The sequence below is a fragment of the Mucilaginibacter flavidus genome (assembly GCF_024055575.1).
Classification (GTDB): domain Bacteria; phylum Bacteroidota; class Bacteroidia; order Sphingobacteriales; family Sphingobacteriaceae; genus Mucilaginibacter; species Mucilaginibacter flavidus.
This window is the reverse complement of sequence record NZ_JAMXOE010000017.1, coordinates 1-57671: the sequence shown is the minus strand read 5'-3', so window position 1 is coordinate 57671 and position 57671 is coordinate 1. Positions and strand designations below refer to the sequence as shown.

The following is a 57671-nucleotide window of genomic DNA, read 5'->3' as shown; positions in this document are numbered from 1 at the left end:
ACTTTGCCGATAAAATGGAAATTACTAAATAAGAGTCAAGATTCAAGAGCCAGGAACCAAGATTAAAAGGGCAATATCGGATAGTTTACAAGTTGAATATCCATTTCCTGTCTTAATTCCTGGTCTCGTCTCTTTATACAAACTTAAACACTATGCGCATTAATGCTTTAACCTCCTTTGCCGGCTTTGTGATTCTTATAGCCGCTTTGTACTGCCCTATATTACGCCCCTTTCACCTGTTTAACATCGATGCATTTGGTGCTAACAAACCCTATGGTATTGTGCTGCTTTTGGTAGCAGTTGTGGGCATAATAGCTATTGTATTTAATCAGCCTAACCTAACAAGGCTCACTGCGTTTATCTCGCTTGGGCTGGTTGCTTTGTTTTGCCTTGGCGCGTGGTTTAAAATCCACACCTCTTTTAGCTTCATACCTTTCCGCTCTATCGACTCATTTTTAACCAGGCAAATAAAGTTTAAATGGGGTTGGTACTTGCTGTTTGGGGGGCCGTTACTGGCCGTAGCGGGCGTATTGTTTGGTCGTAAGCCGGCATTCACAAACAATATTGACGTCCCGGTAAAACAAAATCAATAGATTATAATTTATCATCTACAATTGCTTAGTAAACATGTAAGTATGTTTTGAACTATTTTTTTTTAACATATTTGTATTCTACTTAAAAAACACTGAATGTTAAAGTTTTCTTTCCGCCAGCAGGTATTTGCCGGCTTTGCTATATCTGTATTTTTGGTTTTGCTCGTCGGGGTATTATCCTACAAAAGCATCAATAAACTTGAAAGCGATTCCGGCTCAGTTGAGCATACTCAAAAAGTAATCAATACGTCAACCAACCTGCTGCAACTACTAACTGATGCTGAAACCGGCATGCGCGGGTACGTGGCTACCGTCAAACCTCCATTTCTTGAGCCCTACAATAAGTCGTTGCCAAATATTAAATACGATATAGAGCAGCTTAGGGAACTCATACAGGATAACAACATCCAGGTTAGAAGGGTAGACTCGTTGAATACTTTAATCAACGTGCAGTTGAATATCCTGAAAACCAACATAGAAGTTAGGCAGGTTCAGGGATTGGACTATATGGTCAATAATAATATGCTTATAAACGGCAAGCATAATATGGACGAAATACGTTTGATAATTGACCATATGAAAGGGACCGAAAACACGCTGCTGTCGATACGTAAGGCAAGCACCGCGGAAGCTTCTTCAAGGTCCATTAATACCATAATTGTTGGGTCGACTGTTTTCCTCGTAATAATAATTGTACTCTTCTTTTATATACAAGGCACGTTTGAGCGGCAAAAGAAAATTGAGGCCGAAGTGAAAGTTGCCAACATTGAGCTTGAAAGAGTGCTTGGCGAAAATAAAGCTCAAAACTGGCTGCTAACCGGCACCGGTATTATTAACGAACGAATGCAGGGGCAGCAGGGCGAGCGCGAATTGGCTGGGAATATCCTTACCGAAATCTGCAATTATACCAAAGCGTTAACAGGCACACTTTATTTATTTAATGAGGAAGTACAAACGCTTGAATTGTATGCATCGTACGCGTTTAATAACCCTGACGTTTTAAAGCAGACGGTAAAGATATCAGAAGGCTGGCTTGGGCAGGTGGCCAAGGATGAGCAGGCGGCAGTAGTGAAGGGTAAATTAAATGATAAGCTTGAACTGGGCTCGTCGTTAATTCACCAGGAGATTATTGAGAGCTTTATAGTACCCTTCTTTTTTGATAAAACGCTGAAGGGCGTTATCGAGATAGCATTTAATAACGAATTTGATAACAATGCTAAAGATTACATTTTAGCAATAGCCGATGATATTGGCATTGCAGTAAATACCGCCCAGGCCCGTACGATAATGCACGAGTTGCTATCACAAGTGCAACAACAGGCCGAGGAACTGGAAGCGCAGCAGGAGGAAATGCGCGTTACCAACGAAGAACTGCTGAGCAAAACCAAAATGCTGCAGGCATCGGAAGAGGAAATGCGGGTACAACAGGAAGAACTGCGCAATACAAATGCCGAACTGGAGGAGAAAGCAAGCCTGCTGGAAGAAAAGAACCAGGCCATAGAAGAGGCCCGTAAAGCCATCAACATAAAAGTGCTGGAGCTGGAAACGACCGGTAAATACAAATCGGAGTTTTTGGCGAATATGAGCCATGAATTGCGTACGCCTTTGAACAGTATTTTGGTACTTGCGCGGATATTGCAGGACAACAAACCAGCAAACCTATCAGAAGACCAGGTTAAATATGCCAGCGTTATATTTAACGCCGGTAATGATTTGTTGACCCTGATAAATGATATTCTCGATTTATCAAAAATTGAGTCGGGCAAACTGGAAATGCAGAACGATGACATAAAAGTTGCCGATGTGCTGCATGACATGGAAATGCTGTTTGTTGAAGTTGCGCGTAACAAAAAGATAAAGTACGACATTACAACCAGCAAGAACTTGCCGAAAAGTATATTTACCGATAAGGTAAGGGTTGAGCAGGTATTGAAAAACTTGTTAAGTAATGCGTTTAAATTCACACCGGAAGGCGGCTCGATAACTGTAAGTGCTGTACCCGGCGAGGAAGAAAAAACCATCAGCTTTAAAATAAAAGATACAGGTATTGGCATACCAGCCGATAAGCAGAAAATAATATTCGAGGCCTTTCAACAGGCAGATGGTTCAACCAGCCGCAAGTTTGGTGGCACCGGCCTGGGTTTATCAATCAGCCGGGAACTGGTTAGTTTGCTTGGCGGCAAAATAACCGTGGCCAGCGAACCTGGTATTGGTAGCGAATTTATATTAACTATACCTATAACAGCCATCGTGGTTGTAAAGCCAGAGGAAACGTTTGTACAAACTGTAGAATCCTTTTCGCCCGAAGTGCAAATCTTAAGGCCTGCTGCACATAGTGCCGGCAGTACTAACCGCGATCCGCTGGTGGTAATTGTTGAGGACGATAAGAATTTTGCCGACATACTGCATGACTATGCCCGCGACCATGGCTATAAATCGATAATGGTAAGTGAGGGCACCAATGCGGTTGAAATTGTAAAGGAAAATCAGCCTGATGCTGTTATACTGGATATTATGCTGCCTGGTAAGGATGGCTGGCAGATATTGAAAGAACTGAAGCAGGATGAGCAAACGCTTCATATACCTGTGCACATGATGTCGGCGGGGGATGCTGCGGCCAACAGGGTTCGTAGCGAAGGCGCGATCAGCTTCCTTAAAAAGCCGGTGGATACCAATACGCTCGACAAATTATTTGCCGATATAATGGCGCAAAGCGGTGTTAAGTTTACCCAGATATTGCTTGTTGAAGATAATAGAACCCAAAGCCAGGCTCTGGTTGATATGCTGAAAGAACAGGAAATATCTGTTGACCAGGCTTTTGATGGCGAGTCGGCTTTCCGGATGCTGCACGAAAAGGAATACCAGTGTGTAATACTTGATTTAAACCTGCCTGATATTTCCGGACTCGATTTTTTAGACAAGATAAAAGCTATTGAACGGTTCAGGACCTTACCTGTTATTATTAATACAGCCATGGAGCTTGACAAAACATCGGTAAGCCGGTTGATGCAGTATGCCAACGCTATGGTGGTGAAGACCAATAAATCGGCCGACAGGTTGATTGACGAGGTTAATTTGTTTTTAAATAAGGTGCGCGAACTTGCAGACCAGCCCTCGGATGCAATTGCTGCTTCAAAAAGTAAAACCATAATCCTGGGAAAAGACGTAATTAAAGGCAAAAAAGTATTGATTGTTGACGACGATACGAGGAATATATTTGCGCTGAGCAGCGCCCTGCAGGGTTATGATATGGTTGTTGAAACAGCTGGCGACGGGCAGGAAGCCATAGACAGACTGGAAGCTACCAATGATATAGACATTGTGCTGATGGATATCATGATGCCGGTAATGGACGGTTACGAGGCCACAAGATATATCCGCAGGCAAAACAAATGGGCAAAGTTGCCCGTAATAGCTTTAACAGCAAAAGCAATGATGGACGACCGCGAAAAATGTATAGCGGCTGGTGCTAATGATTACATTACAAAGCCGGTGGATATGGACAGGTTAGTTTCGTTAATGCAGCTTTGGTTGGGTAATTAAGTATGAATGTTTCGACACCCGGATTAAGTGCAGAGCAGGTAACAGAAATTATCGACCTTGTAAAGAAGGTCCATGGGTTTGATTTTTCTGATTATTCCAAAGCATCGTTAAAGCGAAGGCTTTCCCGGGTAATGATGATAAAAAAACTGGAGTTTTATGACCTGAAACATGTGTTGGTGAACGATCCGGATTTTTTCCAGGATTTTTTAGAGGAGATCACGGTAAACGTTACGGAGATGTTTCGCGACCCAACTTTTTACAAGGCGCTTAATACCCAGGTAATTCCCTATCTTTCAACTTACCAGCATATAAAAATGTGGTCGGCCGGCTGTTCGTCGGGCGAAGAGGTTTATTCACTGGCAATTTTGATGGAGCAGTCGCGGCTAAAGGATAAGGCCTTTATTTATGGGACCGATATAAATACGGTTGTTTTAAAGGAAGCTCGTAAAGGTATTTACAGCTATCGTAGCATTAAAAGCTATGCAGAAAATTACCAGCTGGCAGGCCTGAAAGGTACCTTAACCGACCATTTTACAATATTATACGATGCTGCCACCATCCACAGCGAATTGAAGGCGAACACCCTTTTCTCGGTACATAATTTAATATCAGATACCATTTTTAATGAATTTCAGCTAATAAGCTGCCGTAATGTGTTTATTTATTTTGAAACACAACTACAGGAAAAGATACTCGAACTTTTTTACGAAAGCCTTGCGCCGCACGGCTTTTTGTGCCTGGGCAGTAAAGAAACCATACGAAGCGAGTTTTTCAAGAAAAAGTTTAAGGCAATAAATCAGAAGGAAAATATTTACCAGAAAATTGGCTCTTGATAAAGACATAACCACCCGCTGGCACAGCTCTGATATACTGCTGTTGGGCGGTTCTGCGGGCTCGTTTAAACTTCTTTTTAAAATTGTAAGGTTTCTTGACGGCGATTTAAATAAATCGGTGATAATAGTAATGCATCGTAAAAGGAACTTCGCAAGCGAGGTGGAGAGACTGTTTGCCCAACATAGCCGCATGCATGTTAAAGAGATCAGCGACAAAGATAGGGTCGACAAAAAAACAATTTACATAGCACCGCCAAATTACCATGTTTTAATTGAAAAGGGGGGTAGCTTTGCGTTAGACGTATCAGAAGATGTATGGTTCTCAAAGCCATCAATAGACATCACATTTGAAAGCGTTGCTGAAATTTACAAAGATAAATGCACGGCCATCCTGCTCTCAGGCGCTAACCAGGACGGAGCAGCCGGTCTGCTTAAGTTACGTAATGCCGGCTCATTAACTATCGCCCAAAATCCGGAAGATGCCGAACTACCCGAAATGCCACAGGAGGCCATTAATTTGAACGCTGCCGACTATGTGTTGAGTACAGAGGAAATTATGGAGTTGTTGAAGAGTTAGGAGGAGTCAGTAAAGTCGGGAAAGTCAGGAAAGACTGAAAAGATGAAAGAAGCGTGGGATGTACTCACCATCACGTCATTGCGAACGAAGCAATCTCTACGTACGCTAATCACCGGATCAAAAACATTGTGGTGCCTTGAAAGCTGCATTTCAGTCGCCGCAAAAATTGAGGTTTATGATTGTCCTGTGTAGAGATTGCTTCGTTCCGCAATGACGCGCTTTTTTGGTTAAAACATCGTCATTTGCCCAACACCCATCACCCTTTGCTCGTGTTCAAGCAACCATTTTTTACGCCAGATACCGCAACCAAATCCGGTAAGGCTGCCATCGGTGCCGATTACGCGATGGCAGGGAACCACTATCAGTAAATGATTTTTGCCGTTGGCTGATGCGATGGCCCTTATCCCCAACGGATTATTCAGAAATTTGGACTGCTGCAGATAGCTAATGGTTTTACCATAGCCTATACGACTCAATTCGTTCCACACTCCCTGCTGAAAACCGGAACCCTGTTGTTTAAGCGGTAAATCAAAGTCCTTTCTTGTACCTTCAAAATATTCGTCAAGCTGCTTTACCGCTTTTTTTAACAGCGGTGTTTCTGGCGACAACACGTCGTGTTCTTCGTCCAGTGCGTATATGGAAGTGATAAAATCATCTTCCTCCGTAATACGCAGGATACCGATAGGGCTTTTATAGCAGACAGCTTGCATGTATCAATATAGTAGACCGATTTCAAAATTAGTCCCAATAAATCAGCATAAAAAATAAATTGTATAATATTTTGAATTGATAAAAATGTACTTACATTTGTAGTGTACTATTATACTAATACACTATTGAACATGATAGAAATTAGAAATTTGAGTTTTGGTTACACCCGCAAATCGTTGCTTTTTAAAGATTTGGATTTGTCGTTACGCCGGGGCCACATATACGGTTTGCTTGGTAAAAACGGCGCGGGTAAATCAACGCTGTTAAAAAATATGATCGGGCTGGCTTATCCGCAAGCCGGAAGTTGTTCTTTTAATGGCATTAATGTTTCGGGCAGGCCGGTTGCTGTTTTGGAGGAAGTATACTTTTTAGCTGAAGAGGTATTTGTACCCTCGTTAACACCAGAGCAGTTTGCTGCCAGCACCGCCGCATTTTACCCAAAATTCAGTAATGCCGATTTTTACCAGTACCTGAAAGCACTTGACGTAGATGCCACGGCCGCGATGGACAAACAGTCCTTCGGGCAACAAAAAAAGGCAATGATAGCGTTCGGCCTGGCAACCAACACCAGCCTGCTGGTTATGGATGAGCCGACGAATGGGCTTGATATTCCATCAAAGGTTCAGTTTCGCAAGTTGATCGCATCTCTATTAACTGAAGACCGCTGCATCATCATATCAACCCACCAGGTGCGCGATCTGGACAGTTTGATCGATACGCTATTGATACTTCACGACCGTGAAATTGTAGTTAACCACCCGATAGAAGAAATTACTGAAAAAATAACATTCGGAGTTTTCAATGATACTACCGGCATGCAGGTTTTGTATGAAGAGGATGGGATGCGGGGTAAGAATGCCATCATCAAAAATACCAGCGGCAAATTCAGTAAAATGGACCTTGAACTATTTTTTAACGCGGTAACTACCGGTCGTACTACCCTTATTCAAATATTAAAAGCCGACTGAGATGAACAATATATTTAATACAAAACGTTTTGGCCGGCTGTTTATTAAGCAACTTGCAGAGCATTATAAAACTTACCTAATGGCATTATCGGTACTGCTGGGAGTGATGCTGGTAGGCGGAAGTTTTTTTGTTTACCTTATACCTACGCCGTTAGACATAGGTACGCAGGTAATACTGTTTACTGGTCTGTACATGCTGGCAGGCACCATTTTTACAAGTACCATTTTTGCCGATGTCAGTGACAGGAAAAAGGCGGTAGGGTACCTTACATTGCCGGCCTCGCATTTTGAGAAGTTCCTTGTCGGCTGGCTATTTTCTTTCGTAGTATTTACGGTAGTATATTCCATTTCGTTTTATTGTATACTGACGATATTACTCAACCTGAGGCATTGGCCGCACCAGCATACCTATGTTTTAAATGTTTTTGGGTACCCATACAGCAGCATATTCCTGGTTTTTATGCTATTGCATAGCATTACTATTTGCGGCGCCCTGTTTTTTGAAAAACTTCATTTTATAAAAACCGGGTTTAGCTTTTTTATAGCTGTTATACTTTTATCGCTGCTAAATACTTCGCTGCTCCATGCATTAACAGGCCGCGACGTCCGGACAGCCACGCCATTTAGTAATATGTCGTTCATAGAAAATGGGAAGGACTACGGGGTTTCAGCATCAGCTGCATTTGAACCCATGGTTGTATACATAATATTTATCGTGTCGATAGTTTTTTGGGTGGCGGCATATTACAGGTTAAAAGAAAAGCAAGTTTAATGGCTGACTATGGAATTTAAAGACAACGAAGCCATATACCTGCAGATAGCGGCCTATGTGTGCGATAATATATTACTGGAAAAATGGCCACCCGAACAGAAAATCCCTTCGGTTAGAGATCTGGCTGTTGAACTGGAAGTAAACCCTAACACGGTGATGCGCTCGTACGAGTTTTTGCAAAACCAGGAGGTGGTTTACAATAAAAGAGGGTTGGGCCTATTTGTATCGCCGGATGGGTATGAAACGGTAAAGAAACTGAGGAAAGAAAATTTTCTGCAGCAAAACCTGCCGGAGTTATTCAAAAATATGTACATGCTTGATATTTCGGCTGCCGAAATACAGGATAGGTACGAAAAATTTAAAGCTGAAAATTACGGTTTAACGCCAAATAAAAAGGAAGATGAAGACAAGTAATAAACTGGCCATCGCCGCTGTGATACTGATACTGGCCGCTATGTTTTTTTATGATTTAAAACTAAAGGCCGCCTATCTTTCGGGCGACTACAAGAACCCCTTCAGGGATTTTGTTACCCTGAACTTTAGAAATTTTAATTCCATAAAACTTAACGCTTCAACCGCTGCGAACATTGTAGTGAAACATGGGCCGTTCGGGGTGAAAATTGAACCCAATGGCAATAATTATGTAAAGGTGACGCAAACAGGCGGCACGTTGAATATTGACGTTGGTTTTTCCGGAAATTATCAAAATTCCAGGTATGATTATGTGATGGTAATTACCTGCCCCAAACTTGTGAATTTTGATGCCGACGCAAGGTATATGGCAGGCGATCTGCCCGTTACCGACACCCTGGCAGCTGCCGATTTTAAATGGCGCCCCTCCATTATTCGCGGGTTCACCATGGATAGTTTGTCGATTACTGCAAAACACGCCAGCAATATTATACTAACCCAAAATAACATCAAGGCTTTAAAGGCTGTGATCGGGATTAATGATGGGAGCGCATCAGATATGACAATTGGCACCGGTAACCGGTTTGAAAAAGCAGATTTTACCGTGCTAAATAAAAGCAGGCTTCAAATATTGGAAGCCAGCATCCCGGACCTGAAATACCAGTTGGCCGATAGTGCAAAACTGATATTCACCGGCGCAGCTAAAAAATTAATAAATAAACAATGATATAAATCTTAATCCTTACAAATATGAAACTTGTTATAAATTCACTTTCAAAAACATACGCAAACGGCGTGCATGCTTTAAAGGATGTATCGCTAACCTTAAACAATGGCATGTTTGGTTTGCTGGGCCCTAACGGCGCCGGCAAATCATCGCTAATGCGCACCATTGCTACCCTGCAGGAAGCTGATAAAGGCAGCGTTTTTTTAGACGACCTTGATGTGCTGAAAAGCAAAACCCAGGTTAGGCAATTGCTGGGCTACCTGCCGCAGGAGTTTGGCGTTTACCCCAAAATTTCAGCCGAGCGGATGCTCGACCATATTGCCCAGTTAAAAGGGATTGGTAATAGCGCCGAACGCAAAGAGCTTGTGAGTTCGCTGCTGGAAAATGTGAACCTGTCAAAAGACAGAAAGAAACATTTGGGCACTTACTCGGGCGGCATGAAACAGCGCTTCGGGATAGCGCAGGCCCTGATCGGTAACCCTAAACTGATTATTGTGGATGAGCCAACCGCCGGTTTGGACCCCGCTGAACGTAACCGCTTTTACAACCTGCTGAGCCAACTGGGAGAAAATACCATCGTGATATTATCAACCCACATAGTAGAAGATGTGAGCACGCTTTGCTCAAACTTTGCCATAATTTGCCAGGGGGAGGTGCTTTATGCCGGGGAACCGGATACAGCCGTTACCGAAATGGAGGGCAAAATATTTACCAAGGCCATTGGCAAAAACGAGCTGGGGCTTTATAAAGACGACTTCACAGTAATATCAACCCAGTTAAAAACGGGGCAGCTGCATATCAGGATCATTAGTGATACGAATCCCGGCAGCGGCTTCGTTGCGGCGGTGCCTAATCTTGAAGACGTGTACTTTAGTAATATTGCAACCCGCGTGGATGTAAATACCATTTAACCTCCTCTAAATCATATAAATATGTTCTGGAAAATTTTTCTGTTCGAGGTCCAAAACCGGACCCGCAGGCCCGCCGTGTACCTGTACTTTGCAGCTGCACTCATATTTACTATCGGCACTTTCGCCACCGGTTCGCTTCCCCTGGGCGAAAAACAACATATCAATTCGCCATACATTATCTCGTTTTGGTGCTCCGCTATAACATTAATGATGATGCTGGTAAGCTCATCAATTATGGGTACTGCGCTATACCGCGACATTGAGTATAATACTAAGGACTACTACCTCACCTATCCTATAACAAAACCCGGATATTTCTGGGGGAGGTTTTTGGGCTCGTTCCTGTTTATGGCACTGATTGCAACTTCGGTAGTTATAGGCGCTATAATTGGTACAAAGCTTGGCCCAGCAATGGGCTGGAGGGATGCCAAGGAATATGGACCCAATAACTTCATGTATTACTTTCAGCCATTTGTTACCATAGCGCTGCCAAATTTGTTCTTCGCATCCGCATTGTTTTTTGGGTTGGTGGCATTTACCCGGAATGTGAAGGTGATTTACGCAGGAGGTATATTACTATTCCTCGGTTATTTCATTTCAGTTTTCTTCCTAAACAATACCAACAATGCTACGGTAACCATATTAGCGGACCCTTTTGGGATAAGCGCCATCAGGATGATATCGTCGAGCACGCCATCATTCGTCAAAAACACAACGCTGTTTCCGGTTGAAGGCGCTGTGCTGCTTAACCGGCTGTTATGGACCGGCCTGGGGCTGGTGATACTCCTGGCTACCTACTTTAATTTCACCTTCGAGAAATTCTTCAGCGGGAAAAGGGATAAAGCCGCCATTGATGATGAACCGGCAAAAGTGAAACGAGCTATTAACCAAAACGTAAAGGTTAGCTTCACCAAGCCTTACAACCGCAAAACCCTGTTCAATTTAAGCAGGCTCGAGCTGATGAACATCCTCCGCGATAATTACTTCTGGATTATAGTAATTACCGGATTGGTATTCCTCGGCTTTGTATTTTGGATGGGCAACCGGGACTACGGCGTGCCATACTATCCGCGAACGGTGATGCTTTTGGGGATATTTAATGATGTCTTCCCGTTTTTTATCTTTTTCATTATAATATTCTATACCGGCGAAACGCTGCATCGTGACAAAGTAACACGTTATGCTTTTATCAATGATTCGCTGCCACCGCCAAACTGGGTATTGAATGGTTCGAAGCTGGTAGCACTGCTGATAATCGGGTTTGGCTTGTCATTAATCCCGATGGTTACCGGCATGGTGGTGCAAACGGCGAAAGGGTTTTTTCACTATAACCTGCTGGTATATTTCACCACCGTTTTTGCTGTTTTGCTGCCGCGATTACTGGAGATGGTGGTGTTTAGCTATGTAGTGCATGTGGTTATCAATAATAAGTTTGTCGCGCACGGCGTGGGCGTTACAATTTGGGTACTGGTATTCTTTTTAGAAACTACAGGAACTTTCAATTATAACCTGCTGAATTATTCATACACCCCATGGTACGGTATTTCGGATATGGACGGGATGGGGCATATGCTCGCGCCGGTAACCTGGTTCAACCTGTACTGGCTGCTATGCGCAGGGTTGCTGGTAATTATAGCTGCGTTGTTTTACTATAGGGGCGTCAGCAGTTCGTTTAAAGAGAGGCTCCAGCTGGTTGGGGAGCGTTTTGACGGCAAAACGAAGTTAATAACCGCAGTAGTACTGTTTGCATTTTTGGCGGTTGGGGCTTACAATTATTATAATGTGAGCTATTTAAATGCTTTCCTTACCAAGGGCGAATCGGAAGACAGGGCGATTATCTACGAAAAATCACTAAAGCGTTATGCAAAACTCCCGCTGCCTAAAGTTACAGCATTTAAGTTCTTTATTGATTTATACCCCAGTGAACAACGGGAAAATGTAAAAGCTTTTGTTGCCATAAAAAACAAAAACGCTGTGCCAATTTCGCAATTGCTGCTTGATGCCGACGGGCTGACGGAATACTCTATTAAATTAAACGGCAAACCTGTACCATTTACCAGCCCCCTGCTGTACGACCGGGGAATGTTTAATATCTTCAGGCCGGCTAAGGATACTGCGGATTTTCGTTTGTATAAGTTTGACAAACCCATTGCTCCGGGCGACTCAGCCCTGCTTGAAGTTAACTCCGCTGTTTACAATACGGGATTTCAAAATGGTTTGTATGCTGCCAATTTGTTAAAGAACGGCATATTTTTTAATGGCGGGTTGCCTGGAATGGGGTATGATGATGACGACGAAATAAACAGCCCGTATGTACGTAAAAAGAATGGCCTGCCACCAAAGCAGGAAGAGGAAGTAGCCCAAAATGACCCTGAAGGAATAAAAACCCTGAAGGCCGGCGCGGCAGCAGACCTGATGACCATGGATATTACCGTAAGCACTGCCGGCGACCAAACTGCTGTAGCGCCCGGCGAACTGGTAAAAAAATGGAGCGATAAAGGGCGCAACTATTTCCATTACGTGCAGGATAAGCCGGGCATGTATGCGCCTCTCGCGATAATTTCGGCGCGTTATGCCGATTTGCATGAAACTATTAACGTGAGCCACCCGGTTGACGTGGATATTTATTATCACCCGGCACATAGCGTAAATGTCCCTCGTTTTATGAAGGCTTATGAGGATGGCCTGAAGTATTTTGAATCGGCTTATGGCCCATTTCCATTCAAAAATATGCGTTTCGCGGAGACATCGCATTATGGACCGCGTGATGCATCATTAACCACCCTTGATACCTATGCTGAGTACAACACCTGGAATGCTGACTTTAGCGGTACTGACAAATTTGATTTTGCCTATTTTAACCTTACCCGGCAACTGGCCCAGCAATGGTGGCGGTACCAGGTAGCGCCAAATGTAACTGTAGGCTCGCTGGTAATACCTGAAGGGCTGGCCACCTACAGCGCACTGGTAATGGCCGAGAAAAAATACGGCAAAAACAACATCAGGTGGATTTTGCAGGACCGTGTGAACTTTTACACGTTTGTACGCACAAGGCTGGAGGAGCGCGAGCACCCGGTACTTACCGCCAACACCTGGTTTGAATGGGGCGACAAAGCCGGCTTTGTGATGTATGGATTAAAGGATCTGCTTGGCGAAGACAATATGAACGCCGCCCTGCGCGAGTTTAAAGATGCTTATGCATTTAAAAACACACCGCCCTATGCAGGCTCAAACGACCTTTACCGATACCTGCAAAAACACACGCCTGATTCGGTACAATATTACCTGGAGGATACCTGGAAGAAAATAACCTTGTATGAAAATAGGGTGGAAGACTTTAAGGCCGTACCAACCGGTAAAAACGATGAGTACAATGTTACCCTGAAGGTAACCGCAGCGAAAACTTACATCGATGCCAAAGGAAACGATGTACCTGCCAAACAGATGAATGATTATATCGACATCGGTGTTTTTGCCGCAGATGCTAAAAATAAGGACGGGCAAAATGTTACCAATCCGCTATATCTTAAAAGGATGAAGCTTAGCTATGGCAGCCACCAGTTTTCGTTTACCGTAAAAGGCAAACCCGTCCGGGCCGGAATTGATCCGCTTGGGAAATTGATAGACCGGATGTCAGGAGATAATTTTAAGGATTTGGATAATTAAACATCATTGTCATTTCGAGCGAGAGCGAGAAAACTTGTACGCCATGCATATCGGACTATGTACGGTGTACAAGATTTCTCCTCGTACCTCGTCGAAATGACATGTTTTTTTAACGTTCGTCTCGTCTTTACTGACTTTCCGGTCTTTCCCGACTTTCGGACTCAAAACCCTATCTTTGCGCCCATGCAGCTGTACAACCAAACCGTTCATCTTTTAAAAAAAGAAATTGTGCTGGAGTGGCGTTCAAAATACGCCTTTAACGGGGTGCTGCTGTACGTGGTGTCGACGGTGTTTATCTGCTACATGTCGTTTCACCTCAATCCCGGTTTTAAAAATTCGCCGGGCTATCCTATTGTTTGGAACATCCTGTTCTGGATAATTATACTTTTTGCATCGGTTAATGCCATTGCCAAAAGTTTTATGCAGGAGAGCAAGAGCCGTTTGCTGTATTATTATTCTATCGCAAGTCCGCAGGCTATTATCCTTTCAAAAACTATTTACAATATATTGCTGATGTCGCTGCTGAGCGCGCTGGCCTTGCCGGTTTACATGTTATTTTTTAACAATACCCTAGGCGACCCGCTTTACTATTTTTTAACCGTTTTTTTGGGCAGCCTGAGCTTTTCAACCGTTTTTACCATGATATCGGGCATAGCCTCGAAAGCGGGTAATAATGGTACGCTGATGGCGATATTAAGCTTCCCGGTAATCATCCCCATAATCCTGATACTCATAAGGCTTAGTAAAGCGGCTATGGATGGGCTGCAACGCAGTATAAGTTATGGCGACATAGGCGTGCTGGTGGCCATTAATGTTATTGTGATTACTACCTCGCTTATTTTGTTCCCTTTTTTGTGGAGGGATTAGAAAAGTCCGGAAGTCGGGAAAGTCAATAAAGACCGAAAGATGGTAAAGTCCCGAAAGTCAGTAAAGACTAAGGCTCCGAAATTTGCGCCAGTGAACTACTGTAGAGGCGCTAATCAAATTGTCACTTGCGGCTTTTGGCTAAAGCCCCAATCGCGTTATTTGTTGCCCGTCCCTTAAAAGAGACGGCAATGAAACAATTCTTTTCAATTCATTGCCGTCTGGCTTCAGCCGACGGGAAAGATAAAATAACAAAACATGGCTTTAGCCAAATTCCACCACGCTGTATAATCGGGAGATATACGACTAGAGGTATTTTAGTGACAATTTGAATTATATCCTTTTTGAAAAAGCTGAAAAACAGTTATTGGTTCGTGTATTAATACTTTTACATCATATCCGCTCTTTCTTTCAGACTTTCGGACTCCCGGTCTTCCGGACTTCACAATTTTTCCGTTTTTTAGCATCTTTAAATCAAGTTTAATTTAAACGATGCGATTCCCCTGGCTCATCTTTCTTTTAATAGTCTTTCCGGCCTTAGCTGTTGCCCAGTATGGCACGGTTACCGGCGTTATAACCAATGCCGAAACAAAAAAGCCACTGGCCGGTGCAAGTGTGTTTTTAAGTAATTCGTCTGTTGGTTCGGCCTCGGGTTCCGAAGGCCGGTTTACGCTCAATGGCATAAGGCCGGGGCAATACAATTTAACGGTTACCATTTTAGGCTACCAGGATTTTACCAAAGACATACTGGTAGGGCACGAGCCGATAAAGCTGGATATTGAATTAACCCCCAAACCTTTAATGCTGCGCGAGGTAACCATATCATCAGCTGCGGATTGGAAGAAAAATTACGAAGCATTTCGAAAAGATTTTATCGGGGTTGATGAAAATGCCAAAAATTGCGTGGTCGAAAACCCGCATATTTTAAACCTGCAGTTCAATCGCACCAAACAAACGCTTGAAGCCAGCGGCGACGAATTTTTAATTGTAGATAACAAGGCGCTGGGCTACCGTGTAAAATTCCTGCTCAAAGGTTTTATAAGCGACCGCCTGGCGGGTGTTATTTCGTGGGGTGGCGAGCGGCTTTTTGAGGAACTGCCGGGCAATGCCGCGCAAAAAAAGAAATGGCACGAAAAACGCGAAGAATGTTACTACGGCTCGGCCATGCACTTTTTTAGGAGTTTGTATACCAACAAGCTAACCGAGGATGGCTTTATTATGTACCACCTGAACCGGCAGATTAATCCCAACCGGCCGCCCGACGATGTGATAAGAAAGAAGGCGAATTTTTTTGGTCAAAGGGGGATGGTTGATTCGTTCAATTATTGGAAGGATTTGTCGACCCTGTCGAAATACTATAAAGAGTCGCTTAACAAGGTGCCGGTTATGCCTTACGAGGTATTTACAACCACCGAAAAACAGGGTGTATTCGCCTTTCACCCGCTTAACTATTTATACGTGGTTTACACCAAAAGGCGCGACGAGGTTTATAATAAGGATTTGTACCGCCCGCTGGACATGACAAACTATGAAACCAGTATCCTCACCATGTTCGACCCCGGTTATACTTTGTTTGATATGAATGGCATCGTCATCGGTCAGCCGCCGTTGCTGGAAGGGACCTGGTCAAAGTCCAGGCTGTCGGATCTGTTGCCGGTTGATTATGTGCCGGATGGGAAGTGAGGGTGTGGGTGAGTGGGTTGAGTAGTTGATTAAGTTGGATTGAGTGCCTGTCATTTTGTTAACTGTCAGCGGGCCGAGAAGAGGGAGGTTGTGTGGCGGTGGAAAAGGAAAACGCTTACGGGAGCGGTGCTGGTAAGTCGGAAAAGGAATAACATTAATCAAAACATTTTAATACATTTAAGCCACCTAACAAGTGGCTTTTTTATTTACCTAAATTTAACCAAAATGCCTTCTCCAATTGATTTTAACGCTGTTAAGAAAGCTTTAAATAGCAAAACATCATTACAACTAATTGATATTTTGTCTTTTACTCAAGATGATTACGACCCAGCGGCAATACCCATCATAGAGGAAATTTTAATTGAAAGGGGTGTGCCAAAAGCCGATATAGTGGCATGCGAAAATAGTTATGGCATCCTTAAAACTAATATAGAAAATCAGCCCGAAAAACATCAATACGCTAATTTTTGGCCAAGATGTTTTAATTATGTAATTGACCATATAATATGTTATGGAACAGTTTCTATCATTGCTTATAATGTGCCGTTTACCTATCAACAAACAAATTTATATTATGGGTATGCCTTTGCTGTATACGTTTCCTATTACGCTATTTTTTTAGGTTTATTTAACGCGACACCGGGCATGCTTATTTTTGGACTAACCGTTGTTTATACTAAAAGTAAAAAACCGATTAACTTTTTTATGGGGTTTGTTAGAGGTGTTTTTATGGTGTTAAATTTTATAACATTTAGCATTGGCCATTTAATAATGTTGGGCGATAAAAACAAACAAACTCTTGTTGATAAGATGTCTGATACCTCTGTTGTTTATAGATAAATCAAACTGTTTTCGATCGAGGTGAACTTATATATCATTAATTTAAATTATTATAGATTAGGTGGATGGTTGGCCTATCGCTTTTTACCTGTTAACAGGCCACCAGCCGGGAGACTGTACGGCGGAAAAGAAACCCGCTTGCGTGGGGCAGGACTGGAAGGCCAGAAAATAATAATCAAAATATTTTAATACATTTAGGCTACCTAACAAGTGGCTTTTTTATCGATCTAATCTCAATGAAATGACAACAGAGTTTTCAGATACACTACGCATCGTAATTTATGCCATAGTTATGTTTTTTATCATTCCTTTGGTTTTTTGTGGGTTTAATTGGGTATGTGTAAACGGACTGGTGTTGTTCTTCGATTTAAAATCAAAGTTAAGTTTCATTGCGTTTTGGCTTTTGTTTTTAGTAATAGGAACAACCATCATTTATGTAGTAAGGTATATATGCGCTTTTATAGCGATGATTATAATTAACCTGTTTAGTAAAATTTGCCCGATTTGGCGATATAAATTTTCTGAAAAATATACTGTAGCCCTATCTATTATATCCATCTTGTTTTTAATGTATGGCTTTTGGAACGGAGGCGAGAAAACTGAATTTCGGGACTGGCTGGCTGCCGGTATATTATTATGGGCTAATTATGCGTTTGCAAGAGACTTGGTAAAAGGATTAAAAAAATTTCACGAAACAGAGCGTGATGAGTTATTTTACGGGTAATTATTTGCCTTACTTAGTATGATGTAAATATTTATTTGGTGCCAATTTCTATATCATTTCCTTAATTAAAGTTGTTGTAGATTAGTGGATGGTTGCCAGGTACTCAGTTGGCTGTTAGCCGGTAACAATCCGGGTGGCTATGCGTTAGCTAAAAAGGAAACGATTGCGGAAGCAGGAGCAGCTTTCAATCGAGTCAACAATATAAATATTTACGACAGGCTATCTATACCTATTCATTGGGCATTTCTGCAAAATATGCTTCATATCATTATCTGCAAGGTTTCTTGGCAACCCGTTAGGGTATGATTTTTTTAATTGAGTTATATAACAATTGCATAGAGATATTCTTCCTTGGGTTGGAAGTGCTTTAATTAACTCATTTTGTGAAAATGTTTCTTTTAAAGACTGTTCAAAAAAACTGCTCCATGGTATTATATTGGTTAGTTCTTTGGCACAATCACCAGCAACTTTAACCATGACTTTATCAGGTATTTTGGTTGGCAGTCCTTGTGGGTATTTAACCGCCATTTTCTCGACTATACAGTTACAATCTTTTACCTTCAAATCATCTGGCAACGTTGTATCCTTGCTAGAAATTAACCTTTTGTAGTATCGCAGCTTATAGTTTTTTGTCCAAATTTTAGGATTCGGCGATTGAGCTACACAGAATACTGAACATAAAGTAAATACCAAAATTAAGATTACTGCCCTCATTTTAAATAATTTAACTTTAGCTTAATGAAAATAGACACTTGCTAGGTGGCTTAAATGTATTGAAACAAAGCGATTAAAACAACTCCCTTTAAATTCTGAGTATCCGATTAGGCCATTGGACAGAGGTTGCCTTTCGCTTTGTTCCCCGCCCGCGGGCCGCAACCCGGCAGGCTGTGCGATTTCAAAAAAAAAGAAACCCTTGTGTTAGCAGGGATAGTTCACGGGAACAATTCAATAAATACTAATTATTTGCATTGCCAAGTCATAACTTTTAGTTATATTTGATAAACTTAAAGTTATAATGACGAAGAAAATAACGAAACCCGAGCATGACTCTGGGAAGGCTTTGGAGAGCAAAAAGTCCGTTAAAATGCTAAAAGAGATTTCAGCGAAAGTGTTAGAGCAAAAGGCGCAGATAAACAGGCTTAGGAAGAAAATCAAAACTTAAGCGTCATTGGTCGTGCATTTCCGAAGTTGTTAGATGTGATATAAACTACGGAAGACGGACAGATGAATCGAAGCTTGTTTAACTTAGAGGGTAATGATTATTGAACATATTTAAAGGTTAACAGGTGAATTACATTGTTATATAAATCTTAAAATTTTATTAAATTATGGCATCAATGTGGGGCGAAAATCACGACAAAAAGATGGCAGAGTTTGAACTGCAAGTTGAGGACATAGAAGAAAGAAACTTCGGCTTATTTAAAAATCAAATCAATCATATTTCAGGTAAAGCACCTGATAAGCTTTCCCATCAGTTCCTGACAACGTGGGACGACCGCAGATATACAATTGGCTTCAGTAAACATACTTACGTTCCAAAACAAATTCAGGATGAAGTTATAAACGCTTTCAAAGGTGTTTTTTCTGAGAAGTAATTTTCTATAACTTTTTATAACATACTTATTCAGATCGCGTATCTGGTCAGGCCAAAGGCGGTGGGCTACGTGTTTCTGCATTTAGGTAAACCGCGTTTTTAAATGCAGACTTTTTTGTTGAAGTAAAATTTGCATTTTTTAAATAGCTGAAAATGAGTATGTTTCACAGCGTTCCGGGTGTTCCATGTGCGAAAATGGAACGCTTTACAAGCTGCCGTACGCGATTTTTCCGCCACCTCAACCTTGCGCAAGGCAGCGTTGGCCTATACGGGTGGGGCACCCGTAAGCAAGATGGACAATACATCAGCCGGATATCGGTGATGCCTTATATCGTCATTAAATATTATAAAAGTGCTGACACTATTTTGTCAGTACTTTTTTCATTTTTCGTGGAGCTTTTAAATAGAAAACTGCCAAGATGAGCCGGAAATGCACTTTTTACCAAAAAGTGTTGGATTTTACTGTTCCACGCTGTTCCTTGTGTTTCACTGTGAACAGGAACATTTTTGGCGATTTTTTAAACAAAAAACAACCACTCACTTAATCAACCTAATCAACTAAAAATACTACCTTTGCCCTACAAATTTTTATGAAGATTATTTCACAGATAGCTGCCAATTTTTATCATTTTCTGCAAAGGCAAATGACAAAGATGTGGTGGAAGGTGGGCACCATAATCCTGCTGTTTTACACGCTGATTGCCGGCTTTTTGCTGGGCGTCCCTGATAAGTTTATCCTTAACGAAACCATCCGTAACCTTTACTTCCACGTACCGATGTGGATGGCTATGCTGTCGGTTTTTGTGATGTCGGTTTTTTACAGCATCCGGTATTTGGACAAGGGGCTGGAGAAGGATGACCTTGCTGCTGTGGAATGTGTTAACACCGGGATGTTTTTTTATGTGCTTGGCTTGCTTACCGGTATGCTTTGGGCCAAATATACCTGGGGCGCCTACTGGAGCGGCGACCCGAAGCAAAACAGCGCCGCCATTGCCTTTTTGCTGTATTGTGCCTACCTGGTATTGCGCAACTCGATAGATGAGGAGCAAAAACGCGCAAAAATATCGGCCATATACAATATTTTCGCCTTCCCGATCATGATCGTATTGATATTTGTTATCCCGAGGATGACAGATTCGCTGCACCCGGGTAACGGGGGCAACCCGGCCTTTGGCCGTTATGACCTGGATGGCCGGATGAGGGCCGTTTTTTACCCGGCAATGGCAGGCTGGAGCCTGTTGGCGGTTTGGATAGCTACCCTAAGGTACCGCATCCGTTTAATTGAGTACAAAAATAATTCGCTGGATTGATGAAGAAATTACTGTTTTTAATACTGTTAACGCTAAGCAATATCGCTGTTTTTGCCCAAGCCACTTCGGGGCCCGAAATGGCCGATGTGTTCCGCAGTTCTGGTAAAATTTACGTTGTAGTGGCCATTGTGGTCATAATTCTTGCAGGTATAGCCATCTATTTGTTCTCGATAGACAGGCGGTTAAGAAAAATCGAAAAAGAGAAATAGTTCAAAAAATAAGCCTATTCAATTTAAACCTGCATTTTAATGTAATATTATGCATGCAGTGCAAAACTGTAGATAATAAATTTGCGATATTGATAAAAAATGTATCAAATTTGTGCACTTTTTTAACGATTTAATAATTATCAAACAAAATTTATGGCTACTACCAACCCGGCCGCTAATGAAGATACCCACTTTTTTGGTGACGTATGTAAAAACTTTGATTACGCAGCTCAATTTACCAAGCACGATTCCGGCCTGTTAGACCAGATTAAATCATGCAACAGTGTTTACCGTTTCCGTTTCCCTATACGCCGGGGCAATGGCTTTGAAGTGATTGATGCCTGGCGCGTTGAACACTCGCAGCACCAGTCGCCAACCAAAGGCGGTATCCGCTACAGCGAGATGGTTAATGAGGACGAGGTTATGGCGCTTGCAGCCCTTATGACCTACAAATGCGCCATTGTGAATGTGCCGTTTGGTGGTGCTAAAGGCGGTATCAAAATAAACCCCAAAAACTACAGCTTAACCGAACTTGAAAATATTACCCGCCGATACACGGTGGAGCTCATCAAAAAGAATTTTATTGGCCCAAGCATCGACGTGCCTGCCCCTGACTATGGTTCGGGCGAGCGCGAAATGAGCTGGATTGCCGATACTTATGCCACCATGAACCCGGGTCAGCTTGATGCTATGGGTGCGGTAACCGGTAAGCCAATTGCTTTGCATGGTATTGCAGGCCGTAAGGAAGCAACCGGCAGGGGAGTAGCCATCGCCATCCGCGAATGTGTGAGTGTAGGCGAGGATATGCAGAAAATCGGCTTGCTGCCGGGCATATCGGGCAAAAAAGTAATTGTACAGGGCCTGGGTAATGTAGGTTACCATTCAGCTAAGTTTTTGGCTGAGTTTGGCGCCCTAGTGGTAGGTCTCTGCGAATTTGAAGGCGCTATTTACAACGAAGATGGACTGGATGTTGATGCAGTATTCCAGCACCGCAAGGCAACCGGATCGATACTTGGCTATGCCGGCGCTAAAAAAGAATTTAAAAATTCGATGGAAGGCCTGGAGCAACCATGCGATATTTTGGTGCCTGCAGCCTTAGAAGGCCAGATAACCCTGGCAAACGTTAAAAATATTAAAGCAAAAATTATTGCCGAAGGTGCAAACGGGCCTACCTCGCCCGAAGCCGAAACTATATTTTACGCAAACGGCGGCTTAATTATCCCCGATATGTACGCCAACGCCGGCGGTGTAACCGTATCATATTTCGAGTGGTTGAAAAACCTTTCGCATGTGGCATTCGGCCGTATGAACCGCAGGTTTGAAGAAAACTCTAACCTTAACCTGGTAAACATGGTTGAAGGCTTAACCGGAGTGGCACTAACGCCAATGCAACGGTCGACTATTATTAAGGGAGCCTCGGAGCTTGAGTTGGTTAACTCTGGTTTGGAAGATACCATGATACGCTCGTACCACGAAATAAGGGAAACCTACAAAGCCAATCCTAAAATTGATACCCTGCGCAGTGCAGCAATGGTTGGCGCCATTAATAAAATCGCGGTATCGTACCAAAATCTTGGTATTTGGCCATAACGGATTTCGGAGGTCGTCCGCTATGTAGCGGATCGATTTCGGATTTGAAAAAACAAAAAGCCTTTTGTACTTCGGTATGAAGGGCTTTTTAGTTTTAAATTGAAGAGTCAAACTGCTATCCAGGCAACCGATTTACCAAATTTACCGTAGGTAAACATACGGGCACGGTTATATGCCAAATCATCCTTTCTTGCTGCGCGCGGTTATATTTAATATTTATGTTAAATAAGTTACATACTTTTAAAACCGGTGCTTTAACATTAATGGTTAAAACGTTTACCTTTAATTGATTAATGGAATGGGGATGTTTAAAAAGTTAGTCGTAATATTATTATTTATCAGCTTTAAAACATTTGCCCAAACACCAAATATCGGGTTCGAAAATGGCAATTTTGCATACTGGGATTGCTTTATCGGGCATATCGACTCCCTGGGCAAGATAGACCTTACACCTTCCGGACCCGTCAATACCCGACACACGCTACTTGGCCGGCTGTATAACGGCTCGCAGCGGGACCCTTACGGCAACTTTCCGGTAATGTGCCCCACAGGCGGCGACTATTCTGTTAAATTGGGTAACGACAGTGTACAAAAGGAAGCGGAGCGCATTTCGTATACTTTTAAGGTGCCTAATATAAAATCGTACAGTATAGTTTTCAATTACGCTGTGGTGCTCGAAAATCCTAATCACCAGCCATTTCAACAACCCAAATTTACCGCGCACGTTTTTGATGTAACCGATCATACAAGTATTGAATGCCCGGCTTTTGATTTTGCCGCATCTTCTACCTTGCCGGGTTTTAAATTATCAACGGCGGTTGGCCACAAGGGAGAGAGCATTTATTATAAAGATTGGTCGACAGCAACGATAGACCTTAGCCACTATCTTGGTAAAACCATCAGGCTTGAATTTACAACGAATGATTGTACCCGGGGGCAGCATTTTGGCTATGCTTACCTTGACATGAAAGAGGACAACGGGAACGCTATAGCAGGAAATGCTTATTGCCTGGGCCAAAGGTCGGTTACCTTATATGGACCTACCGGCTTTGCACAATATTTTTGGTATAATGGTGATATGTCGAAACAGCTTGGAGCAGGCAAAACCTTAACCTTATCGCCGCCACCACCCGACAATACCGGCTATACCCTGGTGGCACTGCCCTATGACGGAGTAGGCTGCGTAGACACCCTGCATACCCTTGTAAATAAAATTGACGAGGGGTTTAGGTTAAAGGTACAAGATACTGTAAAAGGGTGTCCCGGGGACGGTGTTGACCTTACCCGGCCTGAAGTAACAGCGGGCACCAGTCCTGAAACCACATTTGCTTATTTTACAGATTCGCTGGCGACAAGCTATGTGTACACGCCCAAGCATGTTACCGATACCGGCACTTATTACATACAGGGAATAAACAAGGAAGGCTGTATGAATATACTGCCCGTGCACGTAACTATTGCCTATCCCGAAATAAACATCATTGATCCCGCGCCGGTTGATTTCCCGGTTACGGTTGACCTTACCACAACTTTTGCCCATCAAAATGATTTAAGATATAGCTACTATAGTGATGCCGGGGCCACAAAGCCTGTTTATAACTACACAGCCATAAAATATGGCGGCGTGTATTATGTAAAGGCCGAAAGCGCCTATGGCTGCCAAAAAATAGCGAAAGTTAACGTGGTGATACACCCGCCTCCGCCTTATACCATAGTAGCCCCAACTGCCTTTACGCCTAACAACGACGGTGTAAACGACAAGTTTTTGGTTACGCTGAATGGCGTAGCAACATTTACTGACGTTAAAATTTTTAACCGCTACGGAAAACTGGTATTTTCAACAAAATCGACCACAGGCTATTGGGACGGCAGTTTTGGCGGTCACAGCTTGCCCACCGGGGTTTACTACTGGATACTGGACGGCTATGATGATTATAATCAGATAAAGATAAGCAAGGGGGGAAGCATAGCGCTGATACGTTAGTTGGAAGTCGGGAAAGTCCGAAAAGTTGGGAAAGTCAGTAAAGACGCTGCAAGTTTTGAGAAGCTTAATTAACTTAATCCAACTCAATCAATCTAATCAACTTCGTTTTTCTTTTTTCTTTTCGGACTTTACTGACTTAATTAAGAATAATTCTAAATAATATTAATCCCTTGTAATAAACATTATTACATTAACGTTTTGTATTTTTGTAAACCGAAATACGAGGAGATAACCTTTAATGAAAAAAAGCGCAATATTTGGTTTGGTTGTAATTGCTATCGCGATAGCAGTTATTATCAGTACTTATTCCAGCTCAAGTACTTACGGCTCGTTCAGCGACGCTAAAAAAACAACTGATGAGCTACACGTAGTTGGCCATTTAGATAAAAGCAAGGAACTTTATTACGACGCTGCAAAGGATGCTAACTATTTTGCATTTTTTGTGAAAGATAATAAAGGTGAGGAATGTAAGGTGATATATACCGGCACCAAGCCACAGGATTTCGAGAAGTCGGAACAGATTGTGCTTACCGGCCGCATGACAGGCAAAGAATTTCATGCATCAACCATCCTGATGAAATGCCCGTCGAAGTACACCAAAGACAAAGTAGAAGTTACCGAGTTCAAGGCTAAAACGGCCGAAATATAAAATTATTTAATGGATACAGCTTTTAAAGGCGAACACCTTTTGCCCGGCCATATTGGGCAAGTGTTTGTTATTCTATCATTCGGCGCGGCGCTACTCTCAACTATAAGTTATTATTTTGCTACTACCAGTACCAATAAACTTGATACTTCGTGGCTGAAAATGGGGCGCATAGCCTTCTGGGCGAATTCCATATCTATTTTAGGCGTAGCAGTATTACTGTTTTACGTTATTTACAATCATTATTTCGAATATCATTACGCGTGGGCCTATACCTCGCGGTCGTTACCGGTTTACTACATCGTATCCGGATTTTGGAACGGGCAAGAAGGCGGCTTTTTGTTGTGGACGTTCTGGCAGGCGGTTTTAGGTAATATCCTGATTTGGCGCGCAAAATCGTGGGAAAGGCCGGTAATGACGGTTATTTCACTCTCACAGTTATTCCTGGCATCAATGCTATTAGGCATCGAGCTTTTTGGCGCGAGGATAGGCAGTTCGCCATTCCTGCTTTTAAGGAATGCAGTTGAGGGGCCGATATTTTCGCGATCTGATTATCTTACGTATATAAAAGACGGTCAGGGTATGAACCCCTTGCTGCAAAACTATTGGATGGTAATACACCCGCCAACCCTGTTTTTAGGTGCGGCATCAGTGGTTGTACCATTTGCCTATGCTGTTGCGGGGCTTTGGCAAAAACGTTATAAAGAATGGATTGCACCTGCTATTTCGTGGGGGCTTTTTGCTTCAATGATTTTGGGTGTGGGTGTAATAATGGGTTCGTTGTGGGCGTACCAATCGCTAAACTTTGGCGGCTTCTGGGCCTGGGATGCGGTTGAAAACGCGTCGATTTTTCCATGGCTAACGTTAGTGGGTGGGGTACACGTAATGATTGTTTACAAAAACACCGGGCACTCCTATGTCACTGCTACCATCCTTGTGTTGGTGAGCTTTATCATGGTGCTATATTCATCATTCCTCGCAAGAAGCGGCGTACTTGGCGATACTTCAGTGCACGCGTTTACCGATTTAGGTATGTTCGGGCAGTTGGTGAGTTACGTTATCGTGTTCCTGGTTATATCTGTATGGCTGGTAGTGGCACGGTTCAAAGAGATGCCGATTACCAAAAAGGACGAAGACACTTATTCGCGCGAGTTCTGGATGTTTGTAGGTGCAATATTCCTGGCGCTTTCATGTTTCCATTTGTTGCTGGTAACATCAATCCCGGTGTTTAACAGGGCATTTGGCACCAAAATAGCACCGCCGGTTGATTTGGTGGGGCATTATAACGTTATCCAGGCTTCGTTTGCTATGGTTATTGCAATACTTACCGGCTTTACCCAGTTTTTAAAATACAAAAAATCAGACATTACCCGCTTTTTCATAACTACTGCGGTGTACTTTGTGTTAGCGGCGTTGATAACTGCTTTGGTCGTTTACGCTACCGGCCTTTACAAACTACATTTTGTGTTTAACCTGGTAATGTTTGGGTCTATTTACTCGGTTTTGGCCAACGGCAAGGTCTTGGCCGATGCGGTTAAAGGTAAGTTTAAGCTTGCAGGCTCGGCAGTGGCGCACATTGGTTTTGCGCTGATGCTGGTTGGGGCGCTGATTGCTGCCGGAACACGCAAGGTGGTATCGCTTAACGAGTCGGGAGTGATCAAAATGAGTGGTTTTGATAAGGCCGAGGGTATGGGCAGTGCGCGCGAAAACGTAATGATCTATAAAAACGAGCCGGTAAAAATGGGCGACTACACGGTTACCTACCTGGGTGACTCAGTGGCAGCGCCTAACCGTTATTTTAAAGTGAATTATAAACGCCTGGATGAAACTGGTAAAGTTACAGAAGAATTTATACTAAGACCCAACGTGCTTACCAACCCGCAAATGGGTTCGGAGCCATCGCCGGTGCCTGATACCAAACATTATTTACTGCACGATTTGTATACTCACATAACAGCTTTGCCGGTCGGTACCAATACCCAGGCTGCTGCTGCAGGCGACGCACATGGCGAAGAAAACGACGATAAGAATTACGATGAGCCTGTTCCTCACCAAATTGCTGTTGGCGATACCATTCACTACAGGGACGGCGACATCATATTGAAGTCGTTAAACCGGGAAGTTAAGGTGCAGAATATTCCTATTACAGGCAATGATGTAGCCATCGGCGCAAAGCTGGAAGTGATATCGCACAACAAAAAATACGAAGCCGAGCCGGTTTATATGATAAAGAACAAAAGCGTGTTTGATTTTGCCCGCAAGGTTGAAGATGCAGGCTTGAAGCTGCGCCTTTCAAAAATTATCCCTGCCGAAAACAAGGTGGAGATAGTTGTTTACCAGCAGCCGCAAAACAAAAAGCCATGGATAGTAATGCGTGCGCTTGATTTCCCTTATATCAACTTCCTATGGTCGGGTACTATTATTATGATAATAGGGTTTTTAATGTCGATAAGAAGAAGGAATAGCGAGCTGAAGACGGTATAGTATAGCCCAAGTTTAAATATCATCGTCATTGCGAGGAACGAAGCAAACTCTACGCAGGACATTCATGGATCTTAATGTTTGTGTGACCTAAATGCGGCTGATAGGTCACCACAAAGCCTTTATTTCGTTGATTTGCATATGTAGAGGTTGCTTCGTTCCTCGCAATGACGTGCTAGAGATAATATCAAATCAAAAAGTGACCTAAAAATGAGCTATTTCCTCAAAAACTCCGCAATCATAGGATTAACTTTATCTGCCTGCTCGATATAAGGCAAATGCCCGGCATCATCCACCGGAAAGAAATCAACTTTCAATACGCTGCGGATAGAATCACTGAATGCAATTGGAACTGTGTGATCCTCTTTCCCCCATACCAGCAACACGGGTTTGTGCGTGCCGTTAAGGCAGACATTGGCTGCACGACCGTTGTAATTATAATTATACATGGTTGATACCAGGGCATTCCTGAAACCTTTGTACTGCATTTGCACCCGGTATTTAGCAACCCAATCCGGGTGCCGCTGCGGGTATTTAAAATCTGCCAGTTGCCCGGTGGCCCGTTCGTCGCCATGGGTAGCTTCGTGATAGTCAATGTATAGCTTTGATTCTGACGGTTTTTCATAAGGGTAGGCGGGGTCAACCAAAATTACCTTACTAACCAATTCCGGGTGGCTGCAGGTAAAATCCGTAATAACCTTGCCGCCGTGCGACACACCTGCCAAATCAACAGGGGTTTTCAGGTGCAGTTGCTTAATCAATTCAGCCAGTTGATTTTGATACAGAACGCTATTGTAAACTACATCGGGCCTGTCAGAAAAGCCCCGGCCGTACTGGTCATACCGTACTACCCTGAAACCCTGCTTAACCAGGTATTCATAAGTACCGTCCCAGATAAAATAAGGTACGCTAAAACCGTGTACCAATATTACTACCTGCCCGGTGTCGGGCCCTGCTATTTCATAGTGGGTAACGCCCTGGCTTAGTTTTATGTATTGGCCTGTAGTTCCTTTCCTTTCTTCATCTGTCAGCTCCTTTTTCTCCATGTCGCTTTTTTTGTACATAATCAAAAAGTAAATACTTGTTAATATGGCTAAAAATAAGATGGTAGTAAAGATGACTTTAAGTAATTTCATGCCCTGGTTAATTGGATAATATAAACGTTTCTGAAAACTTAAAAATAGGGGAAATATTTGTGTTATCGCTACCTATAATTTACAATATATGCGCATAAGTATAATAGGTTCGGGGAATGTTGCCACACACCTTGCGGCTGCTTTTAAAAACGCAGGTCACCGCATTGTGCAGGTTTACAGTGCCAATATGCAAAACGCGGCACTGCTTGCCTACCACGTAGGCGCCGAAGCGATTGATGATTTAAGCCATGTTAGCCCGGAGACCGATATCTTTATAATTTCGGTTAAGGATGATGTCATCGGCTCAATTGCCGAAACGTTGGCGAAGCACAAGAGGCTGATAGCCCACACTTCCGGTGCTACTGATTTGCGGACATTATTGAATTTTACCTCAAAATCAGGTGTTTTTTATCCGCTGCAAACCCTTAGTAAAAATAAGGAAGTTGATTTTTTAACGGTGCCCCTTTGCATAGAGGGAGCGGATGAAAGCATAACCACCCTATTGATTGACCTTGCGCGAACCGTAAGCAATAACGTTTACCGGGTAAGCTCGACACAGCGCAAAATATTACACCTGGCTGCCGTGTTTGCATGTAATTTCCCCAACTACCTTTATAATATAGCACAGCAATTACTGGCAGAAAATGAAATGGATTTTGAAATGTTGCGGCCATTGATTTTAGAAACAGCCCAAAAAGTACAAACCCACCTGCCAGCGGAGGTGCAAACGGGACCCGCTATCCGCAATGATGAAAACACCATGGCGGCACACTTGCAAATGCTGGATACAAAGCCGGACTTAAAGACTATTTATGAGTTGTTAAGTCAGGATATTATCAAAAACAATAATACGGGGCACGGGCACGGGTAATTTTGTTACTTTTGCTGAAATGAACATTTTTAAAGTTAAGATAAGCTTTGAGGAGAAGGGTATGGACAGTGTTGAATTACCCATTGCCGAAGGTGAATCTGTTTTGGACGTTTGCCTGGAAAACGGCATTGAGCTGCAGCACAATTGCGGCGGGGTATGCGGATGCAGTACCTGCCACGTATATGTAAACAAGGGTATGGATAATATCCAGGAGATATCTGACAAAGAAGAAGATTTTATCGACAGGGCGGTTAACCCGCGCATCAACTCGCGTTTGGGCTGCCAGTGTGTTATTGTTGACGGCGACATAGAGATTACGTTGCCAGACCAAAACCAATTCCTGGGGCATTAGTAGCACTTATACCTATTATAACTATATTCAAAAATGAACGACGAAAAGTTTAGCCTGCCGATACATTGGAAAGATCACGAAGACATTGCTATCGAGCTTTATGAAAAGTTTGGTGACGACTTTGGCGAATCGAAAATATACCGCATCCGTTTTACGGATTTACTGGAGTGGGTGCTGAGCCTGCCCAACTTTGCGGGCACCCGCGAAGAATCGAACGAAGGGCACCTGGAGCAAATCCAGTCGGCCTGGGTATATGAGTGGCGGGATAACCAGTAATTGCAGTTGCAGTGGTGAGTTGTGGTCATCGGTGAAATCATTCAACAATCGGTGGAATAAAAAAAAATAATTAGTGGAATCATTTTTATCCAAGCTTAAAGAAATAACTACGTTTGTTTTTGACGTTGACGGCGTACTTACCGATGGCTCTGTTTTTGTGACAGACGATGGTTTGCAAAGCCGGGCTTTTAACATCAAGGATGGCTATGCGCTACAACTGGCGGTAAAGTGCGGATACAATGTTGTTACGGTATCCGGCAGCCGCTCAAAGGCGCAGATGCACCGTTTAAACAGCCTGGGTGTGCGGGATGTTTACATGGGTATACACACCAAAATTACCAAACTGAAGATATACCTGGAAGAAAAGGCCATTAGTCCCGAAAATGTGCTGTATATGGGTGATGATATTCCCGACCTGGAAGCTATGAAATACGTTGGCCTGCCTGTTTGTCCTGCCGATGCGGTGGAAGAAATAAAGGCCATCAGTAAATATGTTTCGCCCTTTGTTGGCGGTAAAGGCTGCGCCCGAGATGTAATTGAAAAGGTATTGAAAATACAGGATAAGTGGATGACCGAAGAGGCGTATAGCTGGTAGGGAAGAGTTCATAGTTGATGGTTCATAGGTCATGGTAGCTGCGGCCATTGGTTAATACAGATCACTAATTTTGTAGCTGAAACCATTAACAGACTTTGCTTCCGGCTATGAACCATGAACCATCAACCATGAGCATTTCTTCTATAAACCATGAACCATCAACTATGAACTACAATATTATTCTCGCATCAAAATCGCCACGCAGGCAGGAACTGTTACGACTGATGGATATAGAATTCAGGGTGGTGCTGAAGGATGTAGATGAATCGTACCCGGATAGTTTAACGCCCGAAGAAGTGGCAGTTTATATCGCCACAAAAAAAGCGGAAGCATTTGATGAAACCGTTGGCGACGAGATTGTGCTTACCGCTGATACCATTGTTTGCATTGATGACCTGATATTAGGTAAACCGGAAGATGCGGCGCACGCCATCGAAATGCTCCAATTGCTTTCAGGCAGGATGCACAGGGTAATTACCGGGGTTTGCCTGCTGCACAAACATAAATACCATAGCTTTTATGATGTTTCGGAAGTTTATTTCAGCGAACTCGCTGAAGAGGAAATCAGTAATTACGTCGATAAATATAAACCTTTTGACAAGGCTGGGTCATACGGGATACAAGAACGTATTGGCTTGATCGGTATTGAGCGAATAGATGGCTCGTATACAAATGTGGTCGGGCTGCCTACGGAAAAGCTGTATCGCGAATTAGAAAAATTGTAGAGACGCGATGCTTCGCGTCTCTGCAATCCTCATTTTACCGTCATTGTATTATTTTTACGGTTAATATCCGGCAAAGCCGCGTCAGGGTCAATTGTTACGCTTTCCACTTCGGTTGTTGTCGGCAGGGTAAATGTTATAGCTTTGTTTTGCAGCCAGGTTTCAACCGGGAAATAGGTGCGTTGTTTGGTGCCGTCTTTCAATTTAACTTCAACGGTAAACGGCATAGCCATAGCCTCTTTGTTGGCGACTGTTATTTGCAGGCCGTTTTTCGGGTCTTTGCTGGCGTATTTTGCATCTACCAATACGATATCAAGCGACCAGTTATTATAGAACCACCCTTTCCAAAACCACGACAAATCTTCGCCTGCGCCGTTATCCATCGACCTGAAAAAATCGTCGGGCTGCGGGTGTTTGTAGGCCCATTTGTTGATGTAGTTTTTAAACGCATAATCGAACCGGTTTTTACCAAGGATTTGTTCACGCAATAAGACCAGGCCGAAAGCAGGTTTAAAATATACCAGCGGGTGGCGGTATTTTTCGGGGATAGCGTCGGCAGCGGTCATTATCGTTGGCGCGTTAGGATCCTGTATTATTGGGATGATTTCGTCAGCAGGGTTACCCCCACCCGGTGCATATTCGCCATCGCGTTTGGGGGCATATTCTCCTTTATTAAAGTTGTCCGAGGCGTAAATGTCAATAAAGGTATTAAAGCCTTCATCCATCCAGCCAAAACGGCGCTCATCGCTGCCTACAATCATCGGGAACCAGTTATGGCCAATCTCGTGCGCAGTTACCCAATACAGCTCCTTGCCTTTATCTGTAATGCCATCAAACACAATACCCGGGTACTCCATACCGCCTGCTATGCCCGCCTCGTTAACAGCGCATGGCCATGGGTAAACAAACCATTTTTCCGAGAAATATTCTATCGACTTTTTGAGGTATTCGGTCGCCCTGCCCCATGCCCCTTCACCGGCGCTTTCAACCGGGTAAACCGACATGGCCAACGATTTTTTACCGCCCGGCAGGTTAACTCTTGCTGCATCCCAAACATAAGCCGACGAAGCGCCAAAAGCAACATCGCGGGTGTTCAGCATTTTAAAGTGCCAGGTAAGATTGCCTTTGTTGGTTGGGCGCGATGACGGGCTGGTTACCTCGTTTACATCGCGTATCATTATGGTTTTGTCGCTATTACGGGCTGCATCCAACCTGGTGTTTTGTTGCGCAGTTAGCACTTCTTTGGGATTAAGCAACTCGCCCGAACCCGCAACAATCATATTAGCCGGCACGGTTACTTTATAGTCGATATCGCCATATTCCAAATAAAACTCACCGCTGCCTAAAAACGGCAGGGTATCCCAGCCGCGGGTGTCGTCATAAACGCACATGCGGGGGAACCACTGGGCAATTTCGTAAATTTTGCCGTTTTTGGTTTGTACGTAATCGGTGCGGTTGCCAAAATTACCGGGGAGTGTGTATTTGTATTTAATAATTAAACTGATGCCGCCGCCATGTGGCATAATAGCCTTTGGCAGGCGTACCTGCATGCGGGTATCAGTAATTTCAAACTCAACCTTTCTTAGTACATCTCCGTGGTTAATAAAAACTGATTCAATATCATACCCTTCGGTGTGCTGGTTGGGACCCGGCGAAAAGCCCGTTGAAAAGTTGGAGCGGGCAGTTTTTTTGTAGGTATTCTGGTCCAACTGCAGCCACAGGTATTGCAACGCATCAGGACTGTTATTTGTGTAATATAGTTTTTCGGTGGCTGTTAAAGTTTTTGCTGTGGTATCAATAGTGGCGTCAATAAAATAGCTTACGCTGTTTTGCCAGTATTTAAGCCCCGGTTCGCCATTGGCGGCATGCACTTCGTTACCTTTTTCGCTGTAAAAAAGCGGTGAAAAAAGTTCAGATGGCTGGTAATTGGTGCTGATGGTATCGTTGCTGTTACTACCGCGGCGCCTGCGCTGCGCGTTGGCCGAAATAACTAAAAGCAAAAGGACGGCGGTGCCGATAAATTTCAGTTTCATGGGGAGGTCAGTTTGTGTTTGCAATATACAAAGGATAGGGGTGAAAATTGGCAGCTGCAACGACGCTAAATTTTTTTTTAATGATTTATGGAATAGTGCGGATGTGTGCATCATTATGGAAACTGTTTAGCCATGACCAAAATTAAACACCTTAACATCCCCCAGCCCTGCAGACAGGATTGGAACCGTATGACCGCCACAGACAGCGGCCGCCACTGCCAAAGCTGCTGTAAAACTGTTGTTGATTTTACACGGATGAGTAACGATGAAATCATCGGCTACCTTTCAGCTAACCACCATGTTTGCGCCAGGATTGGAGCGCAGCAGATCGATAGCGTGAATATGCAACTGGTTAGCCGGCAACCCCAGAATAAGGGTGGCTGGGCTAAATGGGTGGTGGCAGCGGCATTATTTGTGAGCACTGCTTATAGCAAGGCAAATGCGCAAAGTATAACACCTTCTATTGAGCAAATCATTGGCAATAATCCGCATGCAGAAAGTTTTCCGTTAGGAAAAATTGTGATGCCCGATTCGGGTAAATACCATACCATTTCCGGAACAGTAGTTGACGACACCAATTTGCCTTTGCCAGGTGTATCAGTAAAATTAGACGAGGGCAACGTGGGAACCGTGACCGACAATAATGGCAGGTTCAGCATCAGAGTGCCTGTATCGGCCAAAAAACTTACAGTTAGCTTTGTAGGATTTGAAAGGACGGAGGTGAAGCTCAAGAAAAAAGGATTGTCCGGTGCAATTGAGTTGAAGCTAAAGCTAAAGGCGATGATGATGGGCGGACTTGGGATTACCAGGCCCTCTTTAATCAGGCAGCTGTATGCCGGGCTTGTGCAGCGGTTATTTGCGGGCAAATTGAACAATGAGGTATGAATATGATTAAAAGCATCAGTATCACTGAACCCTGCAGCCAATCATGGCAGCAAATGACACCGGTTGATGACGGCCGCCATTGCGAAAGTTGCTGTAAAACGGTTGTTGATTTTACAACAATGACCAAAGAAGAAATCATTATTCTGCTTTCGTCCGGTAGAAATCCATGCGGGCGGATAACATCAGAACAACTTGCTCAAATTAACACTTCGCTTCGCCATAGGGAGCAACCGGGGTTTTCGTGGAGAAAATTGGGCATCGCATCGGCCGTCGCCGGAGTGTTTTCCGTTAACATGTCCGATGCACAGAATCGATTACCCTCGCACCGCCATCATCTTCAATCGGAAATTAACTTAACGCATGCAAAACAAGGGAGGTTGAAATTCTTGAAAATCCGAGGTTTTACCACGAAGGATATAGAAATCGACGCTCATTTGAACGGCGATGGTGCAAACGTCGTTAATTTTGAGATAGATGAACTTAATAATTATTCCAATATAAACAACGCTTTTGCTGACCAAATTGCTGGTATTCGCGTAGGCGGCATCCAGGTACATTATTCCTTGCCCCACCGGTTGTGGCGGGCAATCACATGGCTGGCCAGGAAATTGTTTTAAAACATGGATTTTAGCAAAAGGTCGCTATCTTTCAAAAAAAATCGCTGTGCATTTTCCTGTAAACATTCCTTTAGGCAAATCCTATATCCCCGTCCACCTTATTTGCGAAACGCTGGCTTATTTTGTTGGCTACCGGTATTATGTTTATTTACGAAAGCACAGCAAGGACCAGATAAGCGCTGAACACCGCTTGCTTATATTTATTGGGGCCGCTGTTGGTGCGCTCGTTGGCTCACACCTTGTCGGGGTATTCGAAAATCCATCGCTGCTATCGCGCTTCAGTTTAATTTACCTGTTAGGCAACAAAACAATAGTTGGCGGCATGTTGGGCGGTCTGATTGGCGTTGAGCTTACCAAAAAGCAAATTGGGGTAACCGTGTCCTCTGGCGATTTGATGGTTTACCCGCTTATTTTGGCGATGATAATCGGCCGCACGGGTTGTTTTTTAGCAGGACTTGAAGACGGGACCTATGGCACTGCATCAAATCTGCCGTGGGCAATTAATTTTGGTGATGGCATACGCAGGCACCCAACCAATTTATACGAGATAGTTTTTTGGATAATATTATGGGCGGTGCTGAAAATTTGCGAACGCAAATATCGTTTTACAGACGGCTCGAAATTTAAAATCTTCCTGGCTTCCTATTTGGTTTTCAGGTTTTTGGTTGAATTTATAAAGCCTGATTACTTTTTTGGCTTTGGCTTATCGGTAATTCAATTAGTTTGTATAGCCGGGATTTTGTATTATTATAAAGTATTTCTATACCCATCAAAACTGGTAAAACCTTATGCCTGAACGCCCGTACATTTATTATGATTTTACCTTAAGCATCTGTTCAACCTGCCTGCGCCGGGTTGATGCCAAGATAGTTTTTGAGGATGGCAAGGTTTTTATGCTGAAAACCTGCAGGCAACATGGTTTTGAAAAAGTGCTGATAGCCACCGATATTGAATATTATAAAAACTGTCGCAACTATGCCAAGCGCAGCGAAATGCCGCTGAAGTTTAACTCGAAAACACATTTTGGGTGCCCGTATGACTGCGGCCTTTGCCAGGACCATGAACAACACTCGTGCCTCACCGTGGTTGAGGTTACTGACAGGTGTAATTTAAGCTGCCCTACCTGTTATGCAATGTCATCGCCAACTTATGGCAGGCACCGTACCCTTGCCGAAATTGAGCAAATGCTGGACGTAATTGTTGAAAATGAAGGTCAGCCAGACGTAGTGCAGATAAGCGGGGGTGAGCCAACCGTGCACCCGCAGTTTTTTGAAATACTCGACATTGCCAAAACAAAGCCGATTAAACACCTTATGGTTAACACTAACGGAATACGGATTGCAAAGGATGAGGCTTTTGTACAACGGCTGGCAACCTACGCGCCTGATTTTGAAATCTACCTGCAGTTCGATTCGTTTAAGAAAGAGGCGCTGGAACAACTGCGCGGCGAAGATTTACGCGAAGTAAGACGCAAGGCAATAGAAAATCTGAATAGATATAACCTTTCGACCACCCTGGTGGTTACGCTGCAAAAAGGATTAAACACCGACGAAATAGGGCAGATAATTGAATACGCCCTGCAACAGCCTTGTGTACGTGGTGTAACCTTCCAGCCCACACAACAGGCTGGCCGGCTGGAGAATTTTAACCCTGCAACTGACAGGTACACCTTAACGGAAGTGCGCACTGCCATATTGGAACAAACGAATGTGTTTAATAAAAACGACCTTATTCCGGTGCCCTGCAACCCTGATGCTTTGGTAATGGGCTATGTATTAAAATTAGGCGGGCAGGTTTTTCCATTAACCCGCATGATAAACCCGGATGACCTGCTCGACAATTCAAAAAATACTATTGTTTACGAGCAGGACGAAAAACTAAAAATGCATTTGCTGAATATGTTCAGCACCGGTAATTCGGTGGATAAGGCCGGGGAGCATTTGAAATCGATAATGTGCTGCCTGCCGGATATTGATGCGCCCAATTTGCGCTATGATAATTTATTCAGGGTGATAATTATGCAGTTTATTGATGCGCAGAATTTCGACGTGCGGGCCATCAAAAAATCGTGCGTACATATCGTAAATAAGGATATGCAGATAATCCCGTTTGAAACCATGAATATTTTTTACCGGGATGATAAGATCGAATATTTAAACCAGTTACGAAACGAAATACCTGTATAATGGAAGACGAAGAAATAACGGAAGACAACCCATTTGCGGGTGGTGAGCAGCCAAATAACAAACAATCAAAAGATATGAGGGTTGTAGGGTACAATCTACTTGTATTTGTTGGTTATACTCTGATCTTAAAGTTTGCGGGCGAAGCGGGCCTTATACTCGACGGAATAATTTTAGTAATACATGTTTTTGTATGCATTATTTTAGCGATAGCGTACCGAAGCTGGCTTTGGTTTTTAAGCGGACTGATGATTTTGATAATAGGCGTTTCAACGTGCGCCTATCTTTTATCTTCTTTAAAAATTTAAATGGAGGAAAATACTCAGAATACAAAAATAATTATTGTTGCAATAAACCTCACCATACTTATTGCCTATACCATCTACTTTAGAACAAGTTCTACCAATTCGCTTACTATCATACTTGAGGCAGTTGCAATTGGCATTCATGTTATTACCTGTTTGCTGCTGGCAATTGTTGTTTACCGCAAAGAGTTTTTATTAAGCGCGCTGGTAGTTTTATTGATTGGATTTTCCAGTTGTTGGATGGTTTTCAGTTAACCCATCATCTCCGCCAAAACCCCCTCTTTTAATGAGTTTGCCGACATGGCAATTTCATCGACCCCAAGTTTTTCAATAATGAACCTTGCAAGTATTGAGGCGGTAACAATCATATCAACCCTAACGGGGATGATGTTTGAATTAGTTAAGCGTTGCTGATGGTTTGATAAAACAATACCTTCAATCACCGATAGCAGTGTTGTCTTGTCAATTGTATAATACCTCGTTTTTTTTAAGTCGAAAGAATGCCCTTTGCCTGTTTCGATAATTGCAGCGTACGATTCGAACACGCCCGATGAGCCGATAATGTTATTGATTTCGAACTTTGCCGCGGCAGAAAAAAAATCAGCCAGTGCATCCTGCAAATAAAAGTTTAACGCAGTGATTGATTCGGGTGGGATAGGGTCGTTCCGGTGGAAGCTGTCCATCAGGCGGGCGGCGCCTATTTCGAAGCTTTGCTTCCATTTAATTTCTTCGTTATTACAAATAATAAATTCAACGCTGCCTCCACCGATATCGACTATTACGGTATTCTTTCCTGATAGGCCGCCGCCGGCCTGTACACCTTGGTAAATGTAACCGGCTTCGGCATTGCCGTCAATAATCTCAATAGCTATATCCGTTTTGTTTTTTACCTGCTCAATAAACTCCTGCCCGTTTGATGCATTGCGCAGCGCCGAGGTAGCAATTGCCCTGACTTGTTGCACATTGTTATCGTCAACCAACTGCCGGTACCGCTTCATGCATGCAATGCCGCGTTCAAATGCGGCTGGTTGGATAAAACCTTTATTAATGCCACCCTCGCCAAGCTTTACGGCTTGTTGTTCGTGTACTATTTCGTGATAATCGGTACCGGTACCCCCGGCGATCAGCAAGTGAAACGTGTTGGTGCCAAGGTCCATAACGGCTACAGGTGTATTCATGCCTCTAAAATAAAAAATCCCTTAAATTGTTTAACACTTAAGGGATTTATATCGACAAATTGTTCATCCGCCATTTGGCGGAGGTTAGGGGGCTCTACTCTTTATAAAAAAACCATTTCACCAGTTCTTTGTAGCTTGCCTTTTTACCATACATTAATATCCCAACACGGTAAATGCGGGCAGCAATGTAGGTGGTGAACAAAAAGCCCAGTACCAGTAAAGCCATTGACAGGTATATTTGCCAGTCGGGAGGGCCAAACGGCATCCGCAACATCATGGCCACCGGCGACGTAAATGGTATAATTGACAGCCAAACAGCCAACGGGCTATCAGGCGCCCGGAACAATATAGTTACCGACAGCATGTAGGTAAACAATAACGGCAGCGTAATTGGGAACATAAACTGCTGTGTTTCGGTTTCACTATCAACTGCTGAACCAACTGCTGCAAACAACGCGCTGTAAAGAAGGTAGCCGGCGAGGAAATAGAATATAAAGCAGAACAAAACCTTGCCAACAGGGATGGTTTGCAGTACAGCAAGCGCACTCATCATACCACCCGATGATGAAAGGGAATGACCGAGTATTTTGGTTGAGATAACTGATAGTATTATCCACGCGCTAAACTGCGTGAGCCCCACCAGTCCTACACCTATAATTTTGCCAAGCATTAACTGAAAAGGCTTAACCGATGATATAATAACTTCGATAATGCGGCTTGTCTTTTCCTCAATCACACCGCGCATAACCTGTGCACCATAAATGAATAACGCCAGGTAAATTAATATGGCGCAGGCAATACCAACGCCGATATTGGCTCCTAAACTGGTCTTTTTATCGCCTGTTTCGGTTATTTCAACAGGGCTAAGCGATATGTTGCTTTTTATTGAGCGAAGAATTGCGGTGTCAATATGGTTTTTTAACATGCCATTGTTCATGGCGATATTGTTCATTTCGGCCTCAACCTTTTCAATAATGGTAATGCCGGGTTTCTTTTTGGAAGATATTTTAACTGCATCATTTTTAGTGTAATCAGCGGGTATCTGTAGGGCAGATATGTTTTCGTTCTTCAAAAGTTCAGCCTTCACCTCAGCGTACGATTGTTTGGTATATTCAAATTCCAGGTTTCTCTGGTTTTTAAATTTGCCGGCAAATTGCCCGCTTTCGTCTATCACTTTAACAACTTGTTTCTCGCCCAGTTCGTTGCTGTCCTTGGCCACCAATGCAATAACCGCGCCCATGGCTAAAATCAGCAAGGGCACTACAAATATCATTACGATAAACGATTTTTTCCTTACCCTGGTAAGGTATTCGCGCTGTATAATTAACAAAACTTTGTTCATGGCTTAGCGGATTAGGTTTACTTGTTCGATAAAAATTTCGTTCATACTCGGTATTACTTCCTGCAGCATATTGATGTGCACTTTTGGCAGCAGGTATTGCAGCACATCGTTCGAGGTGCTGTTCTCGGCAATCTTAATTTTGATAGTATTGTCGTTGTCGCTTCCCTCTTTCGCTTCCACAACTTCGAACGGTTGTTTCCCGTCAAAGGTCAAAGCCGTACCGTTATATTCTACCAGGTAGGTTGCGTTGCGATAGCTGTTGCGGATGCTCTTAACTGTCCCGTCCAATATTTTATGCGATTTATGTATCAGCGCAATCGAATCGCACAATTCCTCAACTGATTCCATCCGGTGGGTGGAGAACAGGATAGTTGCACCTTTTTTGTTGAGCGCTAATATTTCATCTTTAATTATCTCGGCGTTCACCGGGTCGAAGCCGCTGAAGGGTTCGTCTAAAATTATCAGGTCCGGCTCGTGTAATACGGTGGCGACAAACTGGGCTTTTTGCTGCATACCTTTTGACAATTCTTCGATCTTCTTTTTCCACCAGGTTTCCATGCCCAGCCTTTCGAACCATATTTTGAGGCGGCGCACGGCTTCATCACGGCTTAGGCCTTTAAGGCGGGCCAGGTAAATCATCTGTTCGCCAATCTCCATTTTTTTATAGAGGCCGCGCTCTTCAGGCAGGTAGCCTATGCGGTTAATATGCGATTGGTTGAGCTTTTCGCCATCAAAAAGGACTTCGCCGCTGTCGGGCGCTGTAATTTGGTTGATGATGCGGATAAGGGAGGTTTTGCCGGCGCCGTTTGGTCCCAGCAGACCGAAAACCTGGCCGCTTTTAACCTCGAGGCTTACATCGCTCAGCGCCCTGTGACCGGCGTATTGTTTTACAATATTGCGGATGCTTAACATATGAGAATGGTTTGTTTAGTTAATAATTATGGTTAAGATACGGGTTTGTTTAAAATGTTACACGATTTATGGATTTACAGGATTTACAGGATTATTTGTAAATATGTCTATGATGTTACGATTTGCCGGATCGAACGCCTATTGTTTCGGAAGCTAATTGTTGATACCTTTAACAATGCGCTGTATTAAACTTAATCAACTCAATCTAACTTAATACAACTCAATCAACTTCTATAAAAATGAAGCTTAAATCCGCCCTGTACGTTCTTTTTATTTGCTGCGCGATCAATGCTTTTTCGCAGACTAAGCCTGCCCGGGTGAATATTATTTTTGACAGCGATATGGGGCCTGATTATGACGATGTGGGTGCGATAACTATTTTGCACGCGCTGGCTGATAAAGGCGAGGCTAAAATACTGGCTACCATTGCCAGTACCAAATACGAGGGTGTGGCAGGTGTGCTTAACGTATTTAACACTTACTTTAACCGCCCCAATATCCCAATCGGCGTGCCCAAAGGCGATGCCCAGGACCTGCGCGACTTTCAGCACTGGACAGACACCTTGCTGGCAAAATATCCCCATAAAATAAAAACAAACGCTGAAGCGGCTGATGCAGTAACGCTTTACCGTAAAATATTGGCCCTACAGCCCGATAACAGCGTAACTATTGTTACGGTTGGCTTTTTAACCAACCTGTCTAATTTATTAAATACCACGGCTGATGGGTATTCGTCGTTAACAGGGAAAGAGTTGGTGAAAAGAAAGGTAAAACTGCTGGTATCTATGGGCGGAAAATTTCCATCGGGCTATGAGTTTAACATTATGAAAGATGCCCCGGCCTCCAAAAATGTATACGATAACTGGGGTACGCCGGTAATATTCAGCGGGTTTGAAATAGGGGTGAAGATTAAGGCCGGTTTACCGCTGATAGGTAATGCCTCTATAAAAAACTCGCCGGTAAAAGATGTGTTTAAGCTTTCTATCCCAATGGCTAAGGAAGATTCGCTGGGACGCTGTAGTTGGGACGAAACTGCTGTGCTAATTGCCATAAAAGGATACGGCCAATGGTACACGCTTCACAAAGGCAAAATAACGGTAGCCACGGATGGCAGCAATGGCTGGGATGAAGGCGGAACCAATCAAGCGTACATAATTGAAAAGGTGGATTATAAAGTGGTGCAGGATATAATCAATACATTGCTAATGCACCAGCCGGCCGGCAAAATCATCCATAGAAAAACGACCGGCAGTTCCCTGATGACTGGCTCAACCAGTGACAGGATAGCCAAAATTGAAGCGCTAAACCGGAAGATTGATAAGATAGAGGCGAATATTAACCGAAGAGAAAAGGAAATTGCGAGGGCGGAGAAGAGCAATTGAAGACTGTCAAGTGTTTATCACGAATCGTTCCTATGGAACGAAGAAATATCGCTTTGTTTTTCTACCGACGAAATGTTCCTATGGAACATGGAAGCAGCAATATTTGACACTTGACAATTTTTTGGTGTTCCGTAGGAACACTTCGTCGGTAGCCGCAAATTATCAAGTGTGCCCTGCGTTCCATCGGAACGCTTCGTGATAGCCCGCGTTTTCCAGGCGGGCGTGTGTGTTAAATTTAATTATTATATTTGTCGCAGTTAAAAAATATTGTAACGCCTTGAGCCATGTAATCTCATTAGCATATTAAATGTATAATGGCCTTCCCATCCTGGGGAGGTAAAGATTTCTATTTCCTTTTATTTAATTTAAAAAACATGGCTATTTCACAAAAATATGGTCGTACTTATCATTACCCGTTTTCGCCCGGAACAACCAGCGACGACAGAATTAAGCACGACTACTGGGAGCATCTTCAAAAGATTCCCAATTTAATTCATACCGAAAAACTTGATGGCGAAAATAATTGCCTGTCGAAATACGGCGTATTTGCGCGTTCGCACGCTGCACCAACAACATCTGCATGGAGCGAAAGCATACGGCGTTTTTGGCAATTAATTAAAAATGACTTAGGGTCGTTAGAGATTTTTGTCGAAAACCTTTACGCTATTCATTCAATTGAATACCGAAACCTAGAACATCATTTTTATGTGTTTGGTATCAGGGAGAACGACCGATGGCTGGGCTGGGACGAAACGAAATTTTATGCCGATATGATAGGCTTACCCGTTGTACCTGTGATAAGTACTTTGAAAACCCCGGCTGACCAAATTGTATTTGAAAAAGACTTTTTGGCATTAACGACAAGCAGGGGGACATTCGAGCCTTTTGATATACAAACCCAGGCGCCGGCAACCATTGAAGGAATTGTAACCCGGAACGCCGAAGGATACAGCGTTAACGACTTTGCTGATAATGTTTTTAAATATGTTAGAAAAGGACATGTGAAAACAGACCAGCATTGGACGCGCAACTGGAAGCGCGCGGGATTAATAAACGAAGGAGGTGGCTATGTGGACTTTAAGTGAGACTAAAGATTGGGCACACCTCGAAACTCGATTTGAGTGGGTTCAGCGAATGCAGACTGTACCGCAGGATTCATACTATCATGCTGAAGGTAACGTGGGCGTTCACGCGCAAATGGTATTAAGCGCGCTTGTGGTCGAAAATTCCTTTCAGCGCTTGGGCTTGCAGGAACAGGAAATACTTTGGGCGGCTGCTTTACTGCATGATGTCGAAAAATATAGCACCACAGTAATTGAATCAGATGGCAGAATCACATCGAACGGGCATGCACGGAAAGGAGCGATGACAGCAAGGCAGATACTTTACAGGGATGTGCCTGCACCGTTCGCCATACGCGAACAAGTTGTTGGCCTGGTACGGTATCATGGGTTGCCGATTTGGATATTCGAAAAACCAGATCCTTTGAAGGCGCTGATAATGGCAAGTATGGAAGTAAACACCGAATGGCTTGCTTTACTGGCCAAAGCAGATATGCTAGGCCGTGTCTGTAACGACCAGGATGAAATGCTATACAGGATCGATTGCTTTGAAGCGTATTGCCGTGAGCAAAATTGCTGGGGAACGCCCAGAGCATTTGAATCCGAAGATGCGTTAATGTATTACGCTAATCATGAAAATAGTGCTGTCGATTATGTTCCCTTTGAGCAAACTGCCGCAGAAGTAATTTTATTAAGCGGGCTTCCGGGCGCTGGTAAAAATACGTTTGTCAAAAAGCATTATCCTGATATGCCTGTAGTTTCGTTGGATGATATACGGGTTAAGAAAGGTATTTCGCCAACTGATAAAACAGGCAACGGCCAGGTAATACAGGAGGCAAAAGAACAGGCACGGGTGTTTTTAAGAAAAGGAGAGGGTTTTATCTGGAATGCCACTAACACAACCCGGCAAATGCGACTTCAACTAATAGATTTATTCTTAACCTACAAGGCCAAAGTTAAAATCGTTTATATCGAGGTGCCCTATCAGCATCTCCATAAACAAAACCGTGACCGCGAGGAAATGGTACCTAATGCGGTTATGGAAAAACTGATTGATAAACTCGAGGTGCCGGCCCGCTGGGAGGCACACGATGTAACTTACCACGTTGAATAATCAAAGGCCCAAAGTTAATCACAGCTTTGGGCTTCTTTTTAACGAAAAAAAAGAAAAATAGCCGTATTGATTTCCGTTTTTGCAAAGCTACTTAAATCCCCCCCCCTAAAACGTTGGGTGCTCCCCCAATCCCTTCAACCCAAACCTCAGCACCTCAATTGATTCCTTTTGCCGGGAAATTACCACATACATATAGTTCTTGTAAATAATGGTATGTGGGTAACCATATTGTCCGCCTTTCCATAGGCCCTCTTTTTTAAGATGATATGGTTCATCGGCTATAATGTAATTTTTATTGAATTTTTTGCCGTTAGTTGATAAGGACAGCACCAATGGGTTACGTTCGTAATGATGCAGGGTATCCGGTATGCCAACGTAGTAAAAGCGTTTATCAGGCAGGCGGCCAAAATGGAACTTGCTGTCATTGTCGGAAAAGGGGGTTTCTATTGGCCTGGACCATGATTCGCCATTATCCTTGCTTTCGGTTACCCACAACCGGCCCTTCCAGCCTTTGCCGGTAACACGCAATAACATGTGCAATATGATGTCGTCAGTCTGAAAAAAGGCACCCTCACAAAGTGGGGGTAAGCCAAGTTTTGCAGCCGGGGTATAAAAAGCGGCCGAATTATCTTGTTTATAAAGGGAGTCTGGGTAGGGACTGCTAATCTTCCAGCCAGATATTCCATAAGGATCATCGGTATAAGGGAATAAGAAATTACCGCTTATAATTAATCTTCCGTTTTTTGTTGGCTCGGGGCCGTGATTCGGGATCAGCGGTAGATGAAGATCAATGGGCTGGCTCCAATGCTCACCATCTTTACTCGTTTTTGCCCAAAGATGTGTGTTTTGCCGGTTGTGTGTGTATTCACCATAATAGGCCACCAGCGTTCCTTTATGTTGGTATAAACCGGCTGCAGTAAGTACCGTTAATGTGTCATTTATTTTTGTGGGTAATGCAAGCGGCGTTGCAGCAGACCAATGAAAGAAATCTGCCGAAGTTGCATAAACTACCCTTTGGCCTGGTGAATCTTCGTCAATTAACCCATCAGACCAAATGGCTATAAACTTACCTTTAAAATGAATAATGGACGGGTGATGGTTGTACAGCCAGTCTTTGCCCGGCGTATAGATCATCGACCGCTCAATTTTCAAATGCGCTATACCCGATTTTGTTTGATAGCTGTTACTAATGTCATTAGGTTGAGAGAAGCCAAAAGAACAACAAAACAGTAAAGCTACGGTAAATCTAAATTTGATATCGAAGTACATATTGCCGGATGTATCGCAATATAATAAATCATGCCAAACAAAAAGCCCAAAGTCAATAACAACTTTGGGCTTTCCCTTATCTATCTTTCGGTCTCTACTGACTTTTCCGACTTTCGGAATCCCTACTCAAAATACTCCTTCATCCGCTCGAAAAGACTTTTGTCGTTTTTGCCCGGAAAAGAGTTTACACTTTTAGGAACTATGTAGCTTTCGCTAGACTGAATGCTTCACAACTTAAGACTGACTTGTAGACTTTGATCATCTCTATTTTTAAGGAATTCAGCAACCCTTTTTAATATAAAAAGAATGGTTAGCGATTTAATGATGTCTAAAAATTGCAGATTATTGGTGTTCTCCAGAAAGGAGGAATTCCTGAATATCATCGGCACTATCATTTCTTTAAGAAATAAAATAAAAATACTTACACCAAATAATCTAAACGATAGTCCTATATGCGGGTTTTGAATTCTGAATATCTGGATAAATAAATAAGTAACTGTAAGGAATGTTAGCATTTCAAGTAAAAAGATATAGCCGCCTATGAATACCAAACCAGGCATAATGTCGTCTATAAGGTAAATAGTTTGTATGAAAGTATACATTATGAAAGCTATTACTATTGATTTCTTTTCATTAAAGGCAATCAATACCCTTGTTAAATAAAATAGGAGCAAAGCGAATAAAGTTTTCAATCCGATATCCAATGTAAAAAGCAATGTATATGTTCCTGATTCGCTACCATCTTTTATAAAAAGCGACGTTACAATAAGAAGCCCGTAAATAATTGTTAAAATTATTACAACCAGGTTTGTTTTTAGATTAACCTTCATAAAAATAAGTGCAGTTTTTTAAATAAGATTAAACTTAATAATTATAAACAAGAAAGCCTGAAATTATTAGAATTTCAGGCTTTCAGGCTTTCCTGCCTTTATTTTTTAACTTTCTCTAATTTTATCTTCCGGACTTTCGGCCTTTCCGACTTTCGGACTATGCCTTACTCAAAGTACTCTTTCATTCTTTCGAAGAAACTCTTTTCATTCTTGCCTGGGTTAGGCTTAAAATTCGGCGAGCTTTGCAGCTTTTCCAATAGCTCGCGCTCTTCGCGGCTAAGGGCCTTTGGTGTCCAGATGTTGATGTGTACCAGCTGGTCGCCGCGGCGGTAGGAGTTTACTTCGGGTACGCCTTTGCTTTTTAGACGGAGTATTTTGCCGCTCTGGGTTCCGGGGTCTAACTTTATTTTAACCTTGCCATCAATGGTTGGCACTTCAACACTGGTGCCGAGGGTGGCGTCTACAAAGTTTACGTGTAAATCGTATATTACATTGTTGCCGTCGCGCTTAAGGGTTTCGTGAGGGATTTCTTCAATCAGTATGATTAAGTCGCCCGGTACACCGCCGCGTGGGGCCGAGTTACCTTTGCCGCTCATGCTGAGCTGCATGCCTTCGCTTACGCCTGCAGGTATATTTATGCTGATGGTTTCTTCGCCGCGTACAACACCGTCACCATGACAAACGGTACATTTAGAAGTGATCGTTGAGCCTTCGCCGTTACAGGTAGGGCAGGTGCTGGTGGTTTGCATCTGGCCCAAAATAGTGTTGGTAACCCTGCGCACTGCGCCCTGGCCGCCACATGTTTTACAGGTTTGGAACGATGCTTTATCTTTTGCGCCGGTGCCGTCGCAGGTTTTACAGACAATCTGCTTGTTTACCTTTATCTTCTTCTCGGCGCCATTGGCTATTTCTTCAAGCGTCAGGCGTACTTTAATGCGCAGGTTGCTGCCGCGCTGAACACGCCTGCCGCCACCGCTGCTTTGCCTGCCACCGCCGCCAAAAAAGCCTTCGAACGGACTGCCGCCGCCAAATATATCGCCAAACTGGCTGAATATGTCGTTCATATCCATGCCGCCGCCGCCAAAACCGCCGCCGTTGGCCGAATGTGCATTGGCTGAGTGACCAAACTGGTCATAACGCTGACGTTTTTCGGGATTACTTAAAACCTCGTATGCCTCGGCCGCTTCCTTAAACTTATCTTCGGCAGCTTTGTCACCCTCATTTTTATCCGGGTGATATTTTATGGCCATTTTGCGATAAGCCTTTTTTATCTCATCTGCATCGGCACCTTTTGCTACGCCAAGCACATCGTAGTAATCTCTTTTAGACATGGGGGAATAATTATTGAATTACTGAATTAGTGATTGAGTGAGTTAAACCCAATTCCGATCCGATAATTCTTTTTTCAATATATGTTTAAATTAATTAGTGATTTAGCGAATTAACTGGTTGGCCAGTCACTAACTCACTAAATCACCAATTCACTAATTAACTTACGCTCCAACTATTACTTTTGCAAAACGCACTACCCTGTCATTCAACAAATAACCTTTTTCCATTTCGTCAACTACTTTGCCCTTCAGGTCGTCGGTAGGGGCTGGTATATTGGTGATGGCTTCCTGTAAATCAGGGTCGAAAGTGGTACCTATAGATTCCATTTCTTTCAGACCATGTTTGGTAAGCGCATTTTTTAATTTGTTCTGTATAAGCGCAACGCCTTCTTTAACCGGGGCAATATCGGTTGCAGTTTCCATCGCGCGCGACGCACGCTCAAAATCGTCCAGCACCGGCAGCAACGAAACAATAAGGTCTTTACCTTCCAATTTCCTGTCTTCCTCACGCTCTTTGATAGTACGCCTGCGGAAGTTATCAAACTCTGCATATAAGCGCAAGTATTTATCATTTGCAAGCGACAGTTCTTGTTTTAGCGTATCAACCGGCGAGGTTACATTTTCATCGGCCTGCTGATCTATATCCTGCTCGTTTTCATTCACAGTTGTATTTATTTCTTCGGTGTTCTCCACTGGTTCTTTCTTTTTTTTCTTCAACATGTCGTTAAAATTCATAGCTAGTAGTGCCAATCAAGTATCCTGCCATTGATGGAAAGCCGACATCGTGGCAGTCAGTTTGCAGTTTGCTGTGCGCAGTTGGCAGTATTTGGGAAAAGTTTGCAGTTGTCAGTTTGCAATTGGCAGTGTTTAGGAAAAGTTTACAGTTTGCCGTTTACAGTTTGCAGGCAACATCTACTGCAAACTAATAACAGTAGCGTTTCAGTTAAATGTTAACGTGGCTTGATGGAATCAAAGAATGCTTTAGCCCATCCAATATCATCCGGATTAACACCTGAAATAACGCACACGAGAATTTGATTTTTAGATTTCTTCGCCCCTTTCAACTTCCATCCATTGGTGTCTTCTATTACAGAGGGATCAACAGTATAAGCATCAATTGGAAAAAGATCATTACCGCTAACTGTGAGTACTGAAAAGTATATTACTTTGCTGCCGTCGTTGTTCACATATTGAACAGAATCAGGATTGTAAATCTTTTCGAAGCCTGGGATATCTTCAATATTCCAATTCGCAAGAATCGACTTTCCTTGGCTATTTCTTTTGAACCAATTAAACATAATTTCCTTTTGCTAATGGCGGGTTCCGCGGGGCTCTATCGTTTACCCATTGTAACGCCACGGATTGCAAATGTATTTTGGTCCGTAAATATCAAAACGAAGACATTACCCTAATAACTGCCAACTGAACTAAGCAATCTTTACGTCCTCCAACACTTTACCATTCTCGCATTTAATTATGCGCGATGGGAAAGTACGGATGATATGATAATCGTGCGTGGCAATTAACACCGCTGTGCCCGACTGGCTGATTTGTTTCAACAACAATACAATTTCTTCGGATGTGTCAGGGTCAAGGTTGCCAGTGGGTTCGTCGGCAAGCATTATTTCAGGATCGTTTAGCAGGGCGCGGGCTATTACAACGCGTTGCTGCTCGCCGCCTGACAACTCATGCGGCATTTTTTTAAGTTTTGAGCGCAGTCCCACTTTCTCCAAAACGTCGAGAGAGCGATCAGCAATAAGTTTTTTATCTGTCCAGCCGGTGGCACGCATCACAAACTCCAAATTCGCTTCAACAGAGCGGTCGGTTAGTAATTGAAAATCCTGGAAAACAATGCCCAGCTTGCGGCGCAGAAACGGAATTTCATTACTTTTAATATGGTTCAAATCATAGCCGCAAGCGTACCCCGAGCCGGTGTTAATGGTAACATCGCCATAAATAACTTTTAGCAGGCTGCTTTTGCCGGAACCTGTTTGTCCTATCAGCCAAACAAAATCGCCCTTATCAATATGCAAATTAACACCCGACAGTACCAGGTGAGCCTGCTGAAAAATATCAACGTTTTGCAGCTTTATAATTGAATTCATACTTTTTGTTTATTGGTGTAGTTGTTCAATGGTTCATTAGTTCAATTGTTCATTGGGCCCATCAGCAGGCCATATGGCTAAAATTGCCATCAACCACCAATGAACTAATGAACCAGTGAACTAATGAATATTCACAATTCCAGTTTAAGGATCTGCCCAAACGGCAAATCCTTAATTATATTCATAATGTATTCCGTCTTATCCTGGAGCCCCACCTTGTCCAGCGATTTATCAGGCCTGTCGACCCGAAAATAAGCCAGCAACGTAAACTTATCGTCCCTTAACTGTACGTAATCAGGTATTTTGGCAACGCCTTTAACTTTAATTATATACATTTTGTGGTCATTAAGTCATTAGGTCATTAGGTCATTATACCACTTAACAATGACTTAATGACGCAATGACCTAATGATAGGCGCTAAAGCGCTAACACTTCCTTAACCCGTTCTGCTGCTTCTTTAAGCAATATGGCCGAGTAAACTTTTAAGCCCGATTTGTCAATCAGTTCTTTGGCTTCAACAGCGTTGGTGCCTTGTAAACGAACGATAATTGGAACCGGGATATTGCCTATTTCATGGTAAGCGTCAATTACACCCTGGGCCACACGGTCGCAACGCACTATACCACCGAAAATGTTGATCAGGATTGCTTTTACGTTAGGATCTTTTAATATGATGTTGAAAGCTGCTTTTACAGTTTCGGCATTGGCAGTACCGCCAACGTCCAAAAAGTTAGCAGGCTCGCCGCCGGCGATCTTGATGATGTCCATGGTAGCCATGGCCAAGCCAGCGCCGTTAACCATACAGCCTACGTTACCGTCAAGCTTTACAAAGTTAAGGTTGCTTTTGCTAGCTTCAACTTCCATCGGGTCTTCTTCGGCCTCATCGCGCATGGCAGCGAAATCAGGATGGCGGAACAATCCGTTGTCGTCCAGGTTCACCTTGGCGTCAACAGCTAATATTTTGTTATCCGATGTTTTTAAAACCGGGTTAATTTCAAATTGAGAAGAATCGGTAGCATCATATGCTTTGTATAAAGATGTGATGAACTTCACCATATCCTTAAACGCATCGCCCGATAAACCTAAGTTGAAGGCAATTTTACGAGCCTGGAAGCCCTGCAGGCCAACTTTAGGATCAATTTCTTCTTTATGTATCAGGTGCGGGGTTGAGTGTGCAACTTCCTCGATATCCATACCGCCTTCGGTTGAGTACATGATAATGTTGCGGCCCTTTGCCCTGTCGAGCAAAACGCTTATATAAAATTCTTTGGTTTCACTTTCGCCGGGATAGTAAACGTCCTGTGCTACCAGTACCTTGCTCACCAGCTTGCCTTCGGGGCCGGTTTGCGGGGTAATCAGTTGCATGCCTAAAATATTGGTTGCTTTTTCTTTTACCTCGTCCAGGTTTTTTGCCAGCTTAACGCCGCCGCCTTTACCGCGGCCACCGGCATGTATCTGCGCTTTAATTACCACCCAGTCCGAGCCGTAATCTTCTTTCATTTTTTTCGCAGCTTCAACAGCCTGGTCAACGGTATCGGCAACAATGCCTTCCTGTACCCTAACGCCAAAGCTTTTTAGTATGGATTTACCCTGATATTCGTGAATATTCATGTTGTGTAAAGAATTTCCGGTAAAGTTAGGATTTTGTTTGAGATTAGTGATTAGAGGGCGGAGTTTAGAGGGTAGTTTTTTACTTTTTGGTGAGTAAAATTTTTGTTTGACGACTGCGATGTGAACCGGACACTTTATACCGGGTTAAAATGCCGTACTGAAGTCGCTGGATTAAAATCCAGCGCTACAACATGGGCCGAGGCTACGCCTCTTTAGATTTTCCATCGAACACGGGTTTTCGCTTCAAAACAGCTAAAAGAGCCATCGGCTCGATGCATTTTGTAGCGCCGGATTTTAATCCGGCGGAGATAAGATGAATATTTTTTCACCTAATCTCCAATCTCTAATCACTAATCTCTAAATTCGCCCATGCTCAAAGCTAAAAATATCCATAAAGCATACGGCCAGCTGCAAATACTAAAGGGCGTCGATTTTGAAGTTGGCGAAGGCGAAATTGTGACTATCGTGGGCGCATCCGGCGCGGGTAAAAGCACGCTGCTGAATATTTTAGGTACCTTGGACCGGCCCGACATCGGCAAAATTTATATTGATAATACTGAAGTGAGTGGCTTGAATAATAAAGATTTGAGCGCCTTTCGCAACCAGCGCTTAGGTTTTATCTTCCAGTTTCACCATTTGCTGGGCGAGTTTGATGCGATTGAAAATGTTTGTATCCCGGCATTTATTGCCGGAACACCCCGTAAAGATGCCGAAAAGCGCGCAACTGAACTGCTTGACCTGCTCGGCTTGGGCGACAGGCTGAACCACAAGCCAAACCAGCTATCTGGCGGCGAGCAGCAAAGGGTGGCGGTAGCCAGAGCGCTGATCAACAGTCCCTCGATTATTTTTGCTGATGAGCCTTCAGGAAATTTGGATTCGGCCAACTCTTTGGAACTGCATGAATTGTTTATCAGGCTGCGCAAAGAGTTTAACCAAACATTTGTTATTGTTACCCATAACCAGGACCTGGCTGATATGAGTGATCGCACGGTATCGATGAAGGATGGTTTAATAGTTCAGTAAGTTGATATGAATGTTTTGATAACTGCTGCCACATCTGCCGAAGCGCACCGGCTAAAAAACCAGCTTGCCGGTGATACGGTTATTTTAGGCGATTACCAGGAAATGCCGGCATTTATGCAAATTGTAAAGCTGCCAAAACCCGCATCATTATCATATGCGCATGAGATGCTGACTTTGTGTTTGGATAAAGAGATAGAGGTGGTTTATGCTTTAGGAGATGAAGAATATAGCAACCTTCGTATAGCCGGGCAATTGTTTACAGAATTTGGAATCGAATTAAAAGATATAAAAAACAAATAACCACGCGTCATTGCGAGGACCGAAGCAATCTCTACTAAGGACAGTCGAGGACCTTTTTTTTGTGGTGACCTTGAAACCGCATTTTGGTCACCACAAAGTTTTTGGTCCATTGATTAGCGAGTGCAGAGGTTGCTTTCCCGAATAAGTCGGGACAGGCTGTTCTTCGCAATGACGATGGGGGAGACCATCGACTATGAAACTACACACAATAAATACCGGCTTTTTTAAACTTGACGGCGGCGCCATGTTTGGCGTCGTGCCCAAAGCACTGTGGAGCAGGACCAACCCTGCCGACGAAAATAACCTGTGCACCTGGGCCATGCGCTGCCTGCTGGTTGAGGATGGCGGTAAATTAATTTTGATTGATACCGGAATCGGCAACAAACAGGATGAAAAGTTTTTTAGTCATTATTATTTGCACGGCGATGCTACGCTTGATAAATCGTTAGCCACGCTGGGTTTTCACCGCGATGATATTACTGATGTGTTTTTAACCCACCTGCATTTCGACCATGTGGGCGGGGCGGTAGTTAGGGATGGAGAAAAATTATTGCCGACTTTTAAAAACGCAACCTATTGGAGCAACGCACAGCACTGGGACTGGGCCGTTAATCCAAACGATCGCGAGAAAGCATCGTTTTTAAAAGAAAATATTTTACCGATACAGGAATGCGGGCAGCTTAAGTTTATTTCGACGGAAGACGGCGTAAAATTTAGCGATAATTTTAATGTAAGATTTGTTTACGGGCATACCGATGCCATGATGCTGCCGCTCATCAGCTACAAAGAAAAAAGCATTTTGTACATGGCTGATTTGCTGCCATCAACCGGGCACATACCGCTGCCTTATGTGATGGCTTATGACATGTTTCCGTTGACAACTTTACGCGAAAAAAAACTTTTTTTAACCGAAGCTGCGGAAAAAGAATATATTTTGTACCTTGAACACGACCCGGTGAATGAGTGTTGTACGCTTAAGAATACCGAAAAAGGGATAAAACTAAACGAAACTTTTAACCTGAATGATATATGAGAATTATGCGCCGCCAACCACAAAAACCGTGCAATAACACACATGAAATCAGTAAAATGTAAATATTTATTTTATTGAAGATTCCTGAAAATTTTCTATAACAATTTTATAGCTTTGCACGTTCATTTCTAAAAACAACACAATCGAGGTTAATAAATATAAATGAGACAACTCAAAATAACACAATCTATTACCAATCGTGAGTCGCAATCACTTGATAAATATCTGCACGAAATTGGTAAAGTTGACCTGATAACAGCCGAAGAAGAAGTAATTTTAGCTCAAAAAATACGGGAAGGTGACCAGGCGGCTTTAGAGCGCTTAACAAAAACCAACCTTCGTTTCGTGGTTTCGGTAGCTAAGCAATATCAAAACCAGGGACTTACCCTTGGCGATTTAATAAACGAAGGTAACTTAGGTTTGATAAAAGCTGCAAAGCGTTTTGACGAAACCAAAGGTTTTAAATTTATATCATACGCCGTTTGGTGGATCCGTCAGTCGATATTGCAGGCTATTGCCGAGCAGTCGCGTATAGTGCGTTTACCGCTAAACCAGGTAGGCTCGTTAAGTAAAATAAGCAAAGCATTTTCAAAACTAGAGCAGGAATTTGAGCGCGAACCATCGCCCGAAGAACTTGCTGATATGCTGGAAACCACTGTCGACAAAATATCAGACACGCTAAGCAACTCTGGGCGCCATGTATCAATGGATGCACCGTTTGTACAGGGTGAAGAAAATACTTTATTGGATGTACTGGAAAACCAGGAGCCAAATACCGACTCGATATTAATCAACGAATCGTTATCCGAAGAAATAAAACGTTCGCTGTCGACGCTTACTGAGCGCGAGCGCGAAATCATCGTTCTGTTCTTTGGGTTAGGTACCAATCACCCATTATCCCTGGAAGAAATTGGCGAGAAGTTTAACCTTACCCGCGAACGTGTTCGCCAGATAAAGGATAAGGCGCTGCAGCGTTTACGCCATACTTCAAGAAGCAAAATCCTGAAATCGTATCTGGGATAATTTAGGAGTCAAGAATCAAGATAAAAAAAGCTGGGAGAAATTCCGGCTTTTTTGTTTTTATTTTAAGGCGAATCATTGTAGAGACGCAATGTTTTGCGTCTCCTGCTGCCAGGTAATCAGAATTTTGGAAACGGTCGACCTGTATGGCGGGAGACGCGAAGCATCGCGTCTCTACGAAAAATTCCTTTTTTACTGTCAGTTAACCATTTATCCACAATAAATTATATTTTTATAGGTTGCATACATCAAGTTTTGTTGTAACCCAATGCACCGGATTTTATACACTGTATTCTTAGTTGGTTTCATGTGTGCTTTCGCTTTCCGGCTTAAGGCGCAAACCTGTACAGGCAGTTTGGGTGCACCGGTAATTAACGAAACTTTTGGGCATGGCACCGTGTTTGATGGCGGATCACCACTTCCGGCAGGTGTTACCGATTTAACATATGTTTATGGCCCTGGCTGCGGGGGAAATGATGGCACGTATGCTATTTTACAGCGGATGGGCTCCTCATGTAAAGGTGGCACATGGCAGGCTGTGGCAAAAGACCATACGGGTTTGGTAACAGGGGAGGACTTTGGTTACATGATGGTGATTAACGCCACCATTGACCCGAGCCTATTTTTTACCTATAAGGTGGATGGCAGTAAACTTTGTCCCAATACTACCTATCAGTTTGCCGCCTGGATAATGAATATACTGCGCCCGCTGCCGCAAACCCAGGGTTACTCGAGGCCGAATATTACTTTCAGGATTGAAAAAACGGATGGCACATTAGTAAAACAATATGAAACGGGCGACATATTAGAAAGCGAAGAACCAACCTGGGTTCAGTATGGCACTTTTTTTACCAGCCCATCGGATGGGTCGGACCTGGTGGTTAAGATGATTAATAATGGCGCAGGTGGTAACGGGAACGACCTGGCGCTGGATGATATCACCTTTAGTGCCTGCGGTCCGCTGATACAAACGGGGTTTACAACAATTGGTAACATCGACACAAAAAGCACCTGCCAGAATGACAACCTGGACTATACCTTGGTAGCGCAGCAAAGCGGCTACGATAACCCTGACTATAAATGGCAACAGAATTTAAATGACGGTAACGGCTGGGTTGATATCCCGGGGGCAATAAGTTTAACAGTAAACGTTACCCTCCCGAACGCTGCGGCAGGTAAATATCAATACAGGATAGGCATATTAAACAAGGCAACGATCGGCGCGGAGCAATGCCGCATTTATTCCGACCCGCTTACCGTTAATGTTTACCCGCCGCCCGATGTAGGGGTGGCGGCAAATACCAGCGCCTGCGAAGGGCAGCCGGTACAGCTACGGGCGTCGGGCGCCGAAACTTATTTATGGACAGGACCGAATAATTATATATCAGCAGAAAACAGCCCTGTTGTTACCCAAACCGCCAGCCTGGCCGATGAGGGTGTATATACCCTTAGGGCAACAAAAAATAACTGCCCATTTTTCACGTCGACCACTGTTAAGGTCTTCGCGGCGCCATCTGTTCAGCAAATAAGCGATGCGCAGGTTTGCCAGGGCGATGCAGTGCAGCTTACCGCAACCGGTAATAATATCACGCACTACAAATGGGAGCCTTCAACCGGGCTCGACCATGACGATATTGCCAACCCAATGGCAAGCCCATCGGTAACCACGCTTTATACGGTAACCGTAAGCAACGATGGCTGCAGTTTACAGCCTACCGCACAACTAACGGTTAAAGTGCTGCTAAAGCCGGTTGCCGATGCCGGCAAGGCGTTGAGAATGTTCGACGGGCAAACCGTGAAATTAAGCGGGATAGCAGCCGGGGGCAATATTTCGGTACATTGGACACCGTCGGATTACCTTGATGACGCAAACTCTTTAACACCAACTTGTAAATCGCCGGTTGATATTACCTACACGCTGCATGTTGTATCGGGTGTTAGCTGCGGTGAGGCCACCAGTACCGTGTTTGTGCGGGTTTATAAAGTGCTTGCAGCGGTGAACAGCTTTTCGCCAAACGGCGATGGCATCAACGATAATTGGTTTATCAAAAACGCCGATAATTACCCAAAAGCCGAGTTTAACGTTTACAACCGCTACGGGCAGTTAGTTTACCACAGTGTGGGCTACAGCAAACCCTGGGACGGCAATGCGAATGGGAGCCGGCTACCCGCAGGTACGTATTATTATATTGTCGATTTTAAGGATGATTATGTGCCGAAACAATCGGGCTGGGTGTTATTGGTGAGGTAGGGGGAAAGGAAGCCCAACGTCTTAAGTTAATATGAGTTCGATATAAGAATTGGTACACCACAAACTCTTACTTAGCCCCACCTAAACGGCGCGGCCCTCATGTAATAATCCTCTCCAAAAGAGAGGACTTGAGCTTCGCTCTCCGGAAATTCCTTTTCAAAACCCTCTCCTTTGGAGAGGTGGCCGTTGCGCAACTAAGCTAGCCAATAAGGGCTTGCAAATAAAGTTCTTTGAAATATTGATTAAAACATTGATTATTAGTATATTAGCGCATGCAAGGAAAGAAAACACATCAA

At 43.4% G+C, this 57671-nt stretch carries 56 protein-coding genes (1 of these 56 running past the window's edge); 41 read left to right on the top strand and 15 right to left on the bottom strand.

Going from position 1 to position 57671, the window contains the following annotated elements:
- From gldC to NAF19_RS21475, 5 genes are all read left to right on the top strand, one after another.
- Positions 1–32: the 3' portion of a gliding motility protein GldC gene (gldC, locus tag NAF19_RS21495; RefSeq protein ID WP_252792400.1), read on the top strand. It extends 298 nt beyond the left edge of the window; only the last 32 of its 330 coding nucleotides appear in the window; its start codon lies beyond the left edge, outside the window; the stop codon is at positions 30–32.
- Between the two features lie 120 nt (positions 33–152).
- The gene (locus NAF19_RS21490; protein WP_252792399.1) at positions 153–593 is read left to right on the top strand and encodes a hypothetical protein; all 441 of its coding nucleotides are present in this window, start codon (positions 153–155) and stop codon (positions 591–593) included.
- Between the two features lie 96 nt (positions 594–689).
- Positions 690–4136, top strand: coding sequence for a response regulator (locus tag NAF19_RS21485; RefSeq protein WP_252792398.1), 3447 nt, complete (start codon positions 690–692; stop codon positions 4134–4136).
- A gap of 2 nt (positions 4137–4138) precedes the next feature.
- Positions 4139–4969 carry a CheR family methyltransferase gene (locus NAF19_RS21480; RefSeq protein ID WP_252792397.1) on the top strand — a complete coding sequence of 277 codons (831 nt, stop codon included), beginning with the start codon at positions 4139–4141 and terminating at the stop codon, positions 4967–4969.
- Positions 4959–5546 carry a chemotaxis protein CheB gene (locus tag NAF19_RS21475; RefSeq protein WP_252792396.1) on the top strand — a complete coding sequence of 196 codons (588 nt, stop codon included), beginning with the start codon at positions 4959–4961 and terminating at the stop codon, positions 5544–5546. Before NAF19_RS21480 ends, NAF19_RS21475 begins: the two co-directional genes overlap by 11 nt.
- 227 nt (positions 5547–5773) lie before the next feature.
- Here the strand turns inward: NAF19_RS21475 and NAF19_RS21470 are convergent, their stop codons facing one another.
- Complete coding sequence (locus NAF19_RS21470; protein WP_252792395.1) at positions 5774–6256, bottom strand: methylated-DNA--[protein]-cysteine S-methyltransferase; 483 nt, start codon at positions 6254–6256, stop codon at positions 5774–5776.
- 132 nt (positions 6257–6388) lie between these two features.
- Between NAF19_RS21470 and NAF19_RS21465 the strand changes: the two genes are divergently transcribed.
- The 10 genes from NAF19_RS21465 (at position 6389) to NAF19_RS21420 (ending at position 17823) form a co-directional block, all read left to right on the top strand.
- Entirely contained in the window at positions 6389–7225 is an 837-nt protein-coding gene (locus tag NAF19_RS21465) for an ABC transporter ATP-binding protein (protein WP_252792394.1), read from the top strand.
- Position 7226: 1 nt separating this feature from the next.
- Positions 7227–7997: a hypothetical protein gene (locus NAF19_RS21460; protein WP_252792393.1), complete on the top strand. Its 771-nt coding sequence runs from the start codon at positions 7227–7229 to the stop codon at positions 7995–7997.
- A 9-nt stretch (positions 7998–8006) separates the two neighbouring features.
- Entirely contained in the window at positions 8007–8411 is a 405-nt protein-coding gene (locus NAF19_RS21455) for a GntR family transcriptional regulator (RefSeq protein ID WP_252792392.1), read from the top strand.
- Positions 8398–9135 carry a DUF4097 domain-containing protein gene (locus tag NAF19_RS21450; RefSeq protein WP_252792391.1) on the top strand — a complete coding sequence of 246 codons (738 nt, stop codon included), beginning with the start codon at positions 8398–8400 and terminating at the stop codon, positions 9133–9135. The genes NAF19_RS21455 and NAF19_RS21450 overlap by 14 nt, the downstream gene beginning before the upstream one ends.
- Positions 9136–9158: 23 nt before the next feature.
- Positions 9159–10046: an ABC transporter ATP-binding protein gene (locus NAF19_RS21445; RefSeq protein ID WP_252792390.1), complete on the top strand. Its 888-nt coding sequence runs from the start codon at positions 9159–9161 to the stop codon at positions 10044–10046.
- 21 nt (positions 10047–10067) lie between these two features.
- Positions 10068–13712, top strand: a complete 3645-nt coding sequence (locus NAF19_RS21440) for an ABC transporter permease/M1 family aminopeptidase (RefSeq protein ID WP_252792389.1) — start codon at positions 10068–10070, stop codon at positions 13710–13712.
- A 183-nt stretch (positions 13713–13895) separates the two neighbouring features.
- Positions 13896–14579, top strand: a complete 684-nt coding sequence (locus NAF19_RS21435; protein WP_252792388.1) for a heme exporter protein CcmB — start codon at positions 13896–13898, stop codon at positions 14577–14579.
- A 489-nt stretch (positions 14580–15068) separates the two neighbouring features.
- On the top strand, positions 15069–16259 hold the full coding sequence (locus NAF19_RS21430; RefSeq protein WP_252792387.1) for a carboxypeptidase-like regulatory domain-containing protein: 1191 nt from the start codon (positions 15069–15071) through the stop codon (positions 16257–16259).
- A 225-nt stretch (positions 16260–16484) separates the two neighbouring features.
- Entirely contained in the window at positions 16485–17099 is a 615-nt protein-coding gene (locus tag NAF19_RS21425) for an RDD family protein (RefSeq protein ID WP_252792386.1), read from the top strand.
- A gap of 241 nt (positions 17100–17340) precedes the next feature.
- Positions 17341–17823: a hypothetical protein gene (locus NAF19_RS21420; protein ID WP_252792385.1), complete on the top strand. Its 483-nt coding sequence runs from the start codon at positions 17341–17343 to the stop codon at positions 17821–17823.
- A gap of 219 nt (positions 17824–18042) precedes the next feature.
- Here the strand turns inward: NAF19_RS21420 and NAF19_RS21415 are convergent, their stop codons facing one another.
- Positions 18043–18537 (bottom strand): hypothetical protein, encoded by a 495-nt coding sequence (locus NAF19_RS21415; RefSeq protein WP_252792384.1) that lies wholly within the window; start codon positions 18535–18537, stop codon positions 18043–18045.
- Between the two features lie 614 nt (positions 18538–19151).
- Between NAF19_RS21415 and NAF19_RS21410 the strand changes: the two genes are divergently transcribed.
- From NAF19_RS21410 to ccsA, 7 genes are all read left to right on the top strand, one after another.
- Entirely contained in the window at positions 19152–19418 is a 267-nt protein-coding gene (locus NAF19_RS21410; RefSeq protein ID WP_252792383.1) for a hypothetical protein, read from the top strand.
- A gap of 589 nt (positions 19419–20007) precedes the next feature.
- Positions 20008–20727, top strand: coding sequence for a cytochrome c biogenesis protein (locus tag NAF19_RS21405; RefSeq protein ID WP_256484414.1), 720 nt, complete (start codon positions 20008–20010; stop codon positions 20725–20727).
- Positions 20727–20936, top strand: coding sequence for a CcmD family protein (locus tag NAF19_RS21400; protein WP_252792382.1), 210 nt, complete (start codon positions 20727–20729; stop codon positions 20934–20936). The genes NAF19_RS21405 and NAF19_RS21400 overlap by 1 nt, the downstream gene beginning before the upstream one ends.
- 153 nt (positions 20937–21089) lie before the next feature.
- Positions 21090–22526: a Glu/Leu/Phe/Val family dehydrogenase gene (locus NAF19_RS21395; protein WP_252792381.1), complete on the top strand. Its 1437-nt coding sequence runs from the start codon at positions 21090–21092 to the stop codon at positions 22524–22526.
- A 304-nt stretch (positions 22527–22830) separates the two neighbouring features.
- Positions 22831–24510, top strand: coding sequence for a T9SS type B sorting domain-containing protein (locus NAF19_RS21390; RefSeq protein ID WP_252792380.1), 1680 nt, complete (start codon positions 22831–22833; stop codon positions 24508–24510).
- 238 nt (positions 24511–24748) lie between these two features.
- Complete coding sequence (locus NAF19_RS21385; RefSeq protein WP_252792379.1) at positions 24749–25159, top strand: cytochrome c maturation protein CcmE domain-containing protein; 411 nt, start codon at positions 24749–24751, stop codon at positions 25157–25159.
- Between the two features lie 9 nt (positions 25160–25168).
- Complete coding sequence (gene ccsA, locus NAF19_RS21380) at positions 25169–27640, top strand: cytochrome c biogenesis protein CcsA (protein WP_252792378.1); 2472 nt, start codon at positions 25169–25171, stop codon at positions 27638–27640.
- Positions 27641–27852: 212 nt separating this feature from the next.
- On the opposite strand, the gene NAF19_RS21375 is transcribed toward ccsA, so the two are convergent.
- Positions 27853–28773 (bottom strand): alpha/beta fold hydrolase, encoded by a 921-nt coding sequence (locus tag NAF19_RS21375; protein ID WP_252792377.1) that lies wholly within the window; start codon positions 28771–28773, stop codon positions 27853–27855.
- A gap of 88 nt (positions 28774–28861) precedes the next feature.
- Here NAF19_RS21375 and NAF19_RS21370 point away from each other — a divergent pair, with 88 nt between their 5' ends.
- From NAF19_RS21370 to NAF19_RS21350, 5 genes are all read left to right on the top strand, one after another.
- On the top strand, positions 28862–29644 hold the full coding sequence (locus tag NAF19_RS21370) for a Rossmann-like and DUF2520 domain-containing protein (RefSeq protein WP_252792376.1): 783 nt from the start codon (positions 28862–28864) through the stop codon (positions 29642–29644).
- A gap of 19 nt (positions 29645–29663) precedes the next feature.
- Complete coding sequence (locus tag NAF19_RS21365) at positions 29664–29996, top strand: 2Fe-2S iron-sulfur cluster-binding protein (protein WP_252792375.1); 333 nt, start codon at positions 29664–29666, stop codon at positions 29994–29996.
- A gap of 33 nt (positions 29997–30029) precedes the next feature.
- A complete protein-coding gene (gene iscX / locus NAF19_RS21360) occupies positions 30030–30272 on the top strand; it encodes a Fe-S cluster assembly protein IscX (RefSeq protein WP_252792374.1) in 243 nt (80 codons plus the stop codon).
- Between the two features lie 73 nt (positions 30273–30345).
- A complete protein-coding gene (locus tag NAF19_RS21355; RefSeq protein WP_252792373.1) occupies positions 30346–30867 on the top strand; it encodes a KdsC family phosphatase in 522 nt (173 codons plus the stop codon).
- A gap of 128 nt (positions 30868–30995) precedes the next feature.
- Positions 30996–31592, top strand: a complete 597-nt coding sequence (locus NAF19_RS21350; RefSeq protein ID WP_252792372.1) for a Maf family nucleotide pyrophosphatase — start codon at positions 30996–30998, stop codon at positions 31590–31592.
- A gap of 29 nt (positions 31593–31621) precedes the next feature.
- Here the strand turns inward: NAF19_RS21350 and NAF19_RS21345 are convergent, their stop codons facing one another.
- Positions 31622–33622 (bottom strand): M1 family metallopeptidase, encoded by a 2001-nt coding sequence (locus tag NAF19_RS21345; protein WP_252792371.1) that lies wholly within the window; start codon positions 33620–33622, stop codon positions 31622–31624.
- 132 nt (positions 33623–33754) lie between these two features.
- Here NAF19_RS21345 and NAF19_RS21340 point away from each other — a divergent pair, with 132 nt between their 5' ends.
- Genes NAF19_RS21340 through NAF19_RS21315 form a run of 6 tightly spaced genes read left to right on the top strand, consistent with a single transcriptional unit; the run spans position 33755 to position 37867 of the window.
- Positions 33755–34507, top strand: coding sequence for a carboxypeptidase-like regulatory domain-containing protein (locus NAF19_RS21340; RefSeq protein WP_252792370.1), 753 nt, complete (start codon positions 33755–33757; stop codon positions 34505–34507).
- Between the two features lie 2 nt (positions 34508–34509).
- Positions 34510–35124: a hypothetical protein gene (locus NAF19_RS21335; protein WP_252792369.1), complete on the top strand. Its 615-nt coding sequence runs from the start codon at positions 34510–34512 to the stop codon at positions 35122–35124.
- A 46-nt stretch (positions 35125–35170) separates the two neighbouring features.
- Positions 35171–35920, top strand: coding sequence for a prolipoprotein diacylglyceryl transferase (locus NAF19_RS21330; RefSeq protein WP_252792368.1), 750 nt, complete (start codon positions 35171–35173; stop codon positions 35918–35920).
- Positions 35913–37310 carry a radical SAM protein gene (locus NAF19_RS21325; RefSeq protein WP_252792367.1) on the top strand — a complete coding sequence of 466 codons (1398 nt, stop codon included), beginning with the start codon at positions 35913–35915 and terminating at the stop codon, positions 37308–37310. Before NAF19_RS21330 ends, NAF19_RS21325 begins: the two co-directional genes overlap by 8 nt.
- Positions 37310–37615, top strand: coding sequence for a hypothetical protein (locus tag NAF19_RS21320; RefSeq protein ID WP_252792366.1), 306 nt, complete (start codon positions 37310–37312; stop codon positions 37613–37615). Before NAF19_RS21325 ends, NAF19_RS21320 begins: the two co-directional genes overlap by 1 nt.
- Positions 37616–37867: a hypothetical protein gene (locus NAF19_RS21315; RefSeq protein ID WP_252792365.1), complete on the top strand. Its 252-nt coding sequence runs from the start codon at positions 37616–37618 to the stop codon at positions 37865–37867.
- On the opposite strand, the gene NAF19_RS21310 is transcribed toward NAF19_RS21315, so the two are convergent.
- From NAF19_RS21310 to NAF19_RS21300, 3 genes are all read right to left on the bottom strand, one after another.
- Positions 37864–38790 (bottom strand): Ppx/GppA phosphatase family protein, encoded by a 927-nt coding sequence (locus tag NAF19_RS21310; RefSeq protein ID WP_252792364.1) that lies wholly within the window; start codon positions 38788–38790, stop codon positions 37864–37866. The two genes, NAF19_RS21315 and NAF19_RS21310, sit on opposite strands and share 4 nt — an antisense overlap.
- A 94-nt stretch (positions 38791–38884) precedes the next feature.
- A complete protein-coding gene (locus NAF19_RS21305) occupies positions 38885–40132 on the bottom strand; it encodes an ABC transporter permease (protein ID WP_252792363.1) in 1248 nt (415 codons plus the stop codon).
- Positions 40133–40135: 3 nt separating this feature from the next.
- Positions 40136–41044 carry an ABC transporter ATP-binding protein gene (locus tag NAF19_RS21300; protein ID WP_252792362.1) on the bottom strand — a complete coding sequence of 303 codons (909 nt, stop codon included), beginning with the start codon at positions 41042–41044 and terminating at the stop codon, positions 40136–40138.
- A 239-nt stretch (positions 41045–41283) separates the two neighbouring features.
- On the opposite strand from NAF19_RS21300, the gene NAF19_RS21295 reads away from it, so the two are divergent.
- The 3 genes from NAF19_RS21295 (at position 41284) to NAF19_RS21285 (ending at position 44601) form a co-directional block, all read left to right on the top strand.
- A complete protein-coding gene (locus NAF19_RS21295) occupies positions 41284–42426 on the top strand; it encodes a nucleoside hydrolase (RefSeq protein WP_252792361.1) in 1143 nt (380 codons plus the stop codon).
- A gap of 374 nt (positions 42427–42800) precedes the next feature.
- Positions 42801–43511 (top strand): RNA ligase family protein, encoded by a 711-nt coding sequence (locus tag NAF19_RS21290; RefSeq protein ID WP_252792360.1) that lies wholly within the window; start codon positions 42801–42803, stop codon positions 43509–43511.
- Between the two features lie 49 nt (positions 43512–43560).
- Positions 43561–44601, top strand: coding sequence for an AAA family ATPase (locus NAF19_RS21285; protein WP_252792359.1), 1041 nt, complete (start codon positions 43561–43563; stop codon positions 44599–44601).
- 105 nt (positions 44602–44706) lie between these two features.
- Here the strand turns inward: NAF19_RS21285 and NAF19_RS21280 are convergent, their stop codons facing one another.
- From NAF19_RS21280 to sucC, 8 genes are all read right to left on the bottom strand, one after another.
- Positions 44707–45870, bottom strand: coding sequence for an exo-alpha-sialidase (locus tag NAF19_RS21280; protein WP_252792358.1), 1164 nt, complete (start codon positions 45868–45870; stop codon positions 44707–44709).
- Between the two features lie 227 nt (positions 45871–46097).
- Positions 46098–46700 (bottom strand): hypothetical protein, encoded by a 603-nt coding sequence (locus tag NAF19_RS21275; protein ID WP_252792357.1) that lies wholly within the window; start codon positions 46698–46700, stop codon positions 46098–46100.
- A 164-nt stretch (positions 46701–46864) separates the two neighbouring features.
- Positions 46865–48031 carry a molecular chaperone DnaJ gene (dnaJ, locus tag NAF19_RS21270; RefSeq protein WP_252792356.1) on the bottom strand — a complete coding sequence of 389 codons (1167 nt, stop codon included), beginning with the start codon at positions 48029–48031 and terminating at the stop codon, positions 46865–46867.
- Between the two features lie 162 nt (positions 48032–48193).
- The gene (locus NAF19_RS21265) at positions 48194–48766 is read right to left on the bottom strand and encodes a nucleotide exchange factor GrpE (RefSeq protein WP_252792355.1); all 573 of its coding nucleotides are present in this window, start codon (positions 48764–48766) and stop codon (positions 48194–48196) included.
- A gap of 215 nt (positions 48767–48981) precedes the next feature.
- Positions 48982–49329 carry a hypothetical protein gene (locus NAF19_RS21260; RefSeq protein ID WP_252792354.1) on the bottom strand — a complete coding sequence of 116 codons (348 nt, stop codon included), beginning with the start codon at positions 49327–49329 and terminating at the stop codon, positions 48982–48984.
- 129 nt (positions 49330–49458) lie between these two features.
- The gene (locus tag NAF19_RS21255) at positions 49459–50136 is read right to left on the bottom strand and encodes a cell division ATP-binding protein FtsE (protein WP_252792353.1); all 678 of its coding nucleotides are present in this window, start codon (positions 50134–50136) and stop codon (positions 49459–49461) included.
- Positions 50137–50267: 131 nt separating this feature from the next.
- On the bottom strand, positions 50268–50471 hold the full coding sequence (locus NAF19_RS21250) for a fructose-6-phosphate aldolase (protein ID WP_094572917.1): 204 nt from the start codon (positions 50469–50471) through the stop codon (positions 50268–50270).
- An 83-nt stretch (positions 50472–50554) separates the two neighbouring features.
- A complete protein-coding gene (gene sucC, locus NAF19_RS21245) occupies positions 50555–51748 on the bottom strand; it encodes an ADP-forming succinate--CoA ligase subunit beta (RefSeq protein WP_252792352.1) in 1194 nt (397 codons plus the stop codon).
- Between the two features lie 369 nt (positions 51749–52117).
- On the opposite strand from sucC, the gene NAF19_RS21240 reads away from it, so the two are divergent.
- The 5 genes from NAF19_RS21240 (at position 52118) to NAF19_RS21220 (ending at position 57375) form a co-directional block, all read left to right on the top strand.
- The gene (locus tag NAF19_RS21240; protein WP_252792351.1) at positions 52118–52771 is read left to right on the top strand and encodes an ABC transporter ATP-binding protein; all 654 of its coding nucleotides are present in this window, start codon (positions 52118–52120) and stop codon (positions 52769–52771) included.
- 6 nt (positions 52772–52777) lie between these two features.
- The gene (locus tag NAF19_RS21235; protein ID WP_252792350.1) at positions 52778–53071 is read left to right on the top strand and encodes a hypothetical protein; all 294 of its coding nucleotides are present in this window, start codon (positions 52778–52780) and stop codon (positions 53069–53071) included.
- 193 nt (positions 53072–53264) lie between these two features.
- Entirely contained in the window at positions 53265–54104 is an 840-nt protein-coding gene (locus NAF19_RS21230) for an MBL fold metallo-hydrolase (protein ID WP_252792349.1), read from the top strand.
- A 162-nt stretch (positions 54105–54266) separates the two neighbouring features.
- A complete protein-coding gene (locus NAF19_RS21225; RefSeq protein WP_073404581.1) occupies positions 54267–55127 on the top strand; it encodes a sigma-70 family RNA polymerase sigma factor in 861 nt (286 codons plus the stop codon).
- A 265-nt stretch (positions 55128–55392) separates the two neighbouring features.
- Positions 55393–57375 carry a T9SS type B sorting domain-containing protein gene (locus tag NAF19_RS21220; RefSeq protein WP_252792348.1) on the top strand — a complete coding sequence of 661 codons (1983 nt, stop codon included), beginning with the start codon at positions 55393–55395 and terminating at the stop codon, positions 57373–57375.
- Positions 57376–57671 lie beyond the last annotated feature (296 nt).

Coding starts and splice junctions, on each gene's coding strand:
- NAF19_RS21490 (WP_252792399.1), top strand. CDS start 153: ATGCGCATTAATGCTTTAACCTCCTTTGCCGGCTTTGTGATTCTTATA.
- NAF19_RS21485 (WP_252792398.1), top strand. CDS start 690: ATGTTAAAGTTTTCTTTCCGCCAGCAGGTATTTGCCGGCTTTGCTATA.
- NAF19_RS21480 (WP_252792397.1), top strand. CDS start 4,139: ATGAATGTTTCGACACCCGGATTAAGTGCAGAGCAGGTAACAGAAATT.
- NAF19_RS21470 (WP_252792395.1), bottom strand. CDS start 6,256: ATGCAAGCTGTCTGCTATAAAAGCCCTATCGGTATCCTGCGTATTACG.
- NAF19_RS21465 (WP_252792394.1), top strand. CDS start 6,389: ATGATAGAAATTAGAAATTTGAGTTTTGGTTACACCCGCAAATCGTTG.
- NAF19_RS21460 (WP_252792393.1), top strand. CDS start 7,227: ATGAACAATATATTTAATACAAAACGTTTTGGCCGGCTGTTTATTAAG.
- NAF19_RS21455 (WP_252792392.1), top strand. CDS start 8,007: ATGGAATTTAAAGACAACGAAGCCATATACCTGCAGATAGCGGCCTAT.
- NAF19_RS21450 (WP_252792391.1), top strand. CDS start 8,398: ATGAAGACAAGTAATAAACTGGCCATCGCCGCTGTGATACTGATACTG.
- NAF19_RS21445 (WP_252792390.1), top strand. CDS start 9,159: ATGAAACTTGTTATAAATTCACTTTCAAAAACATACGCAAACGGCGTG.
- NAF19_RS21440 (WP_252792389.1), top strand. CDS start 10,068: ATGTTCTGGAAAATTTTTCTGTTCGAGGTCCAAAACCGGACCCGCAGG.
- NAF19_RS21435 (WP_252792388.1), top strand. CDS start 13,896: ATGCAGCTGTACAACCAAACCGTTCATCTTTTAAAAAAAGAAATTGTG.
- NAF19_RS21430 (WP_252792387.1), top strand. CDS start 15,069: ATGCGATTCCCCTGGCTCATCTTTCTTTTAATAGTCTTTCCGGCCTTA.
- NAF19_RS21425 (WP_252792386.1), top strand. CDS start 16,485: ATGCCTTCTCCAATTGATTTTAACGCTGTTAAGAAAGCTTTAAATAGC.
- NAF19_RS21420 (WP_252792385.1), top strand. CDS start 17,341: ATGACAACAGAGTTTTCAGATACACTACGCATCGTAATTTATGCCATA.
- NAF19_RS21415 (WP_252792384.1), bottom strand. CDS start 18,537: ATGAGGGCAGTAATCTTAATTTTGGTATTTACTTTATGTTCAGTATTC.
- NAF19_RS21410 (WP_252792383.1), top strand. CDS start 19,152: ATGGCATCAATGTGGGGCGAAAATCACGACAAAAAGATGGCAGAGTTT.
- NAF19_RS21405 (WP_256484414.1), top strand. CDS start 20,008: ATGAAGATTATTTCACAGATAGCTGCCAATTTTTATCATTTTCTGCAA.
- NAF19_RS21400 (WP_252792382.1), top strand. CDS start 20,727: ATGAAGAAATTACTGTTTTTAATACTGTTAACGCTAAGCAATATCGCT.
- NAF19_RS21395 (WP_252792381.1), top strand. CDS start 21,090: ATGGCTACTACCAACCCGGCCGCTAATGAAGATACCCACTTTTTTGGT.
- NAF19_RS21390 (WP_252792380.1), top strand. CDS start 22,831: ATGTTTAAAAAGTTAGTCGTAATATTATTATTTATCAGCTTTAAAACA.
- NAF19_RS21385 (WP_252792379.1), top strand. CDS start 24,749: ATGAAAAAAAGCGCAATATTTGGTTTGGTTGTAATTGCTATCGCGATA.
- ccsA (WP_252792378.1), top strand. CDS start 25,169: ATGGATACAGCTTTTAAAGGCGAACACCTTTTGCCCGGCCATATTGGG.
- NAF19_RS21375 (WP_252792377.1), bottom strand. CDS start 28,773: ATGAAATTACTTAAAGTCATCTTTACTACCATCTTATTTTTAGCCATA.
- NAF19_RS21370 (WP_252792376.1), top strand. CDS start 28,862: ATGCGCATAAGTATAATAGGTTCGGGGAATGTTGCCACACACCTTGCG.
- NAF19_RS21365 (WP_252792375.1), top strand. CDS start 29,664: ATGAACATTTTTAAAGTTAAGATAAGCTTTGAGGAGAAGGGTATGGAC.
- iscX (WP_252792374.1), top strand. CDS start 30,030: ATGAACGACGAAAAGTTTAGCCTGCCGATACATTGGAAAGATCACGAA.
- NAF19_RS21350 (WP_252792372.1), top strand. CDS start 30,996: ATGAGCATTTCTTCTATAAACCATGAACCATCAACTATGAACTACAAT.
- NAF19_RS21345 (WP_252792371.1), bottom strand. CDS start 33,622: ATGAAACTGAAATTTATCGGCACCGCCGTCCTTTTGCTTTTAGTTATT.
- NAF19_RS21340 (WP_252792370.1), top strand. CDS start 33,755: ATGACCAAAATTAAACACCTTAACATCCCCCAGCCCTGCAGACAGGAT.
- NAF19_RS21335 (WP_252792369.1), top strand. CDS start 34,510: ATGATTAAAAGCATCAGTATCACTGAACCCTGCAGCCAATCATGGCAG.
- NAF19_RS21325 (WP_252792367.1), top strand. CDS start 35,913: ATGCCTGAACGCCCGTACATTTATTATGATTTTACCTTAAGCATCTGT.
- NAF19_RS21320 (WP_252792366.1), top strand. CDS start 37,310: ATGGAAGACGAAGAAATAACGGAAGACAACCCATTTGCGGGTGGTGAG.
- NAF19_RS21315 (WP_252792365.1), top strand. CDS start 37,616: ATGGAGGAAAATACTCAGAATACAAAAATAATTATTGTTGCAATAAAC.
- NAF19_RS21310 (WP_252792364.1), bottom strand. CDS start 38,790: ATGAATACACCTGTAGCCGTTATGGACCTTGGCACCAACACGTTTCAC.
- NAF19_RS21305 (WP_252792363.1), bottom strand. CDS start 40,132: ATGAACAAAGTTTTGTTAATTATACAGCGCGAATACCTTACCAGGGTA.
- NAF19_RS21300 (WP_252792362.1), bottom strand. CDS start 41,044: ATGTTAAGCATCCGCAATATTGTAAAACAATACGCCGGTCACAGGGCG.
- NAF19_RS21295 (WP_252792361.1), top strand. CDS start 41,284: ATGAAGCTTAAATCCGCCCTGTACGTTCTTTTTATTTGCTGCGCGATC.
- NAF19_RS21290 (WP_252792360.1), top strand. CDS start 42,801: ATGGCTATTTCACAAAAATATGGTCGTACTTATCATTACCCGTTTTCG.
- NAF19_RS21285 (WP_252792359.1), top strand. CDS start 43,561: ATGCAGACTGTACCGCAGGATTCATACTATCATGCTGAAGGTAACGTG.
- NAF19_RS21280 (WP_252792358.1), bottom strand. CDS start 45,870: ATGTACTTCGATATCAAATTTAGATTTACCGTAGCTTTACTGTTTTGT.
- NAF19_RS21275 (WP_252792357.1), bottom strand. CDS start 46,700: ATGAAGGTTAATCTAAAAACAAACCTGGTTGTAATAATTTTAACAATT.
- dnaJ (WP_252792356.1), bottom strand. CDS start 48,031: ATGTCTAAAAGAGATTACTACGATGTGCTTGGCGTAGCAAAAGGTGCC.
- NAF19_RS21265 (WP_252792355.1), bottom strand. CDS start 48,766: ATGAATTTTAACGACATGTTGAAGAAAAAAAAGAAAGAACCAGTGGAG.
- NAF19_RS21260 (WP_252792354.1), bottom strand. CDS start 49,329: ATGTTTAATTGGTTCAAAAGAAATAGCCAAGGAAAGTCGATTCTTGCG.
- NAF19_RS21255 (WP_252792353.1), bottom strand. CDS start 50,136: ATGAATTCAATTATAAAGCTGCAAAACGTTGATATTTTTCAGCAGGCT.
- NAF19_RS21250 (WP_094572917.1), bottom strand. CDS start 50,471: ATGTATATAATTAAAGTTAAAGGCGTTGCCAAAATACCTGATTACGTA.
- sucC (WP_252792352.1), bottom strand. CDS start 51,748: ATGAATATTCACGAATATCAGGGTAAATCCATACTAAAAAGCTTTGGC.
- NAF19_RS21240 (WP_252792351.1), top strand. CDS start 52,118: ATGCTCAAAGCTAAAAATATCCATAAAGCATACGGCCAGCTGCAAATA.
- NAF19_RS21235 (WP_252792350.1), top strand. CDS start 52,778: ATGAATGTTTTGATAACTGCTGCCACATCTGCCGAAGCGCACCGGCTA.
- NAF19_RS21230 (WP_252792349.1), top strand. CDS start 53,265: ATGAAACTACACACAATAAATACCGGCTTTTTTAAACTTGACGGCGGC.
- NAF19_RS21225 (WP_073404581.1), top strand. CDS start 54,267: ATGAGACAACTCAAAATAACACAATCTATTACCAATCGTGAGTCGCAA.
- NAF19_RS21220 (WP_252792348.1), top strand. CDS start 55,393: ATGCACCGGATTTTATACACTGTATTCTTAGTTGGTTTCATGTGTGCT.